61 protein-coding genes are annotated in these 57,671 nt (G+C 40.8%); 7 read left to right on the forward strand and 54 right to left on the reverse strand.

Annotation, left to right across the window (positions count from 1 at the left end; translation table 11 throughout):
* Positions 1 to 38: 38 nt before the first annotated feature.
* The 43 genes from I6U51_RS11390 to I6U51_RS11600 all read right to left on the reverse strand — a co-directional run bounded on the left by I6U51_RS11390 (position 39) and on the right by I6U51_RS11600 (position 39,652).
* On the reverse strand, positions 39 to 743 hold the full coding sequence (locus I6U51_RS11390) for an HNH endonuclease (RefSeq protein ID WP_211142764.1): 705 nt from the start codon (positions 741 to 743) through the stop codon (positions 39 to 41).
* A 65-nt stretch (positions 744 to 808) separates the two neighbouring features.
* Positions 809 to 1,018, reverse strand: a complete 210-nt coding sequence (locus tag I6U51_RS11395; protein WP_211142765.1) for a hypothetical protein — start codon at positions 1,016 to 1,018, stop codon at positions 809 to 811.
* Between the two features lie 116 nt (positions 1,019 to 1,134).
* Complete coding sequence (locus tag I6U51_RS11400; RefSeq protein WP_211142766.1) at positions 1,135 to 2,913, reverse strand: DUF262 domain-containing protein; 1,779 nt, start codon at positions 2,911 to 2,913, stop codon at positions 1,135 to 1,137.
* A gap of 3 nt (positions 2,914 to 2,916) precedes the next feature.
* The gene (locus I6U51_RS11405) at positions 2,917 to 4,215 is read right to left on the reverse strand and encodes a DUF262 domain-containing protein (RefSeq protein WP_211142767.1); all 1,299 of its coding nucleotides are present in this window, start codon (positions 4,213 to 4,215) and stop codon (positions 2,917 to 2,919) included.
* 25 nt (positions 4,216 to 4,240) lie between these two features.
* A complete protein-coding gene (locus I6U51_RS11410) occupies positions 4,241 to 4,765 on the reverse strand; it encodes a hypothetical protein (RefSeq protein WP_246517285.1) in 525 nt (174 codons plus the stop codon).
* 66 nt (positions 4,766 to 4,831) lie between these two features.
* A complete protein-coding gene (locus tag I6U51_RS11415) occupies positions 4,832 to 5,347 on the reverse strand; it encodes a hypothetical protein (RefSeq protein WP_246517287.1) in 516 nt (171 codons plus the stop codon).
* A 147-nt stretch (positions 5,348 to 5,494) separates the two neighbouring features.
* Positions 5,495 to 7,066, reverse strand: a complete 1,572-nt coding sequence (locus tag I6U51_RS11420; RefSeq protein WP_211142769.1) for a recombinase family protein — start codon at positions 7,064 to 7,066, stop codon at positions 5,495 to 5,497.
* A gap of 3 nt (positions 7,067 to 7,069) precedes the next feature.
* Positions 7,070 to 7,483, reverse strand: coding sequence for a recombinase family protein (locus I6U51_RS11425; RefSeq protein ID WP_211142770.1), 414 nt, complete (start codon positions 7,481 to 7,483; stop codon positions 7,070 to 7,072).
* The gene (locus tag I6U51_RS11430; RefSeq protein ID WP_211142771.1) at positions 7,484 to 9,046 is read right to left on the reverse strand and encodes a recombinase family protein; all 1,563 of its coding nucleotides are present in this window, start codon (positions 9,044 to 9,046) and stop codon (positions 7,484 to 7,486) included.
* A gap of 61 nt (positions 9,047 to 9,107) precedes the next feature.
* On the reverse strand, positions 9,108 to 9,344 hold the full coding sequence (locus I6U51_RS11435) for an SHOCT domain-containing protein (RefSeq protein WP_012102967.1): 237 nt from the start codon (positions 9,342 to 9,344) through the stop codon (positions 9,108 to 9,110).
* 180 nt (positions 9,345 to 9,524) lie between these two features.
* Positions 9,525 to 10,226, reverse strand: coding sequence for an N-acetylmuramoyl-L-alanine amidase (locus tag I6U51_RS11440; RefSeq protein ID WP_211142772.1), 702 nt, complete (start codon positions 10,224 to 10,226; stop codon positions 9,525 to 9,527).
* Positions 10,227 to 10,257: 31 nt separating this feature from the next.
* The gene (locus I6U51_RS11445; RefSeq protein WP_211142773.1) at positions 10,258 to 10,698 is read right to left on the reverse strand and encodes a phage holin family protein; all 441 of its coding nucleotides are present in this window, start codon (positions 10,696 to 10,698) and stop codon (positions 10,258 to 10,260) included.
* A gap of 75 nt (positions 10,699 to 10,773) precedes the next feature.
* Complete coding sequence (locus I6U51_RS11450) at positions 10,774 to 13,128, reverse strand: hypothetical protein (protein WP_343069631.1); 2,355 nt, start codon at positions 13,126 to 13,128, stop codon at positions 10,774 to 10,776.
* 16 nt (positions 13,129 to 13,144) lie between these two features.
* The gene (locus I6U51_RS11455; RefSeq protein ID WP_018664403.1) at positions 13,145 to 13,648 is read right to left on the reverse strand and encodes a hypothetical protein; all 504 of its coding nucleotides are present in this window, start codon (positions 13,646 to 13,648) and stop codon (positions 13,145 to 13,147) included.
* Positions 13,649 to 13,665: 17 nt separating this feature from the next.
* Entirely contained in the window at positions 13,666 to 15,603 is a 1,938-nt protein-coding gene (locus I6U51_RS11460) for a siphovirus ReqiPepy6 Gp37-like family protein (RefSeq protein ID WP_211142774.1), read from the reverse strand.
* Between the two features lie 2 nt (positions 15,604 to 15,605).
* Positions 15,606 to 16,457, reverse strand: a complete 852-nt coding sequence (locus I6U51_RS11465) for a phage tail family protein (protein WP_211142775.1) — start codon at positions 16,455 to 16,457, stop codon at positions 15,606 to 15,608.
* 13 nt (positions 16,458 to 16,470) lie between these two features.
* The gene (locus tag I6U51_RS11470; protein WP_211142776.1) at positions 16,471 to 18,891 is read right to left on the reverse strand and encodes a phage tail protein; all 2,421 of its coding nucleotides are present in this window, start codon (positions 18,889 to 18,891) and stop codon (positions 16,471 to 16,473) included.
* 202 nt (positions 18,892 to 19,093) lie between these two features.
* A complete protein-coding gene (locus tag I6U51_RS11475) occupies positions 19,094 to 19,480 on the reverse strand; it encodes a hypothetical protein (protein ID WP_018664397.1) in 387 nt (128 codons plus the stop codon).
* Between the two features lie 11 nt (positions 19,481 to 19,491).
* Complete coding sequence (locus I6U51_RS11480) at positions 19,492 to 20,082, reverse strand: major tail protein (protein ID WP_035197483.1); 591 nt, start codon at positions 20,080 to 20,082, stop codon at positions 19,492 to 19,494.
* Positions 20,083 to 20,085: 3 nt separating this feature from the next.
* Complete coding sequence (locus I6U51_RS11485; RefSeq protein ID WP_063442154.1) at positions 20,086 to 20,427, reverse strand: hypothetical protein; 342 nt, start codon at positions 20,425 to 20,427, stop codon at positions 20,086 to 20,088.
* Positions 20,424 to 20,855 carry an HK97-gp10 family putative phage morphogenesis protein gene (locus tag I6U51_RS11490; protein ID WP_079421694.1) on the reverse strand — a complete coding sequence of 144 codons (432 nt, stop codon included), beginning with the start codon at positions 20,853 to 20,855 and terminating at the stop codon, positions 20,424 to 20,426. Before I6U51_RS11490 ends, I6U51_RS11485 begins: the two co-directional genes overlap by 4 nt.
* Positions 20,856 to 20,860: 5 nt before the next feature.
* Positions 20,861 to 21,196: a head-tail adaptor protein gene (locus I6U51_RS11495; protein WP_211142777.1), complete on the reverse strand. Its 336-nt coding sequence runs from the start codon at positions 21,194 to 21,196 to the stop codon at positions 20,861 to 20,863.
* Position 21,197: 1 nt separating this feature from the next.
* Complete coding sequence (locus I6U51_RS11500) at positions 21,198 to 21,518, reverse strand: head-tail connector protein (RefSeq protein WP_063442158.1); 321 nt, start codon at positions 21,516 to 21,518, stop codon at positions 21,198 to 21,200.
* A 26-nt stretch (positions 21,519 to 21,544) separates the two neighbouring features.
* Positions 21,545 to 21,757, reverse strand: a complete 213-nt coding sequence (locus I6U51_RS11505; protein WP_000121277.1) for a head fiber protein — start codon at positions 21,755 to 21,757, stop codon at positions 21,545 to 21,547.
* A 12-nt stretch (positions 21,758 to 21,769) separates the two neighbouring features.
* Positions 21,770 to 22,963 carry a phage major capsid protein gene (locus I6U51_RS11510; protein WP_211142778.1) on the reverse strand — a complete coding sequence of 398 codons (1,194 nt, stop codon included), beginning with the start codon at positions 22,961 to 22,963 and terminating at the stop codon, positions 21,770 to 21,772.
* 19 nt (positions 22,964 to 22,982) lie between these two features.
* Entirely contained in the window at positions 22,983 to 23,672 is a 690-nt protein-coding gene (locus tag I6U51_RS11515; RefSeq protein WP_211142779.1) for a head maturation protease, ClpP-related, read from the reverse strand.
* Complete coding sequence (locus tag I6U51_RS11520) at positions 23,673 to 24,917, reverse strand: phage portal protein (protein WP_001048933.1); 1,245 nt, start codon at positions 24,915 to 24,917, stop codon at positions 23,673 to 23,675.
* Between the two features lie 44 nt (positions 24,918 to 24,961).
* Positions 24,962 to 26,566: a terminase large subunit gene (locus tag I6U51_RS11525; protein WP_015926202.1), complete on the reverse strand. Its 1,605-nt coding sequence runs from the start codon at positions 26,564 to 26,566 to the stop codon at positions 24,962 to 24,964.
* 89 nt (positions 26,567 to 26,655) lie between these two features.
* The gene (locus I6U51_RS11530) at positions 26,656 to 26,844 is read right to left on the reverse strand and encodes a DUF5049 domain-containing protein (protein WP_015926203.1); all 189 of its coding nucleotides are present in this window, start codon (positions 26,842 to 26,844) and stop codon (positions 26,656 to 26,658) included.
* A gap of 23 nt (positions 26,845 to 26,867) precedes the next feature.
* The gene (locus tag I6U51_RS11535) at positions 26,868 to 27,095 is read right to left on the reverse strand and encodes a DUF4314 domain-containing protein (protein WP_211142780.1); all 228 of its coding nucleotides are present in this window, start codon (positions 27,093 to 27,095) and stop codon (positions 26,868 to 26,870) included.
* Complete coding sequence (locus I6U51_RS11540; RefSeq protein ID WP_211142781.1) at positions 27,092 to 27,784, reverse strand: virulence protein; 693 nt, start codon at positions 27,782 to 27,784, stop codon at positions 27,092 to 27,094. The genes I6U51_RS11535 and I6U51_RS11540 overlap by 4 nt, the downstream gene beginning before the upstream one ends.
* 100 nt (positions 27,785 to 27,884) lie before the next feature.
* A complete protein-coding gene (locus tag I6U51_RS11545; RefSeq protein ID WP_211142782.1) occupies positions 27,885 to 30,044 on the reverse strand; it encodes a DNA cytosine methyltransferase in 2,160 nt (719 codons plus the stop codon).
* Complete coding sequence (locus I6U51_RS11550; protein ID WP_211142783.1) at positions 30,037 to 31,278, reverse strand: site-specific DNA-methyltransferase; 1,242 nt, start codon at positions 31,276 to 31,278, stop codon at positions 30,037 to 30,039. The genes I6U51_RS11545 and I6U51_RS11550 overlap by 8 nt, the downstream gene beginning before the upstream one ends.
* On the reverse strand, positions 31,259 to 32,434 hold the full coding sequence (gene metK / locus I6U51_RS11555) for a methionine adenosyltransferase (protein ID WP_246517292.1): 1,176 nt from the start codon (positions 32,432 to 32,434) through the stop codon (positions 31,259 to 31,261). Before metK ends, I6U51_RS11550 begins: the two co-directional genes overlap by 20 nt.
* Before the next feature lie 20 nt (positions 32,435 to 32,454).
* Positions 32,455 to 33,006 (reverse strand): P27 family phage terminase small subunit, encoded by a 552-nt coding sequence (locus I6U51_RS11560; protein ID WP_211142785.1) that lies wholly within the window; start codon positions 33,004 to 33,006, stop codon positions 32,455 to 32,457.
* A gap of 111 nt (positions 33,007 to 33,117) precedes the next feature.
* The gene (locus tag I6U51_RS11565; RefSeq protein ID WP_211142786.1) at positions 33,118 to 33,477 is read right to left on the reverse strand and encodes an HNH endonuclease; all 360 of its coding nucleotides are present in this window, start codon (positions 33,475 to 33,477) and stop codon (positions 33,118 to 33,120) included.
* 154 nt (positions 33,478 to 33,631) lie between these two features.
* Complete coding sequence (locus tag I6U51_RS11570) at positions 33,632 to 34,045, reverse strand: DUF1492 domain-containing protein (RefSeq protein WP_211142787.1); 414 nt, start codon at positions 34,043 to 34,045, stop codon at positions 33,632 to 33,634.
* Positions 34,042 to 34,260 carry a hypothetical protein gene (locus tag I6U51_RS11575; RefSeq protein ID WP_211142788.1) on the reverse strand — a complete coding sequence of 73 codons (219 nt, stop codon included), beginning with the start codon at positions 34,258 to 34,260 and terminating at the stop codon, positions 34,042 to 34,044. The genes I6U51_RS11570 and I6U51_RS11575 overlap by 4 nt, the downstream gene beginning before the upstream one ends.
* Complete coding sequence (locus I6U51_RS11580; protein WP_343069632.1) at positions 34,260 to 35,621, reverse strand: SNF2-related protein; 1,362 nt, start codon at positions 35,619 to 35,621, stop codon at positions 34,260 to 34,262. The genes I6U51_RS11575 and I6U51_RS11580 overlap by 1 nt, the downstream gene beginning before the upstream one ends.
* Positions 35,602 to 35,883: a VRR-NUC domain-containing protein gene (locus tag I6U51_RS11585; RefSeq protein ID WP_134229999.1), complete on the reverse strand. Its 282-nt coding sequence runs from the start codon at positions 35,881 to 35,883 to the stop codon at positions 35,602 to 35,604. The genes I6U51_RS11580 and I6U51_RS11585 overlap by 20 nt, the downstream gene beginning before the upstream one ends.
* 219 nt (positions 35,884 to 36,102) lie before the next feature.
* Entirely contained in the window at positions 36,103 to 38,469 is a 2,367-nt protein-coding gene (locus tag I6U51_RS11590; RefSeq protein ID WP_211142789.1) for a virulence-associated E family protein, read from the reverse strand.
* On the reverse strand, positions 38,466 to 38,900 hold the full coding sequence (locus I6U51_RS11595) for a DUF7768 domain-containing protein (protein ID WP_211142790.1): 435 nt from the start codon (positions 38,898 to 38,900) through the stop codon (positions 38,466 to 38,468). Before I6U51_RS11595 ends, I6U51_RS11590 begins: the two co-directional genes overlap by 4 nt.
* Complete coding sequence (locus I6U51_RS11600; protein ID WP_211142791.1) at positions 38,900 to 39,652, reverse strand: phage antirepressor KilAC domain-containing protein; 753 nt, start codon at positions 39,650 to 39,652, stop codon at positions 38,900 to 38,902. Before I6U51_RS11600 ends, I6U51_RS11595 begins: the two co-directional genes overlap by 1 nt.
* A 219-nt stretch (positions 39,653 to 39,871) precedes the next feature.
* Between I6U51_RS11600 and I6U51_RS11605 the strand changes: the two genes are divergently transcribed.
* Positions 39,872 to 40,102, forward strand: coding sequence for a hypothetical protein (locus I6U51_RS11605; protein WP_211142792.1), 231 nt, complete (start codon positions 39,872 to 39,874; stop codon positions 40,100 to 40,102).
* 100 nt (positions 40,103 to 40,202) lie between these two features.
* A complete protein-coding gene (locus I6U51_RS11610) occupies positions 40,203 to 40,496 on the forward strand; it encodes a hypothetical protein (protein WP_211142793.1) in 294 nt (97 codons plus the stop codon).
* 135 nt (positions 40,497 to 40,631) lie between these two features.
* Here the strand turns inward: I6U51_RS11610 and I6U51_RS11615 are convergent, their stop codons facing one another.
* From I6U51_RS11615 to I6U51_RS11640, 6 genes are all read right to left on the reverse strand, one after another.
* Entirely contained in the window at positions 40,632 to 42,566 is a 1,935-nt protein-coding gene (locus tag I6U51_RS11615) for a DNA polymerase (protein ID WP_211142794.1), read from the reverse strand.
* A 72-nt stretch (positions 42,567 to 42,638) separates the two neighbouring features.
* On the reverse strand, positions 42,639 to 43,187 hold the full coding sequence (locus I6U51_RS11620) for a DUF2815 family protein (protein ID WP_211142795.1): 549 nt from the start codon (positions 43,185 to 43,187) through the stop codon (positions 42,639 to 42,641).
* The gene (locus tag I6U51_RS11625; RefSeq protein WP_211142796.1) at positions 43,180 to 44,328 is read right to left on the reverse strand and encodes a DUF2800 domain-containing protein; all 1,149 of its coding nucleotides are present in this window, start codon (positions 44,326 to 44,328) and stop codon (positions 43,180 to 43,182) included. Before I6U51_RS11625 ends, I6U51_RS11620 begins: the two co-directional genes overlap by 8 nt.
* Positions 44,321 to 44,644, reverse strand: a complete 324-nt coding sequence (locus I6U51_RS11630; protein WP_211142797.1) for an rRNA biogenesis protein rrp5 — start codon at positions 44,642 to 44,644, stop codon at positions 44,321 to 44,323. Before I6U51_RS11630 ends, I6U51_RS11625 begins: the two co-directional genes overlap by 8 nt.
* Before the next feature lie 240 nt (positions 44,645 to 44,884).
* Positions 44,885 to 45,418 (reverse strand): sigma-70 family RNA polymerase sigma factor, encoded by a 534-nt coding sequence (locus I6U51_RS11635; protein WP_246517296.1) that lies wholly within the window; start codon positions 45,416 to 45,418, stop codon positions 44,885 to 44,887.
* 472 nt (positions 45,419 to 45,890) lie between these two features.
* Positions 45,891 to 47,759, reverse strand: coding sequence for a helix-turn-helix domain-containing protein (locus I6U51_RS11640; RefSeq protein WP_211142799.1), 1,869 nt, complete (start codon positions 47,757 to 47,759; stop codon positions 45,891 to 45,893).
* A 201-nt stretch (positions 47,760 to 47,960) separates the two neighbouring features.
* Between I6U51_RS11640 and I6U51_RS11645 the strand changes: the two genes are divergently transcribed.
* Genes I6U51_RS11645 through I6U51_RS11660 form a run of 4 tightly spaced genes read left to right on the forward strand, consistent with a single transcriptional unit; the run spans position 47,961 to position 52,189 of the window.
* A complete protein-coding gene (locus I6U51_RS11645; protein WP_000028496.1) occupies positions 47,961 to 48,191 on the forward strand; it encodes a helix-turn-helix domain-containing protein in 231 nt (76 codons plus the stop codon).
* Positions 48,192 to 48,195: 4 nt separating this feature from the next.
* Positions 48,196 to 49,344, forward strand: a complete 1,149-nt coding sequence (locus tag I6U51_RS11650) for a restriction endonuclease PLD domain-containing protein (RefSeq protein WP_039236604.1) — start codon at positions 48,196 to 48,198, stop codon at positions 49,342 to 49,344.
* 11 nt (positions 49,345 to 49,355) lie between these two features.
* A complete protein-coding gene (locus tag I6U51_RS11655) occupies positions 49,356 to 51,218 on the forward strand; it encodes a Z1 domain-containing protein (protein ID WP_039236607.1) in 1,863 nt (620 codons plus the stop codon).
* Positions 51,219 to 51,232: 14 nt separating this feature from the next.
* A complete protein-coding gene (locus tag I6U51_RS11660) occupies positions 51,233 to 52,189 on the forward strand; it encodes a restriction endonuclease PLD domain-containing protein (RefSeq protein ID WP_211142800.1) in 957 nt (318 codons plus the stop codon).
* Positions 52,190 to 52,231: 42 nt separating this feature from the next.
* Here the strand turns inward: I6U51_RS11660 and I6U51_RS11665 are convergent, their stop codons facing one another.
* The 5 genes from I6U51_RS11665 to I6U51_RS11685 all read right to left on the reverse strand — a co-directional run bounded on the left by I6U51_RS11665 (position 52,232) and on the right by I6U51_RS11685 (position 56,958).
* Positions 52,232 to 53,284, reverse strand: coding sequence for a DNA cytosine methyltransferase (locus I6U51_RS11665; RefSeq protein ID WP_000577432.1), 1,053 nt, complete (start codon positions 53,282 to 53,284; stop codon positions 52,232 to 52,234).
* 4 nt (positions 53,285 to 53,288) lie between these two features.
* Positions 53,289 to 53,624 carry a helix-turn-helix domain-containing protein gene (locus tag I6U51_RS11670; protein ID WP_242940541.1) on the reverse strand — a complete coding sequence of 112 codons (336 nt, stop codon included), beginning with the start codon at positions 53,622 to 53,624 and terminating at the stop codon, positions 53,289 to 53,291.
* Between the two features lie 665 nt (positions 53,625 to 54,289).
* Positions 54,290 to 55,054: a type I methionyl aminopeptidase gene (map, locus tag I6U51_RS11675; protein WP_211142801.1), complete on the reverse strand. Its 765-nt coding sequence runs from the start codon at positions 55,052 to 55,054 to the stop codon at positions 54,290 to 54,292.
* 447 nt (positions 55,055 to 55,501) lie between these two features.
* Positions 55,502 to 56,062 (reverse strand): PadR family transcriptional regulator, encoded by a 561-nt coding sequence (locus tag I6U51_RS11680; protein ID WP_096541467.1) that lies wholly within the window; start codon positions 56,060 to 56,062, stop codon positions 55,502 to 55,504.
* A 47-nt stretch (positions 56,063 to 56,109) separates the two neighbouring features.
* Positions 56,110 to 56,958, reverse strand: a complete 849-nt coding sequence (locus tag I6U51_RS11685; RefSeq protein WP_211142927.1) for a sialate O-acetylesterase — start codon at positions 56,956 to 56,958, stop codon at positions 56,110 to 56,112.
* 265 nt (positions 56,959 to 57,223) lie between these two features.
* On the opposite strand from I6U51_RS11685, the gene I6U51_RS11690 reads away from it, so the two are divergent.
* Entirely contained in the window at positions 57,224 to 57,526 is a 303-nt protein-coding gene (locus I6U51_RS11690) for an ArsR/SmtB family transcription factor (RefSeq protein ID WP_002348368.1), read from the forward strand.
* Positions 57,527 to 57,671: the final 145 nt, after the last annotated feature.

Genomic DNA, 57,671 nt, shown 5'->3' on the forward strand with positions numbered 1-57,671 from the left:
GGGGCTATCGGTAGGCGGGAACATATCCACACCATTGACTACTTTTCCGGGGGAAGCCATCCTTTTTCGTAGCTTATGGAATTTAGAAAGGTCTTTCCATTTCCTATAACCATATACGGCACACCATCACGGATTACAAAGGCTTGATTTTTCTCTTCATCTGTTAGCTTCATATCAATGGCCTCTTCAATTCGTTTGTCGCAACAATGTAAATTTGCTATAGAGAATTTTCCCGAGGCTTCATATTCCGTAAGAATAGATTCTGCATCAAGTACTACAAGCGAATAGTCACAATTGTACAAGAGCTTTATTGTATTTATATGACGTTCTTGTCCAACGCTGTCCCTCGCCACAATGTGATCATTACAGCCAATTGTAATCTGATAACATCCAGTAGAGAAATCCTTAAAAAGGCTCACCGCAAGCCTATAACGCATTTGCTTAGCTTCTTTATCCAGATACTGTCCTTTTGCGACATTACGGTTATGCTTTAAGAATTCCAAATTAGATATCCTACAATCCATATGGTCATTATTCATATGGTCAACAACATAGCCCTTTTCTGTCAATTCTCTAAGAACATCCTCACCATACCACTTAGCCATCATATATCGATGAAGACCTCCACCAAGTGTAGCATTAGTTGGATACCCATTTGATAGTGTCCACGTATGAGTGGATAGCTCCTCATAATAATCGTCACGATACGTTGCGAAAGCTAGCCGTTCCCAGCCCTCACGCATTATTGAAATTGTGTCACCATGTATATTAAATTTATTCTTACTTTTTCGTGGCATAGCAACCTCCTTTATTCATTACGTTCAAAGTCTTCGATTTCTAAAGAATTGAATGCCCGCCAGTTATCTTTGAAAATCTGATGGAATTCCCTTTGTGAAATAGGCTTTTTATTGTTTGGTGTTAATTGCACATAGACTGCATAAGCTGCCGCTTGAATACTCACGTGCTGATCATTTAATATTATATCTATTATTTCTTCGTCTCTCGGTGTAAGATACATTTTTTTCTTCCTCCAGTCTCTTTACTTTCAGGTTCCTTAAGTACATATCAAGTCTTAATTAGCTTCATCTTGGTTTTAAGATTTGGGTTGTGACACTTCTACTGAGCACATACATACTAACCGTTCAAAATTCTAAACATTTCTTCTTTATGTTTGCTTGCTTTTTCTTCGGTCCATTTTCCATTATCGAGGTTAACTAATTCTTTCATAATCTTTAGTTTCAAACTTTGCTCGATAATGCTCGGGTAAGAGCTGATTTTTCCTTCCGGTGGCAAATTAGAAAACTTTGAGTTTCCAGATACAGTAATTAATGCAAGGTTACCAAAACCATCAAGGTCATCCGATTCCCAACTTAAACCTTCAACTGGATTTTGTGGTTGGAAGTGTTCAATGGAGCTTCTAAATTGAAATTGCCAGTCATCACGCATTGGAGGAACAATTTCTTTGCCCAAATAAGAATACCCATTTTTATATAAAAGATAATCAAGGTAAGTAAATACGATTCTTTCAAAGCCAAATCCTCTAGCATCCTCAAACCTCGATTCGATCACTTTTGTTTTGCAGTAATCTTCAAGGATTTCAATGATGTCACATAATTCATTTTCTATTAACCCTGTTAAAACAAGTGAAATCCAATGCATCGTCTTAGGTGAAGTGTAGGTTATACGCAAGCAGGATTGCAGTGTTCTTATTTGTTTATTATTCTGACTATTATCATCGCCGAAAGTACCTACATATTTAGGTTTATCACCTTTCACATCACTATATTTCTCTAAACGTTGTAGCGACCATTTTCCTGTTTCTTTATAATCTCTAGCATATTCACGCTTCAAAATATATTTATCAAACAATACACGGCATTTTAGCATATGATATAAAAAGTTCTTTGCTCTACCAGCATCATTCCAAGCCCATGATAAATTATTTAAGAAGTGTTTATCATCAAGTGTTGAATCTTCCTCTTCTAACTTATTAATTACAGCATTTACCTGTAGTAAAAAGTTGGGGAATGAAATAATTGATTCAAAACGTTCATTCTCAACTTCATCCTTACTTACCCCATTATTAATGAGTTTCTTATTTTTTAGAATTTCAATTAAAGGAGCTGAATTTCTGTCTTCATTATCTTTCGGAACACATTCACTAATTGAATCGAAATCTGCGATATTATCCTTGATACTAGTCCAATCATTTGTAAATAGGGACTTCCTAATCTTAGGATCAAAATTCATTTGGATATATGAGTCCATGTTAGAGCATTTTTCCCAGATCAATGCTGCAGTTTTTTTATCGTGTTCTGTATCCAATACTTCTAAAAACTTTGCTTTTGCAATTTCATGAAGTTCAAGTTGCTCACCACGAGTATTCATGATTTCAAAATAATGATTTAAATCTATACCTTGTGGAACCTGTACACGGACAAGAAAAACCTTTTCTAGTTTTTTAATTAATTCGTTTTTGTCTATATTGTTCGTTTTAAAATAAGTATCAATGATTTGATGTCCCTTCAATATTTCAACAGAGACTAATTCCTCCACTAATTCACGATTGTTGTCTTTAGTTAACATGTTAAGGGTACGGTTTGATTTTTCGCGCGCCTCAAATCTCAACGCATCCTTCGCAAAATTCATGCCAAGATAATTTTCTAATAGAAATAATGTCGTCAATCTTTGTTGCCCATCTATTACTTCATAAACATTATTATCAGTTTGATTAACAATTAGATTTCCAAGAAAGTAGTTTTTATTAGAGTCGTTAATTGAACTATCAATATCTTCTATCAGTTGTTCAATTTCCATTACACCCCAAGCATAGTTACGTTGATAAATCGGAACTACATAACGAATATTAGTAAAAATACTCGATACCGGTATGATTTTTAAATTTTTATCCATCCCCTACCACCTATTCCATTTACAAAGTAAATCATACACATCTTTGTACTTCTCTTTATTTTTATTCTCAATTTTGGGTTGCTCCAAAACAATAAGTTTTAGTTCTTCTGCGTTATTCATTTCACTAATTTCTGAAAACAAACGTAATCCATAGTTTACACGTTCATGTTCTCCTCGTGCATACTTATTAATTGTCTGTGGATAGACAGCATCCATAATCAGGCGTAAAGAATAACTCCATGTATATAGTTGCTGCATCACAACTTTCGATAGGTTTTCAATACCAAAGCGATCAGCAAAAAACAATAACGCACATTCATATAACTGTTTAATATAAATGTCCCCAGTACGTCTACTTGGAATTTGTTCATTCGTGTGAACTTTATGTATTAATTTTTGTACTTGCTCAAGCAGGTTTCTATAATGAAGAGTGTAATTAAAAAATCGCTTTCCTGCCATAAGTGGCTGTGTTAATTGAAATTGATTCAATGCTTTAGATGCAAGTAGTTCACTACTTCCATTTGCATTAAATTGTTCTACGAAAAGGTTACTTGCTTTATGATAAATGGCATAATTAAATACATTTGTAGTTTTAATCCCTTTGAACACATCGATTTTACTAGACGAATAGCCCATACCATTCTTTCCTTTATACCATTGCGTCAATGGATAAAGATATATTTTAAATAAGTCATTTAAATCATCCTGATTAACATTTTCCCATTGGTTGATAATCCTTATTTTTTGATGTTCCCCTTCATCATCCATCTCGCGTAAATGATATGACTTCAATAAATCATGCGGATCTAACTCTTTGCCACGTGAATTTTGTGAATCAAAGAACTGAAAGGCCTCTTGCTCGCTGTCTGTGACAATTTGAACTGCATTACAATGTTCAAGTATATATTCTTTGTACTTACTTCGCTCATCTGCCGAAAGTTCATTTATCCGCTTAGATAAAATTTCAAAATTAGTTACTATTGCATCATTAGATAGTTGATTATATTTTTCTCGTAATAACCCCTGATTCTCCTCACCTAAACAGTATAGTAGAATCGAAAGAGTTGTCAGTCGTTGTTGGCCATCGACAATATTGTATTTTTCATTTTCTTTATGTAAAATTACTGAGCCAATTCTATATTCTTGTATCCCTTCTTGATATGCACGGTAAGTATCAAGAAAAAGGTTATTAGTAGACTTCACACTCCAACTATACGGACGTTGATATGAAGGTAAAGCTAATTTCATTTCAAGTAATTCATGAATCTTTTTAATTTTTAATTCATCTTGAAGTAGAGCCATTTTTTTATATCCCCCCCTAACTACTTCAAATCTCGATTACGTAATATTTACGTCCCTCACTTAAGTCTTGCCAGGCAAAATCATATCTCCCTGTTAAGGTAATGTAATCTTTGTTTTTTCCTACACCGGTTGGTTTAAAAATACTGCCGTAAACAGAATACTCTTCTCTAAAAAATTTATAAATGCCTTCGTTATTGCGCCCTTCGTGGAAAGGCCTGTCTGAAACCAAGGCAACAGCAGCCGTTTTAGTAAATCCTCTATCTTTAAGTTCTTCCATAAATTTAATATCCTTCACGAATGAATACATCTGCTCTGGATACTGACCATTTAATGGACACTTTAGTTCAATGGCATACCTTTCAGATTTATCTTCATTAAATATGGTAATATCTATTTCCTTCTTAATGGTTTTGTTATCTGGTGTAAAGTAAGACACATTCCTTTCAAATTGGACTTTATACCCTAGAAGCCTGTCTCTTAAGAATATCCCCAGCTCATGCTGAAGACTAAACTCATTATAGATTTCAACTTTATTAGTCTGTGCGTACATGAAGAAGTCTTCTACAAACTTCCTTAAATCTAGCAAAGCCTCTACCTCCATCCTTCAGCCGATCTCTCAATCACAAAAACTAGATTTGTATTTCATCAGTGTATCTTCAACCTCGTGCCAAATTGTGACCGTTTCACCATCATCCTCAAATACTTTACCATGGCTCTTAGGCCCATCCAACTTCATCTGCGAGTAATTATTCTTAAAAGTCGGCACGTACAGTTCTGGGTTGTTTTCGTCACTGCATAAGCGCTCCATCATATCTATGGTAGCACGACCTGTGGCGGCAACTGCCTTAAAATAAGCACGGATGATCTTATGGTTATATTGATTCGGTTTAACTGCCCATACTGGAATTCGTTGATTTGCTTTTCCGTAAAAATCCTTGTTAGTATCTTCATTTTGTTTTGCTACTGTTCTTGGATTATAGGCTTGTGATGCTTTTTCAAAGGTTTTTGCAATATACCAGCGCATACAGCTTTCCACTGCAGCATCTTGTGTTTCATTCGTTAAATTCAATGCGATGCAGAACTTCTCATACACATCTGCATCAACTGTAAAGGAAACGCTCTTATTCACCATTTACACCTCCGCTATTTACTCTATTACAAATTATACCACTAATTTGTATTTTGTAAATACTAATAAATTAATTTGTATTTACTCATCAACATAAACACGAAAAACACCCTGCATTTCAGCAAGGTGTTATATCCTATTAACATTTTTTTAGCTTTCAATTTCTATACTAATGCCTGACTTAAATTCCACCTCAATTCTGTCATCGTGAACTGTAACTTTTTCAATAAGCCGCCTTACTAACTGCTCATCATATTCCTCTAACTCACAGGATTGTTCATTCAAGAAGTTATTCATTTCACCGATTCGTTGCCTTTTTCCTTCTCGCTCTGCATTTTCAACCAGTGCATTTTGCTTCAGTTCCCGAAGGCGATAAATTTCATCAGCCACATCTTCATAGTCATTCTTGGACTTTGCTTGTATAAGAAGCTGTTGCTGTAATTCTTCCAATTTGCTGTCAATATCATTGGTGGCATTATCATTTTCTTCATTAAATACAGTAGCTATGTTTTTCTGCAAGGTTGAGAGGAAGGGTTCTTTGTTAGACAAAAGTTCGTTAATGGCCTTGACCACTGCTGTCTGCAATGTTTCCTCGTTTATGGTAGGGGCCATGCATTCAGACCCTTTTTCCTCCAATCGGCTGACGCATCTCCAAACAATAGACTTGTAACCTCGGTTATTCCAATGTACCCGTCGGTAAATATCGCCGCAGTGACTGCAGTACACAATACTCGATAAAGCATACTTGCTGCTATAAACTCTCTTTTTACCGCCCTTCCCACCACGCAGGTTGGATCTCCGAACCATCTCTTCTTGAACTTGCATAAAAAGCTCCCTTGGAATAATCGGCTCATGGCTGTTTTCTACATAATACTGGGGAGCGATGCCGTTATTCTTGACCCGCTTTTTAGAAAGGAAATCAACCGTATAAGTCTTTTGCAGAAGGGCATCACCGATGTACTTTTCATTCTGCAGTATCTTTTTCAGTGTTTCTGGTCTCCATTTGGCTTTGCCTGCCGCTGTAAGAATACCGTCAGCTTCTAGTCCTCTTGCTATTTGTAAAAGACTAGCTCCTTCAAGGTACTCTCTATAAATCCGTTTAACAACCTCCGCACCCTCTGGGTCAATGACTAGTTGTTTGTTTTCGTCCTTGGTGTATCCAAGGAAACGCTTGTGGTTGACCTGAACCTCACCTTGTTGATATCGATACTGAATGCCTAGCTTAACGTTCTGGCTTAAGGATTGGCTTTCCTGTTGGGCAAGTGAAGCCATAATGGTTAGTAGGACTTCACCCTTGGAATCCATGGTATTGATATTCTCTTTCTCGAAGAAAACAGCGATGTTTTTATCCTTTAACTGACGGATGTATTTTAGGCAGTCCAACGTGTTTCTGGCAAATCGGCTGATGGATTTTGTGATGATCATGTCAATATTTCCTGCCATGCACTCTTCAATCATGCGGTTGAACTCTTCACGCTTCTTGGTATTTGTGCCTGTGATACCGTCATCCGCAAAAATACCTGCCAATTCCCATTCCTTGTTCTTCTTAATATAATTTGTATAATGTTCAATCTGAATTTCATAACTTGAAGCCTGCTCTTCACTATCCGTTGAAACACGACAGTAAGCAGCCACTCGTATTTTGGGTTTGCTTTCACTGCTCTTATTGCTTCCGACACGTTTAATTGCTGGAATCACTGTGACATTCCTACTCACTGCCACTTGTTACACCTCACTTTCTATCAAACTGTAGGCATATTCGGCCTGCTTGTATGGATCTTCATATTTTTGCACCAGAGGTTTTGCTTTGAACTTTACAGGGTAGGTCGTTTCCGGCACATCTTTAGGTTCCCATATCCTTCCGAGCTTTTCTGCTCTTTTTCGTTTTTCCACCCTGGCTTTTTCAAAGGTCTCCTCATCAATAATGGGTGGGTAAAATTCATCGCCAACGTAGTGCTTGTTCTGTAACATCTTACCTGCTGTGGCATGATAACAATCTATCCCAGCCTTTTTAGCAGCTTCCTTCAAAGAAAGGCCTGCCAAGTATCCGGAAAATAATTCTTTTACCTGCTCAGAAGTCTTTTCATCCACAACAGCTTTTCCATCTTCAATTCTATATCCATAGGGTGTGTGACCCATCTAATTCACCAACCTTTCCTTCAATGTGATTCCACATTTTAATTCAAAACCTACTTCCTCCCGTGAAAAGACAATAATCCTCTCTACGTAATCTTCAAACAACTCATCCTCATAAGCTGTGAGCATTTGGGACTTAGTTGCAAACTTAAGCAGACGGTCAACCTCTTCAACTTTTGTAAAATTCCCATTGACGGAACGAGTAAGTTGATCCTTTTCGACAAGAAGCCTTTCTCTTTCTGCTTCCAATGAATTCTTTTCTTTATTAAACAGAGCAGGTTCCAGATATCCTTTGGCCATTAAACCCGTCAGCATCTGACTCTGCTCCATGTTGTTTTCAATCTTAGTTTCCAACTCTTCAATTCTACGAAAACTCGCTACATTATTCTGGTTACGTAACCCATTCAAAAGTGGTCTTAATATGAACTTCTGACCGTAAATGAGTTTATTCATCATCGTAACAAAAGCAGTCTTTATATCTTCATCTCGAATGAACTGCATAGAACATTCCGTTATATTGCCTATATGCTTACTACAGCACCAAGCGACGTATTTTCTTCCAGATGAATGAATTCGTCTTTTAAAGGTACTGCCACATTCCGAGCAAATAATTTTGCCAGAAAAGGAATATCGGTTTTGATATTTACTGTTGCGCTTTTCGATGCCTTTTTCCTTTGCTCTCTGATTGAGAACGACATCTACAGCTTCAAAATCTTCATGGCTAATAATTGCCTCATGATGGTTTTCTACTAAGTACATATTTTTCTCACCGTAATTGGTGTGCCTGTTAAAATGGCTGTCAGTATAGGTCTTTTGCAAAAGTACATCACCAGTATATTTTTCATTGGTCAAAATTCCTCGAATGGTAGTAGCCGTCCAACGGCCACCTCTTTTTGAAGGGATACCCTTTTGATTAAGATCATTTGCAACTTTCTGTGTACCTTTACCCGATAACACTTCTGCAAAAATATACTTTACAATTTCAGCCTGCTTAGGAATTACTATCATTTGACCATCCATGTTTTGATAGCCATAGGGTGGATAGGAAATTTTAAAGGTTCCGTTTTGAAATCGTCTTTGAATGGCCCACTTCGTATTTTCTGAAATGGAAATCGATTCGCTTTCTGCAAGTCCGCTTAAAATAGAGAGCATCAACTCGCTTTCCATTGTCCCCGTATTGATGTTTTCTTTCTCAAAATAAATATGAACCCCAAGGCCGATCAGTTTGCGAACCATCTCCAAGCAGTCTGTAGTATTTCTCGCAAATCGGCTGATGGACTTTGTAATAATTAAGTCAGTCCTTCCAGTTTCACAGTCTGATAACATTCTAAGCAAGTCAGAGCGGTTTTCCTTTTTCGTGCCACTGATTCCCTCGTCATAATATAAGCCTGCATATTCCCATTCTGGGTTCGCCTTTATGTAGGTCTCATAATGAGCCTTTTGTGCTTGCAAGCTGACTAGCTGTTCATTACTATCTGTGGAGACTCGGCAGTAGGCAACTACTCGTGTTTTTGGCTTAATAAAAGAGTTGGCAAGATTTCCTTCTATTTTCGTTATCTTTTTCATCCTCTCACATCCTTCTTGGTAGGTCACATATTACCTCTGAAACCCTTATATATCAACGATTTCAGGGCATTATCTCTGCCAAATAAGGGGAGAAAGTTTGGCGGTTGAGTGCGTCTATCTTGTTGAATTCCACTTCAGTTATTAAGCCTTTTTCGAGCATCTTTCTAAGTAATTTTTCTGCCTGGATATAATCAAACTCACGTTGTAACCGTTCCTGTGATACTCTCTTTAGTGCAGTGCTTTTGTCTATAACTTCATCTGATATCTTCGTAACTTTTTTATCCTCGTGCTGATTCACTGAGAATCACCTCCTACCTAATAGCCGTGGGAACAGGTCGAAGTTGAGGATTTGTAGAATTTAATTTGAATCAGAGCATAAAAAAAGAGCCTGCAAGGGAAGAACCCCCACAGGCTACATACATTTAATAGTTTGATATATTATTTGAGAGGCTTGATGATTTTTAACTCGCTCCATTTGTTAATCATACTTAATAAATGCATCCGTAAAGCCTGCCTTTTTAGCTTTGGCAAGCTGTGCCTCAGCATTTGCTTTATCCGAATATGCACCGATCTGCACACGGTAATATTTCTTTTTCACTGGTTCTGCTGGCTTATTTTCTGTGATTAGTAATTTCTTCACATCCGCTCGAAAGGTGTCCATACTCTTCCCATGTTTAGGGAACCAGTGCATCACATCCCCATGGTTACTGGCAATGCCTCGTTTATAACCTTCGCTGTGACAGATGATATCTTTTTCGCTAAATCCATAGAGTTTGCAAAGATGTACACAAAGCTCCACAGCTTCCTTGTAAACAGCAGAAAAATACGAGGCATCGGTCAATCCGTCCTCGCAAATTTCAAATCCAATATGAGTATTGTTCGCAGCTCCGCCAGCATGCCAACCTCGGTGATTCCAAGGTAATGTTTGATAGGTAGCAATGGAACCATCTGCTAATTTACCAATGAAGGCATGGACACAGACTTCACGCCCTCCAGGTTTGTCTTGATTCCAATGGTTGTTATACTGGTTCTTTCCTAGCAAGCCATCGTCTGGGCCAACGTAGCGCTTCAACCATGGGTTGTTTGCACCAGTCGAGTGAACCATAATACCCTTTGGCGTTATGGTTTTACCCGCTTTATAGCAGGCATTGTTCGTAAGTAATAGTTTGCGTAACTTCATTAAAATCACCTCTAATCAAATATTAAGTCAATCATCTTCCACCACCAGGCTTAGGCGGTTCCCCATCACGTCCATGTAGTTGCTGTAAAACCGATTTTAGGTTTTCTGGGATAGGCAGTCCAATATGTCCAGCATTCTCCAAAATGGATACTCCTTCATTACTTAGGTAGAAAAAGATTACTGCTGTTCGTAAAATGCCACTATTTTCTCCAATACTAACCAAAATTTGTGTATCGATAATATGAGCGATTCCTACCATTATAAAGATGAGCACCTTTTTGAAAATTCCCTTAGCACCGATTTCGCTACACAGTTTTTTATTCGCAATTGCACAAAGGACACCTGTCAGATAATCGATGACCACGAAGGCTACCAGTGCATAGAGAAATCCATCATAACCGCCGAGAAACCATCCGAAAAATCCACCGGCAGCGGCAAAAGTCAGCTGTATCCAATTCCAAGTCTCTTTCATTAAAAACACCTCCGTTTCGAGTATTTGTATATAGAAAAGCACCCCTGCAAATTGCAAGAGCGCTGAATTTTATCTTTATATTATTTGAATTAGGTCATGAATTTGTTGCATTACATCTGCCCTTGGTCTTCCTGTACCAATAGGTAGCCATGTGACAGATGGTATATCGAATGCATGGGAAGAATCAAAACTATTAATTATCATAGTAATCGCATCAATAGCTTTACGCATTTCAACGATATGGAATGGCCAATTCTTAACAGTGGTCTTTCTTGCGATGATCTCCTCTTTCCAAGTTGCAGGGGACATATTGTAATAGCTACGTACCCTGTTTATAGCAGTTCGAAGCGTCTTAATATGCGCTGCCTTTACATGTGTCACATTAGCGGTGATGATTTCAAAAGGTAATGCTAAAATCGTGAAGGTACGAACAACTTCTGTGCTTGCTGACTCGATATCACTGTCAAGGCAACGAAAAGTAACCGTATGATTTCCTACAGAAAGAGGTTCTGCTTGGTAAACCGTCTTGACACCATTACCAAGATAGCCGCTTACAGAAAACCGCTCAGGATTGTCCACGCTATTTTGCCATGGACCAGAGTCAATCCTTACCTCCACTATTTGTGTTTGTCCATCTGGTTCAATTCCTGTTGTAATCATAAAACGTGGTGTAGAGTTATAAGTAAAATTGCCAGACATTGGACAGTCCACTACTGGTGATGCAGGTGGGCTGTTTTTCTTTACCATGTTGCTAACTACAAAGGCAGAAACTGCATCAAGTGCATCTGTAACACTGATTCGATAACGGGTATACCGACCAGCTATTTGTGAAGCATTTACCTGAAGGCTACCTGAGGTATTGCTTGAAATAATAGTAGTCAGTGCTACGTATGCCGACCAATTCACACCATCTGTCGATGTAGACTGTTGTATGACATACTGCTTAATCGCACTGGTTCCAGGTACCGTCCCACTCCATGAAAGATTTATTGTATTAGCTTCATATATAGGAGGGTTTGCGGCAAAAATAGTCGGTGGTATGGGCAGTATGTTTTTACGAACAGTATTGCTGGAAATAGTCCAGTCTGAGTAATAATCCTCACCAGCCGTACCACGAGTTCTTATTCGAAACCGACGATAATGGCCACGTATAGCAGGTGGACTGACATTTAAAATACTGCTTGTTGCAGAAGTATTGACTATAGCCAATGCCAACCAGGCACCCCAATTGATGTTATCATGTGAATCACTGTACTGTATTTCATAGGAAGTGATAGGGTTACCTGCACCGCCAGATGCTCCGCTCCAAGAAAGAGTGACATTTCCTTCAGATAATGTTGCACTTACCGTGCAAAGGGTCGGTGCTGCACAAGCTGTGACATTACAATAGATACTATTGCTGACTTTTTCTATTGAATAAACATCCAATGTATCAATTGTCCAAATACCAAATTGAGTATATGTTCCTGGAGTCCTTGAAACTATTGGGTTATAGCTCCCTCCGCTTGCCGCCAGTGTCAACGTGGTCAACACATTCCACGCACTCCAAGTACTATTATCCGTAGATGTGCGACTGGCAATTTGATATCCCTTAATTGGACTGGTACCGTTAGATGCTCCGCTCCAATTAAGCGTGATAGTCTCATCGCTATATGCTGCCGGTGAGGCAACAGCAGTCGTCGCTGGCTTTGGCACCGTATTTCTGCGGATGCTGTTTGTGGATACTTTCCAGCTAGAGTAATAACTAGCACCTGCTGTACCACGGGTTCGTACCTGAAATCTACGATAATTACCTCGGGTAGGAGGCGGTGCAACGGATACACTACCACTTGTCGCTGTGGTGGTCACCGTTGTCAGAGCAGTCCATGCTCCCCATGTGACATTATCGGCGGAATCACTATATTGAATCTCATAACTGGAAATCGTATTATTGATGCCTCCAGAAGCACCGCTCCAAGAAAGAGTCACATTCCTTTCCGCAAGTGTTGGAGAAACAGTACAAGATGTTGGGGCTCCACAAGCTGTAGTAAGCAATGGAGCACTTAGTACCGTATAGCTTGAATTGGTAATTACACCAGAGGATAATGGCAATCGTCCATCAGATACCACTTTGAATGTGACTGGCTGGGTTGCATTACCTGTAGTAGAAGCGCAGGTTACCGAAACATATCTGAGCCTTGGTGTGGTCCCTTCCCAGTTATCTCCATCCGCCGCTTTAATACGTACCTGTGAAGAAGATCCATTTACAGTCATAGTGCAAAGCAATGCATAACCACTACGGATAAAGGAACCTGATGAACCCAACGCAGCGGATATGGTGAAATTGTATCTCATCTGACTATTATTTAGACGGCTTTTGGTATAAGTAATTGTGTAATGGACGGTCGGGCTAGAACCCGCCTGCAGAGTGATGCCATTAATATCCGCCACTTACATTCACCTCCTCCTATTCATAAACAGCCGAAACTAGCGAGTTTACCAGCCCACAAAGGCTAGTATTCAATCGGGTATCTATAATGTTATTTGCTGAAATCGATGTGGCAGCCGAAGGTACTAAAACATCAGCGATGCCAAGTTCATAGACATCGCTTGTTCTTGTCAACTCTGGAGCTATGGGTGTTGCTGCGGGAGTACCCGTGACAATGGCAAGCTGAATGCTCCTCGTAATTTGACTTAAGCGAACCACAACCCGGTCTATGCGAGGATTGCTTCCGTCTGCTGTAGAAAGTGGTTTGTTTAAAACATCCGTATTTTCATATCGATAACCATTAATCCACGCACTGCCCGCTGCTATGCTCACTACCAACCCAATCCCTGGAGACACCAGAAGGTTTGTTGGTGTAGAATAAAATACACCATTCGAGACAAGGCTTCCAAAATATGCAGCGAAATCTGTTGCGTCATAGATTCTATCTCCATCAGATGAGTTGAAAAATCCACTTTTCTCCATAAACTATTCCCTCCTTACTAAACGGTTTTTGTGTACTCTATAACTACATAGCCTGTATATGCAGTTCTATCATTGCCTGGTTCGACTACAATGTCGGTCATATTCACGAAGAGTCCGATTTGAGATGCAAAGTTGTTGTAACGAGCAAGGGGCAGTGGCAAGAAAACACTCCCATTCGTGACAAAACCGGTTAAACTGACAACAGTGCTGAGGTTTGCTATACCATGAGGTACATGTTTTGGTGTTGTATCCGTAAGCGAACCGAGATTTATCTCTTTACGATAAATCGTCTTGCCATCTATCCAGAGCCGCCCTGTGTTTTGTTCTGTAGTTGAATAGTCGCTAAAAGAAGAAACCATTTTAGTAGCTGTAATTGTACGGTCTGCAATTTTTAAACCTGTAACTGCTCCATTGGCAATTCTTGCAGTAGTTACAGGTTCATTATTGATATTAAGCCAGTTTGCTTGTCCAGAAGGGTTATTAAATACGAAAACAGAAATCACATAGAATGTCAGCGTATTGCGAGAAATAAAGAAACCCATTGCCCGCTGATATCCATTTCCCGTATTGTCCCCGCTATGTTTTATCAAAAAGACATGGCCGTCGTCACTTGGCTGGTCACTAAACTTATTGCCACTCCATGAGGTGAAATAAAAGGCATCTCCAGGTTTCATATAATACAACGCATATTGTCCAATCGATATAGTTCCTCCGCCAACATTGATTTCGAGCGCAGGTAGTTTTCCATACAGATTGTTGATAGTAGATGCTACGTTGTCTCCTTGAATCTTTGAATCTACCTCCGTCAAGTCGCCTAAGGTTTCCTCAACTGTTACTAGCGTATCCTCCACTGCTCTTAAAGCCTGTGCAATTTCAGATATGCCAGTTGGAGCCGATATTGCTGTTTTCACCTCGCTCAAGTCGGAGTGTAATTTTTGGGCTATTGTCAATTCAGCTTTTCCGAATACTACACTGATACTCTGGCCATCTGCGTCATAGGTTTCTTCAACTTCGGTGATGCGTGTCGTCATGGATACACCCCATGCTTTGGAAATGACTTTGACGGTCTGCCCAAGATCGAAGTCTATCTTATATGACAAATTACCGTGTGGATTGACCGATGTATCAAATGAATAGCGTATGGCTTGCTCACTCAGCTTACTTTGACCTCGAAAGATTAGTGTATCAATATAATCTAAACCAAAGTCTTCTGCCCGTAAGTCCTTAGCATCCACAAAAATTTCGTGCCTTGTCTCACCAGAGCCACTTGTAATTGCAACAAAAGTTCTGTCTGGACCTTCTCCTTCACCACCAACAAGGGCGGTGTTGGCATAATCTCCAGCACTTATTGTATAAATCTGTTCTGTAAGGTTTTCATATTCCTTAGTAAATACAGCTTGTGATTCCGTTCCCATATATAACGCTACGGTAAAAACCCCTGTAGTAGGAGTGAACACCGTCTTAATGCCAACATCCGATGCAACACATAGTTCCGTCACAGCATCCATCAAATTTCGATACGATACCTGTGTGCTGATAGGAACATTAAAGTTTGGAGCAGAAAAGGATATGTTCGCAATCTTCCTTGCTACATCAGAAGGATTGATAAGATTATTATTTAAAAGTTGCTCAACACAAGTAGAAATATCACCAGACAATTTCTCCGTTTGCCAAACAATGCGGCGGGAGAGGAAGGAAGTTGCAAACCGACCACTTGCAGTAATAATTTCATGCTCGGTTTGAGAAAGTTCCAGATGTTCGATGATCCCGACTTCCTCATCATCATTTTTCCAGATGATATTCCCTTCCTTTAATAGTTCTGTATTTTCCAAAGTTGCAATCGCTTTTAACTCAAATGAGCCACACTGGGAATAGCGTCTCGTCCAGCGTAAGTACTCGAAGGACTCCACAATGCCCACAAGATCTCGGTTTGAATTGTAGATATACAGTTCCATTTTCACACCCCCAGAAACTGCGGACGAAAGTAAATACTAACCTCTAGCAGTTCCATATTGACTGAAGCATCGTATCGTAGTGTATTAAGACCTGCCGCGAGTTGAAAGAACACCGAATTGGTATCCAACAGTGAAAAAGCATTTGTAATCGTTGACCCATCAATCTGGACCACACGCTTACCAGCGAAGTGGGTATATACGCGAAGTTCATCCCCAGCGCTCATTGTAGTGAGAGGTCGGATATATTCTCCCGTGTCTATGTTTAATAGTTCAGGGTTCGACACAGTACCTAAGGCTCGGAATACAATCTCACATCCACAAGATACATCCCCGATATTTTCCACTGTAATGATTTGGCTAGGTTGACGCATTCCGAACTCCATCCCACTCATAGGAATTTCCAATTCAAACTCAAATAGCGGTATCCATGATGCCAGTTCCTCTCGCACCTCATTTAATGTCTCGAAGAAAGGGGATGGGCAGAGTAGACTGACAAAGAAGTTTGGTATTCGTTGCCGATTAGAAACACTAAAACCTGCCTCCTCCACCACGCAGGATATCTGTCGGTCACGGTATTGAAGGGTCCCTAGTAGCTTTGGGCTGAATATTTGAAGGAATCGTTGTCTCCTTTTAAAGGCTTCATCGGGAGTATCAGCAACAACCGTACCTTCAATCGTTATGTTTCGCATATCTAGTGTGGAGGAAATATAAAAAGCGCCATCCTGATCCGGCGCCTTGAAAGTGTTGACGGTTTGACGAATATTTCCAGTACCGTCTACCTTCGTAAGAAAGTACGGTCGGCTTTGCTTAAGCGTAATACTCTCTCCATCTCTATTGGTGTATGTTAGCTCCATTTCCGTACCTCCTTTACAATTCAAGTGCCAGTTTACGGGATAGGTTCTTAAACTCCCGTGCTAATTCTTTTTCTGATAGAGCTTTAGGTGTCACAACTGAAATATTTTGAGTGATACTTGAACCCGTGGCATTACCTTGTCCAGATACACCTCTGTAATTAAAATCAAAGCTGGTTGGTACTGCATTTTGCATATCCCTTGAAACTGCTGTCATTGCATCCTCAAAACCTACACCGATACCTTCACCCATGTTGTGGCCAATTCCAGCAAATAGAGTTGAAGGGGAGCGGATACCGAAGAAGTCTTTAATCCTCGATACAACATTTCCGAAAAACCCGGATATTTTACCCCATAACCATGCACCTGCGTCTGATATACCCTTCCACAACCCTTTAATCAAATTGCCGCCCACTTGTGCCATTTGACCGATATAGCCAGTAAAGGCCCTAACCAGTCCAGAGATAATCTGCGGTACGGCTTTTACGATCTCCACGATTATCCTTGGCAGATTTGCAATCAGTGCCACAAACAGTTGTACACCCGCTAAGATAATCTTATCGATGTTACCAATAATGGCATTGACCATCGAGCTAACAATCTTGGGAATAGCACCTACAACAGTAGTAATAATCTGTGGCAATGCCTGTATGAGTGATATTAGAAGCCGGATACCTGCATCAATAATCAAAGGAATCGACCCAATAACAGCACTGATGATACTATCGATAATTTGCGGAATTGCTTCCACAACTGCTGTAATAATGGTAGGCAAAGCTGTGACCAGTGAGGTCAATAATTGAATACCCGCATCAATGATCTGTGGAATAGATGCAATGATAAAATCCACTATTGCTTTGATGATGACCGGTAAGGCAGAAGTAAGCTGAGGTATTGCCTCTACCAATCCCTGTGCTAATCCTATAATCAACTGCAAAGCGGCATCTAAAATGAGTGGTAGGTTATCCATCAATCCTTGGACAATCTGCATTACAGCAGAAACCGCGGCAGGGATGAGTTGTGGCAACGCTATTCCGATCCCATCCACAAGTGCTGTTACTAGTTCGATTGCTGCATTTATCAGCAGTGGAAGGTTATCAATTAATGCACCGACAATCGTCATTAGAGCACTTACCGCAGCTGGAATAAGTTCGGGTAAAAGGCTCAAAATTGTTTCCAGTACTTGTGTGAATATATTTGTAACTAATTCAAGAAGCATTGGAAGCAAGTCTGCAACCGCTGCTAATATTGCGCCCGTCGCTGTTGGTAATGCGGCTACGATATTTTCCAAGACCGGTACGATATTAGTTACAACTGCCTCGAAAGCCTCCACAAGATTCTCAGTCAGATTTATCATGTCGGCATTAGCATTGCCGAGTCCGGCTGTAAATGAACCAAGTGCAGCCTGTAGCAAACCAATAGAACCAGAAATCGTCTGGGTTGATTCTTTTGCAAAGTTACCTGCATACTGCTCCGTGTTCTCAAAGAACATTTGCATTGCAACTTCGGCTTTTTCCGCTTGTGTTGCAGTATTCCAAGTGAAATCCAGACCCTTTGCGAGAGCGTAGGCTTCAATGTTTGTAGCGTTCATCGCTACACCCAAGTTATCCATCATATCAAAGTTACCCTTTGCCGCCCCAGTGACTGCCTCTAATGCCGAGGACATATCAATACCCATAACCGATGCCATGTCTGCTGCACGTTGCATGGCCTTTTCAGTTAGCTCAAGACTTCTCTGTTGCTGTATACCAGAACCTTGGAACAACGCGCCCATTTTGTTAGCAGTTGCTAGGTACTCACTTTGGGAAACACCTAGATTTTTATAGGCTTCCTCACCGGTTTTCTGAATCGATGCAGCATATGCTCCAAAAACCGCCTCCGATCCACCTAGGTTTTGCTCCAATTCTCCGAACTGAGTAACTACTTCTTTACCTAACTTAATAGCCGCGGCTCCAGCGGCAACTGCTACCGCGCCCATTGCCACACCAATGCCCTTGAGTACACCGCCAAGCTTTTCAAACCTGCCACCAGCATCCTCTGCACTTTTTCCAGAATCCTCTAACTCTTCACCGAGATTATCCGCTTCAATTGTTGACTCTTCAAGTTCACGCTCCATAAGATTCAGTTCTGCCTGAGCCCTGTTTAATTGTATCTGCCAGTTTTGAGTGCGACGGTCATTTTCACCGAAAGAGGAGGAGGCATTATCAAGGGCAGCCTTAAGGGTAGAAATCTTTTCTTTCTGTGCGTCAATTTCTTTATTCAAAACGGCATTACGAGCGGTAACTGACTGAATGGATTTATCGTTTTTATCAAACTGACTCGTTACAAGGGCCATTTCACTGCCCAATACTTTAAATGATTGATTGATTTCTCGCAGTGCGTTCTTGAATTCACGCTCGCCTTCAACACCTATTTTTAAACCAAAATTGTCTGCCATGCCTTCACCTCCTCCTAAATACCTGGTGGGATAATATCGTCAATGGTCCGTGTTTTCTTTGGCTTTTCAATACCATGCCATTGTTTATGACAAGTCCATAAATCAAAAAACAGCCCAATTGGCATAAGCCAGAATTCCTCTGTCTCCATGCCCATCTGAACTGTTCCATAATAAAGAAGCCGGGTAAAGACCTCATCGTCCGTTACCCGACTTCCACGTTTTTTGGAGTTTCCTCCTCACTTTCTACATTTCGCTTTGTACCTTTGAACATCGCCTCGGTAATTGCAGTTTTATATGCCGATAAATCAAGCGGTGAGGTAAGAAGCTCTACTTCTTCCTCTGTCAACAATTCTTCAGGTGCGTTCTTATTCTTAAGATTACGAATCAAAATGGACTGGTTTGCAAGCAATGTAATTAGCCAAACAATCTCGTCCAGTGCCATCTCGAAGTTTTCTGATTTCATCAGCTTTTCTCCAAGGTTTTCAAGACCACCGTAACGACCCGCAATGGCCTTTGTTGCACGTGTAGTTAAAACCAGTTCATACTCTTTGTCACCTATGTTAATTGTGGCACTTCTATCATTATCCATGATTTCCCCTCCTATGGTTCAGGTGTATATACAGGTTCATAGACCTCTGTGAACCAACCTGTTATGGTGGTCGATGAAACACCAGGATCACCTTCTGTAACTTCCGCTTTCCATGGGTGCTTGCCCAATCCATCCAGCTTATTTCTACGCATAACGGTTCCCTCAATGGTGGGTGTAGAAAAGGTAATGGAATCAGCCTTTGTCTGCAAGTTGGTTGCTGGTAGTCCAAACTTAACGCGATACAACCAAAAATAGCGGTATGTTCCATTAGCCCTTTGCGCACGAAACCCAACTGCAACGGGTGTACCCACGTTTTCACTGGCTGAGATTAATACTCCGTTATCATCTGTAGAAGCACCAGTTAAATCCGCTGCGACTGTCGGACCAATGTCGTCTACACCGAGAGTGAGAGTACCACTGTTAAAATCTTTCACAACCTCAGCCGCTCCGTCGTCAGCATACAGAATTGCTTCCACCAGTTCTACCGAGAGTTCAGCAGTGATGGCTTTTGCAAGTACAGAAGGTTGGGCATAAGTTTCCTCACCGTTAGTGTCCTCGGTTATTTTTGAATAGTACAGTCTATCAAGACCGATCGTTGCCATGTGTTATTCCTCCAATCTATAGTTTTTTGCCACATCGATGGCATAATGATGATATCCAGTATCATCCTCGTGACCGATATATCTTCGTTCGGTCAAAGTAAAATCTGCATTTATTAAAGCAGTTGTGAGCTGTCTTTTCCGCTCTAGGTAGTTATTTTTTGAGAACAGTGATATCCTCGCTTCCTGCACATCAAAGCCTGGACGGTTATCCGCATGAACTTCAAAAATATCCGAAAGAGGGAGAATCACGACATACTCATCTGGTGCCAAACCTGAAAAAACCCCAGTTTCCACGGGGAGCAATATAGTGGAAACAAGGGTATTCAATTCCTCTAAAATATTCATATCTTCTCGATCTCCTCCTCCAGCTTGGCGACCATTGCGTTGATGCAAGGTTTCCTAGATGAATTCCTCGCAGGCTTTAGGAAGGGTTTTGCAGGCTGACCATGTTTGCCATATTCAATGATGCTGGCAAGTTTAGCATTGCTCTCACCATCAGATCGCGGCTCAGCAAAGCCAACTTTTACATTGAAGTTACCATTTCTATCCTGCTTTGCACTCGAGAGTCCTAATGAAGATAGCAACTCGCCAGTGCTTTTGGATGGATATTTCGTGCCCTTGCCTACCACCTTACTTAGATTTCCCTTGACTTTATCCAGCACCACTTCACCGCCAACTTCCAAAACCTTAGGAAGAATCACATCGGTCTGGTCAGCTAATCGGGATACCTTTAAAAGGAATTCTTCTGGCATCTTTATATTCGCTTTTGCCATATCCATCACCTCACAGTTGGTTCTAGCTTTTCGGCTAAAACCTCGACATACATCCCTCGGTTTCTTACATCCTCAACACTTAAAATTTGATATCTGCCATCATCGCAGACGATAACCATTTCATTGGTCACCTTAAGTCCGAAGATTTTTCTAAACCTGAATAGGGAAGTTGCAGATGAAAATGATGCCATATTCGTCCATCGCTCACTGCCATGCCGATCTTCCTTGTAAGCAAGTACACTTGCGAGTATGTTGTTATCTTTTGTGGCGAAGCCTTCCTTATCCTTTGTGGGTATCGTGCAAATGATATCGATAAAGGTGTTCATCTTCCCAAAGCTCACACTAAACACCCCACTCTCGATCAAGTCGTAAAAGCAAGTTCACTGTATTCCATACTTGTTGTCCCGCCTGTACGCTATCAGCAAAGAAACCTGCCGTCGAGCCATCTCTACTTTCATAGAAATGACTCGACAACATGATCACTGCTTGTTCTGTTGTTGGAGGCATAGCATGTGTTTCATAATGGTTTTCAGGAACGTGCTGATAGCTCTGTGCATAGGAGACTGCAGCAGTGATAAATCCAATAAGGAGGGCATCATCCTGATCATGTGCTAAAATTAAGTTCGCTTTAACTTTAGGCAAGAGATTATCTGCCACTGCCATACCACCAACCTCCTTTACATTCCACCTTAGTCAGCCTCCATAAGCCCAGCTGCTTTTAGTTTGGCAAGCAAGGCATTAAAGTCCGTAACTAGACCAGCAACATCGGTGGCGGTGCTGTCTGCCTGGTTTTCAGCAACAGGAAGCCCCATAACCGAGGCCCCTTCTTTAATTTCTAAAACACCTCCGATGACAGTTTTTTCTCCGCCTTGTTCGGTATAATTCTTCGTGTTATAACTCATAAAGCACCTCCGTTAGGCTTTCTGTTGGAGTACCTTAACGGCCTCCGGTAAGATAAGCTTTCCATCAACTCGCTGAGTCGCAATAAATCCTACTTGACCTGTAACAGCATAGAGTTCATTTAATCGTTTGAATACTCGTCCTTGACGGTCTGCCACCCAGTAATAACTAAAATCACCGAATACCACAGTCTTTGCACCTGCTTCAATAGTAGGTACATAGGATGAGGTGTACAGCGGACGGTTAAGAATAGTATCAGGTGTTCCCGCTTGGATGGAAGGTTGCCATAGGTACTGGCCATTACCGTCTTTTAATTTACGGATAGCTTTTATAGTGGCATCATTCATTATGAATACTGCCTTATTACGATAAGGTGCTTTCAAGCTGTAGAATAAATCTAAAACCTCATCCAAAGTAATGGCAGTGGCACTTGCCGCAGTAACACCAACTTGACCGCCGCCTGTGGCATTTAAAATTCCTGTTGGCTTACCTGTGCCATCACCTACAAAGAAGGCTTCCTCCTCCTTGTTACCAATGCGACGGGCAAATTCTCTTGTGATGTAGCTTTCGAGATTAAACACGGAATCGTTTAGTAGCTCCTCAGAGACTTTAATCATTGTCGCTAGTTTATAGGCCCCGATGGATACTTGACCGAAGCTGTCATCACTTTCTGGGATAGCTCCTTCTTCATCTATCCAGCTTGCTGTACCTTTGCTTGCAACAACAGGAATCTTACGGTCACCAGAAGATGTAGTAATTACATTGGCCAACCTACGGAAAATATTTTCTTCCTCTAGAGCTTCTACTAGAGTACGTTCAAACTCATCTGGCACAAGGAATCCACCTTCAGAATCAGTGCCAATCTTTAGAGCGTTCCTTACTTCATAGCTGACATTGTCACGCATCGCATTCCAGAAAGCTTTTTTGTATTCAGCACTTGCACGACCGGTCATTTCCTCTCCAGTTCTAGTAGGTTCGTTGGTAATTGGGTTACTGGTTGCTTTCGACAGTTCCAAGTCGATAGATGCTTGGCGTTCTAAACGTTCAATTTCCTTACCAAGAGCCACCACATCGGCTTCCATTTTTTCATAGGTTGTCGTGTCCTCAGCGGATAACAGTCCATCACCGCCACGTTTTGAATCAAGGAATGCCTTTGCTGCGTCCCATGCTTTAGCGCGTTTCTCGCGCAATTCAAGAATTTTACTCATTGTTATTTCCTCCTTTAAATTAGTGCGAAATTAAAGAAAGCCGCTTATCCAGCGACTCAATGGGTGTACCTGTTTTCTGTTTTGGTTGTTTTGGCAGTTTGCTGATAAGCGAGTTAGTAACGGCCATCCTGCTAAAGATAAGACTATCCGTCAAATCTGGTGTTTCACTTTCCATGAACATGATCTTGTCTGCAAAACCAAGTTCAATGGCTTTATTTGCATTCATCCATGATTCTGCATCCATCAGATGGGAGAGTTTTGTTCGGGAAAGACCCGTTTTTAGCTCATAGGCATTAATAATACTTTCCTTAACCTCATCTAATAGTGCTTTTGCTCGTAGCATTTCCTCACTGTCACCGATAGCAATCGTTGATGGGTTATGAATCATCAGCATGGAAACCGGGGACATATATACATCTCCACCTGCCATTGCAATAACGGATGCCGCACTTGCCGCAAGCCCATCAATCTTTACATTGACTTTTCCGGTATACTCCATCAGCATGTTATAAATCTGGGCTGCTGCAAATACATCACCTCCAGGAGAATTAATCCACACCGTAATGTCGCCAGTGCTTGCCAGCAGTTCATCTTTGAAAAGTTTAGGTGTGACCTCATCGCCCCACCACGTTTCTTCGGATATTACTCCGTTTAAATAAAGGGTACGTTCTTCATCAGAATCTCGCACCCAGTTCCAAAACTTTCTCATTTACTGACCTCCTTCGGTTTTGGCAAACGCACCTGCGTCAGCCAGTTTTGTCATATTTCCATTAACCAAATATAAATCGCCGCCTTCCTCAGCTGGTATTCTGTTCATGTCCTCCAGTTCACGGATATCGTTGGCTGACATCCAGCCATTTTGACGACCTGTAGCGTAGCCATTCATACGACTTTGGTAATCACCACGAAGCAGACCGTCCAAATTGAACTTGATAAACAGTGAAGTTTTCTCAGAAGGCAAAATAAGCGATTGCTGGAGACTTTGTTCCCATCGCACCACCCACGGATCAAGGGTGTATTTTACAAACTCCAAAGACTGCTGTTCAATATTGGAGAAACTGGATTTCTCTAAATCTCCCACCATATGAGGCGGCACACGGAAAATTCTCGCAATCTCATTGATTTGAAACTTCCGTGTTTCTAGAAATTGAGCCTGTTCTGGAGGGATGCCGATGGCTTGAAACTTCATCCCCTCTTCCAACACAGCGATTTTGTGAGCATTGCCTGTGCCTTGATAGGCACTATTCCAACTATCCTTGACCCTCTGTATATCTTTGATTACTCCTGGGTGTTCCAGCACACCTCCGGGATTAGCACCATTGGCAAAGAATGCTGCACCGTACTCTTCAGTAGCAAGTGACATACCGATTGCATTTTTCGCCATAGCGATTGGGCTATAGCCAATGAGTCCATCAAAACCTAAGCCAGGTATGTGTAGAACTTCATCTTTACGGAGTGTGACATAGCCACCTTTTGGGTTTAGGCCACTTTCATCAGTATCACGATAGTAGGTATAGACCAGCTCTCCGTTTGTTGCTCGACTAACTTCCATCTTGTTAGGAAGTAGGGGATAAAGTGCAACTGCCTGCCCACGACCGTTTCTGACCACCTGTGCATAGGCATTGCCCCAAAGCAAAAGATGACTCATCAGTGTTTCTCGAAACACGAATGAAGTCATCTCTGGATTTGGTTCATCATGAAGAAGGTAATACAACGGGTGGAAAGGAATCCTTTCTTTACCTCCATCAGAACGATATCTATATACATGAAGTGGAAGTCCGGCAATCGCTTCAGCTAATATCCTTACGCAGGCATACACTGCTGTTGCCTGCATTGCAGTACGTTCATTAACCATTTTGCCAGATGACGTACCACCAAACAGGAAGGAAAATGCACTACCCACACGGTTTTGCGGTTTGTCCCTTGACCGAAACAGTCCTTTTATTAGATTCATAGGCGTCACCTCCGAATATAAACATTGTTGTTAACCATTAAGGTTTAAAAGACAATCAAACCTCGCTCGTCATACACCGAATCTCCACTATTACCTGAGCCACAACGAATAGCACGATCAAGTGCCATGATAGTTGCCACCGCGCCATCTATTTTTTCTGTACTTTTTTCTTTATCCGGCTTCACGTTGCCCGCCGGATCAGTTTTTATAAAGATGTTGTCCATCATCCAACGAAGCACTGGATGCCCACCGTGTGCTATTCTTTCTTCTAATGTCAATTTCATCAGTTCTTTGGTTGGTGGTGACATATCTTTAAAGCCTTGACCGAAAGGAACGACAGTAAAGCCTAATCCTTCAAGGTTCTGAACCATTTGAACAGCTCCCCAACGGTCAAACGCAATTTCTCGAATGTTATATTTTTCGCCCAGTTCTTCAATAAACCGCTCAATGTAGCCGTAATGCACTACATTGCCTTCTGTGGTTAGAATATACCCTTGCTTCTCCCAAAGATCGTATTGCACATGGTCTCTTCGGACTCGGAGGTCAATGTTGTCCTCTGGCATCCAAAAATACGGAAGAACAATGTATTTATCTGTTTCATCCTCTGGTGGGAACACCAACACAAAGGCTGTAATGTCTGTTGTAGAAGATAGGTCAAGACCCCCATAACATACCCGCCCTTCAAGACTTTCTGGTATAACTGGAAATGCACAGGCATCCCACTTTGCCATTGGCATCCAACGGACAGACTGTTTAACCCACTGATTCAATCTTAACTGCCTGAAGCTGTTCTCTTCAGCAGGGTTTTGCTTTGCACTTTCACAAGCTGCCCTTACCTTGTCAATTCCCACCGTAATTCCTAAGCTTGGATTTGCTTTCTTCCACACTTTTGGATCTGTCCAATCATCCTCTTCTTTAGCACCATAGATTACGGGGTAAAAGGTAGGATCGTATTTTCTGCCCTCAATAATATCAACCGCTTTTTGGTGTGTTTCGTAGCAGATACTTTGAGTATCCGTTCCCGCTGTGGTGATAAGAAAATACAGCGGTTGGGTCCTTGCATCCCCAGATCCTTTTGTCATAACATCAAATAGTTTCCGGTTTGGCTGAGTATGAAGTTCATCGAAAACAACACCATGTATATTGAAGCCGTGTTTGGAGTAGGCTTCAGCCGACAATACCTGATAGAAGCTGTTGGTCGGCAGGTACACCAATCGCTTAGTTGAAGCCAGCAACTTTACTCGTTTATTCAGTGCCGGACACATCCGCACCATATCGGCTGCTACTTCAAATACAATTGATGCCTGCTGGCGATCGGCGGCACAACCATACACCTCCGCCCGTTCTTCACCATCACCGCAAGTGAGGAGAAGTGCAATTGCTGCGGCAAGCTCACTTTTTCCCATCTTTTTAGGTATCTCTACATAAGCAGTATTAAACTGCCGATATCCATCTGGCTTTAAAATTCCAAATAAATCACGGATTATTTGCTCCTGCCAATCGATAAGTTCAAAAGGCTTACCTGCCCATAAACCTTTCGTATGGGAGAGTGCTTCGATAAAAGCTACAGCGTAATCAGCAGCATCCTTATCGTAATATGACCCATCAGCTATAAAGGCGGTCGGCTTATATTTCTTCAGTTTCCGCATAAACACCGCCCCTTTTATGAAAAAGGACAAAAGAAAAGAGCCTTAATCCTATAGATGAAGCCCTTCTCCTTATCCTAGTTAAATTTTATTTACTTCTTTTCATCCACTTCCCCCGTCAGTATGAAATGAGCATATTCCGTTTTATGGTCTATTAAATAGACTACCAATTCATAAAACCCTCGTTCATTTGCTTCATACTGGACTCGGTTTGCATCAAACATATTTGTGACTCCACTTTCTCGGATGGAAAGGATTTGTTCTTTGATTATCTCATTCATTTATTACCTCCTCCGATTCATGTTTACTCTTCGATTCTCTTGCATAAATCCTCACCAAAGGCCACTCCAAGGGAACCACCCAAATCCCAACTGACGTGAATCGTTCCTATGTCATCAACACTAGTAACCGTACCTTTCGCTCCAGGCTGAAGTTTGGTATAGGGGTCGTTCATTTTAAGTAGCATGACACGAGTTCCTGGAGTGTAATAGCTTCTAAGTTGCTTTAACATTTCTGGGTGAATGCTATTCATTGTTCACTCACCTCCTGCTTGGCCGTTCCGCTTTTGAAAGCGGAGCTACCTGAAAGCTTGGAAAGGAGAATCTTTCGTTCCATTTTATATTCTGAGCCGATAAAACCAAGCCTTAGAAGGAAGCAACGGAAAGCGTATTTTTCATTCTCTACTGATTTCTCGGTGGAGTTGACACGGGTCTGTTTTTTCGCCATTTCGCAAAGTGCCGTGACAAAATGGGTGTATGCCTTAACCTCCTCTGAGGAGCACTCACCTTGAAACCAAGGGAATGCTACAAATTCCTCATTTACAATGATGGGAATGGAATCCGTATCAAGCGCTTTCTTTATAAGAGCCGCTTTGCTCTCTACCAATCCTTTTAGGTTCTCGATTGCCGTGTCGGTAAAATCTGCCCGTGGCATTTGAATTATCAGATTGATAGATTCTTCCGTTTCATTTGCTTCTGCTTTCGGAGGTGGTGCGTCAAATTCTTCTGAAATTGCTTTGAAGTCGTGAAGTCCCAATAGATCATCGACCAGTTCCTTATTGTCTGGTCCGCTTAGAACTCCGTTTTTGTTAACATTGTAGTCTGCCACCTCATATGCAAATGTAGGTGCTCCGAGATATTTTACAGGGGCATTCAGTTGTTGGCTGATTGCGTTAACCAGTGCTTTTCTTTTTGGTCCCGTAACATTATAGTTAATCTGCATTTTCATACCGCCTTTCTATTTTCGGTACGTACATATATCACTCTAAAAGCTGTTAATATCAAGTCATTTAGAGCATCTTTCTGTAGAAAATACGGTTCCATTAATCGGCGGTATTTTGTGTAGATAACACAATGCCAGTCAGCACAAAACAAACGCATGGAAGTGCTACGCCATTACCCCACATTTTATATTCAGCTGCATCGGAATGAGGATTGTTAAGCCATTTTATAATCTGATTTCTTGTTTTTGGCCTTTTGCTTTTACCTATAATTTTGCGGTGAGTTTCCCAAACCTCCGTCCAGAATGAAATTTCATCTTCTGTCGGATTTTCCGTATCAAGATCATCGCACCAATCGTCGGGAAAACCTTGCAATCTTGCACATTCCGTTGGTGTAAGCCTTCGAACAATATAGTCCGGCTCAACCAATCCATTTTGATAGCCTGGATTGGTACCATTGATAATCGTATTTGATGTACCGTCCTGTCTGTAACATTGACTTTCGGCTTTCATCTGAGGGTAAAATGAAGCTGGGTGTGCCACTGCTCCAGGACCTTTTGCTGTAAGCGTAGGTTGCTGTTCTTCATCTATAGTCGGTTTATAAAGAGCGTTCTGTCCTTGATTAAAAGCCGCCCTATCAATACCGTAAGAAGGTTGAGTCACTACAGGGGCATCCTTATAATCTCTCGACAATAGAGTAGGTGCTTTATCTTCTTCAACCTGTGCATAGGCTCCGGTAGTCATGGCATAGGCAACAGCATGACGATCGGCGGTATTAAGCGTGAAAGAAACATCTTCATCTATACCGCTTCCTTGGGGACCGTTTTTATCCTCTCTTCCAATCATCGAGCCTTGCAGAGCAACCACTGCAATACCACCTTGATTACATCCTGGATTTCCTCCATTAGCATCAATGGTTCGAGAAGTATCCGCTTCATATATACCGCTATGTGGATTGCTAGACTGCATGGAATTACTTTTATCAGAGCAGATGCCATATGCGGTAGGCACAAAAACGGTTTGATCATTATTGCATCCAAGAGTTGCAGACTTGTCATCTTGTATCAATGCACCCTTACCACCGCCTTCACAGCCGGAGCGGATTTTTAACGTTTTAGGAGTATTCATAACAAGGGGGACATTCCCTCCACCAGTTCCCATCCGAGAGGTCAGCGTCTGTACCTTATTATCCTCCGAGAGTTTCACACGGCTATCAGTTGGATGGTTTTCAATGACAACAGCTGTTTGATTATCTCCCATGTTTGCACGAAGTGATCCACTTAAGTTTTCGTCAGTATGACCACCAACTCGAGAAGCAGCGCCCGGTTCAAAGGACATGACTGTACCCGGAACAACACCTGCTCTTAGGGTAGGGGAGCGTTCTTCCTCATAACCGACACTTCTACTTTTGGCACTGTGTTCGGTACAAAATCCGCTTGACTGCATTACGCAAGGCTGATGCCCATGTTCCTCAGCTCGAAGTGTTGCGGTGATATCCTCCGAAACAGACATCACTCTTCCGCCTTGGTCATTTAGGCAAGTTATGCTATCGCCTGTTTTTCCAGTGCAGTTTTTAGCATTTCCGGAAGTTCTTTGCCACGGGCTGCCGCTCGGCGTAAAATTCCTTGGCATGCCTTCGGACTCAAATAGTATTTCTGCGGCACATCTGCCTGCAAAATCTGCGACAAGGTAGATTCTACGACGACGTTGGGGTACTCCGAAATATTGCGCATCGATAGTTCGGTAAGCCACACTCCATCCGTCTCCCATATAGATGTCAGCGTATGGCCATCGTCCTTTTTCAGGTAAAGGCACCGAGGTGTTCGGCTCTTTGACACTGATGACCGCTTCGAGGACTGCCTTGAAGTCTTCTCCTTTATTTGACGAGAATGCGCCGGGGACATTTTCCCAGACTGCGTACCTTGGATATTGTCCATTGGTCTTACACCTCATTTCTTTAATAATTCGGATTGCTTCATAAAAAAGGACGGATTGCTCTCCATCCAGACCGGCTCTTTTACCCGCCACACTCATATCCGTGCAGGGAGAGCCAAAAGTTATGATATCTACAGGTGGAAGCTCCGCACCATTCAATTTGTTTATATCCCCATAATGCTTCATCTGAGGGATGCGTTTAGTCGTAACCCGTATAGGAAACGGCTCAATTTCAGATGCCCATAACGGTTCGATGCCACAAAGCAAACCACCTAAAGGAAAACCACCACTACCATCAAAGAGGGAACCAAGTGTCAATTTACTCATCCTCATTCACCTCCGGTAGGTCACAATATCTGAATTTCGAACCATCTCTTAAAAGAAACACACCATCAGAATTTCCGACTTGCTCAATATACCTTTTCACGATGACATCGCAGTACTTTTCATCCAGTTCAATGGTGTAACAAATTCTATCTGTCTGCTCACAGGCAATCAGTGTACTTCCTGAACCGCCGAAGGGATCGAGCACAATACAGTTACTAAGGCTTGAGTTCATAATGGGATATGCCACAAGTGCCACTGGTTTCATGGTTGGATGGTCGCCATTTTTCTTTGGTTTCTCAAACTCCCAGATAGTGGTCTGCTTGCGGTCTGAATACCAGAGATGCTTGCCTTTCTTTTTCCAACCGAAAAGAACCGGTTCATGCTGCCACTGGTAAGGAGAGCGTCCAAGAACAAGGGACTGCTTTTTCCATATACAAGTGCCGGAAAGATAAAATCCTGCATCTGAGAATGCTCTTCTAAAATTGAGTCCTTCGGTATCCGCATGGAATACATAAATAGAAGCGTCCTTTGCCATCGCTGCCTCGGTGTTTTGAAATGCCGCAAGCAGGAAATCATAGAACGCTTCATTCGCCATATTGTCATTTTTGATTTTTCCAGCAGTGCCTTCATAGTTGACGTTATATGGAGGGTCCGTAACTACCAGATTTGCAGCTTTCCCATCCATTAAGACATCAAAGGTGTCTTTCTTTGTACTGTCTCCGCAGACTAATCGATGCTGTCCGAGTATCCAAACATCCCCTAAATTCGAAACAGCTTGCTTTTTCAGCTCGCTGTCTACATCGAAATCATCTTCTTTTATATTATCCTTAAGGGAATCTTTGAAAAGATCCTCCAACTCTCCTGGGTCAAATCCTGTCAAAGACACATCAAAGTCTGAAGCATTTAGGTCTGTAATGAGAAGTGCCAATTTATCTTTATTCCAATCGCCACTTATTTTATTTAGTGCAATGTTTAGAGCCTTTTCCTTTTGCTCATCCATTTCGACAACTACGCATTCTATTTCATCCATGCCCATACTCAGCAGGACTTTCAAGCGTTGATGCCCTCCGATAACTTTGCCTGTGGTCTTATTCCATATAACGGGTTCTACATATCCAAACTCCTCAAGGGAGCGTTTAAGTTTCTCATATTCCGGATCACCCGGTTTTAAATCCTTCCTTGGGTTATATTCAGCGGGGATGAGTTGTTTCGTTTTAATCTTCTCTATCAACATACTTTTCCACCGCCTTTCTAAATTCACTGTATTTATTTACATCTTCCCACGGGAACAGACAACTATTAAAGTGACCATAAGCCGCTGTGTCAGAATAAACCACATTTCTAAGACGTAGTTTTTCAATGATGGCCGCAGGTCTTAAATTGAAAATCTCCTGTGCAGCAAGAGTTAATATTTCGTCAGAAACAATACCTGTGCCAAGGGTATTTACAGAAAAGGCTACAGGATTTGCCTTACCTATTGCATAGGATATACTAACTTCACATCTCTTTGCATAACCACACCAGACGATATGCTTTGCAATGTACCGAGCCATATAGGCACCGCTTCGATCAACTTTGGTGGGGTCTTTACCACTAAGTGCACCACCTCCATGGGATGCAAGTCCTCCATAGGTATCAACCATAATTTTTCTACCAGTTAAGCCTGTATCGGCAGCGGGACCACCTTCGACAAATCTACCAGAGGGGTTAATGAGAATTTCTGTTTCATCATCAAATGGGAAGTCCTCAAAGCACTGCCATAGGACATTGTTAAGGATATCTGTCCTAAGTTCTTCCTGTGTTTTATCCTTATCATGCTGTACCGATATCACAATAGTCTTTATTCGCACTGGAGTGTCCCCTTCATATTCCACCGTCACCTGTGCTTTACCATCTGGGTGGATACCTTTTATCAGTTTCCCTTTTCGGCAATCATCCAGTCTCTTTACAATCCTGTGAGATAGTACAAGGGGTAGGGGAAGCATTTCTCCCGTTTCCTTTGTAGCATAGCCATACACAGTTCCTTGGTCTCCAGCACCTATCGAACCATACTGTTCATTTATTCCATTTCTTACTTCCAGTGCAGTATCCACGCCAGTTGCAATATCTACACTTTGTTTGTGTACAAATACATAAATCAAGAATTTAAGAGGGTTGTATCCAATCTCTTTAAGGACCTTCCTAACAATGTATCGGATGTCTATTTTCTCGCTGCAGGAGATCTCGCCCGCCACGATAATTTTTCCTTTAGTCGCCATAACCTCGCAAGCCACCCTTGATGCCCTATCTTTACGTAAGCAAGCTTCCAAAATGCTATCTGCTATGATGTCGCATAGTTTGTCAGGATGTCCAGCACATACACTTTCTGCTGTTGAATATCTTTTACTCATTACATCATATCTCCTCATCTTTATTTTCCTCTGCGGGCAGATAGCAGTCGCTCCATCACATCGTCCTGTGGGTTTAAACCAGAATACTCTGTAGCACAGTTCTCTCTAACGATTTGATATATCTCCATCCACAGCCTGTTTGTCTGACTCATAAAGTTCTGACTCATCGCTACATAAGGACTTTGAATAGCATTGCCGGTGGTTGGGTGCTTGGCTAGAAAACCAAACTCGGTTACTGCTTCCTCACACTGTATCCATCTGGCCGCACTCATGGCATATCGCTCTAGAAGCTGTGGAAGTACCAAATGGGCACAGCCACGTTCTTCAAGCCATTTCCATGTAATTTCATAGATTTCACTCGCTACTAGGGTCTTTCCATCTTTTTGCACTTCGGAGAGCATGGCCATTGGCTTTGGCATTTCCTGCCCCTTCAGGTCAGCGGTATTTTGGAACTCAACGACTTCAAGCTTTCTCTTACCTGGATTTCCCTCTGCAATTTTGTCAGCAAGCGGTTTCTTCTTTTGACCGGAGCCTATACGGGCGCCGCCACGATTTGTTCCATCTTTAGCCATTCACTCACCTCTTTTCGTCGATGGGCCTATTACCCTGTTTGATACCGCGAATTTTCACGCGTTGCCCCACGCCCGTTACACAAAGAAAAGGCTGTAGAGATTTGACTCCCCCTACCGGGTTCCCCAACGGTCTCCATCTCTTGCCGTGATGGCAGAGTGGCAAGGAGTACAAAGAGCCATCAGATTACTTCTATCGTGAGTCCCTCCTCTTGCAAGAGGAAGAATGTGATGGACTTCATTTGCTGGGGTCAACTTTCCTTGTCGTTTACATTCCTCACAAAGAGGATGGGCTGCAATGTAGCGGTCACGTATCCTTTTCCAAGCACGACCATAACGCTTACGTGTTGCTGGGTCACGCTGATACTTCTCATACCGTGCAGCTTCCTTCTTACTATGCTCTTCACAAAAGCGCTTGTCGGTCAGCTCTGGGCAACCGGGGTAAGAGCACGGTCGCTTAGGTTTCTTTGGCATACTGCACCTCCTTTTGCCCATAGAAAAAGCCCTCGCAGGAGTGGTTCTCCCGTGAAGGCTTCTGTTTATTAATATTCCATACTACCATTATATAACTTTCACTACGGACAAACAGTGTCATCGTATGCCAAACTGTGCCACAGTGTGCCAACTTTTATTTTGGAACCTTTAAATGTTGCAAAGCGGATGAGTGGAGTCTGTGTACGGTTCTCATAGAAACATTAAGGTTAACACAGATTTCTTCCCAGTTAAGAAAGTTAATGTATCGGTAGCGAAGAATCAGCTTCTCATCTACGTTTTCCATCTGGTTAATTGCTTCACGGATATCTGATTTAAGCTTTACTAGCCGTTCAACCTCTTGTTGTATCTGTTGCTCCAAATCTACTATCCTAATCACATATTTTTCAAAGGGTGGGTCAGTACTCTTGGTTCTACTGACTTTTTCCTCAAGAACGGGGGATGAAACACTTCTTGATAGTTCCCTTAAGTTTTGCAACTCTTCAAGGTCGGAGTTAATCAATTCATTCAAACGGTAAGCCTGCTTTAAGAATTCCTTAGCTGTCATCATCGCACCACCTCCTCTTGTAGCTGTTGAATTAACATGTCAGGGTTTAGGGAGGTGAGGACATTGAACAATCTAGAATGAAAGAAGCACTCAACCTCACGTTTTGTATATAAAGCAGAATCATTGCGAGGGTGTTTTGCTAATCTTTTCAGTGCAAAACGATAATCCTTGACCGCCTGTAGAATAATGGCATTTGCTAGTTTTTCAAAAGCGTCCATCATACAGCATCCCTCGCTTTCCCAAGATTTGCTTTGACTGCATTGATAAGATCGGATTGTGTCTTTTCCTTTCGTTTCAAAGCCCTCATCACATCTTCATCAATCGTGCCTTTAGTAATAATATGATGGATAATCACTGTCTCATTTTGACCTTGTCTCCAAAGTCTCGCATTTGTTTGCTGATAGAGTTCCAGACTCCAAGTAAGTCCAAACCAGATAAGCGTTGAACCACCACTTTGTAAGTTAAGGCCGTGTCCCGCAGATGCAGGATGGATAACCGCTACAGAAATATCGCCGTTGTTCCAATCCTTGATATCCTTGGAAGTCTTAATTTCTCTGACATTAAATTTTGCCTTAATACGCTCTAAATCGTGATTATACCAATAGGCAATAAGCACAGGTTTGCCGTTAGCACCTTCAATTAAATCCTCAAGAGCATCCAGCTTGCGGTCGTGGATAATATGGCGATTTTTATCATCATCATAGATTGCACCGTTTGCCATTTGCATGAGTTTCCCCGAAAGGACTGCTGCATTCATGGCATCAATCTCCTCATCAGCAAATTCAAGAACCATCTCTTCACGAAAGTGATCATATACGGATTGTTCTTTGTCATTTAGATACACAGGCACTTCATTGATCACGCACTCTGGCATTTTCAGAAAGTCCACTGATTTCATGGAAATGGTGATATCCGAAATGAGCCGATATATGGCATCTTCAGCACCTGGCAATGGTTTATATGAAAATACGATTTGCTGATTACGTTTATCCGGTGTAAAGAAGGAATTGCGGTAGTGAGTGATGTACCTGCCGAGTCTTTTACCCATGTCGAGAATACGAAACTCTGCCCACAAATCCATTAACCCATTACTGGAAGGTGTACCCGTAAGACCCACGATACGTTTCGCCCTAGGTCTGACTTTTAGTAAACTCTTAAATCTTTTTGCTCCATAGGACTTAAAAGATGACAATTCATCAATGACCACCATGTCATAATCAAAAGGAATGCCACTTTTATTTACCAACCAGTCAACATTTTCTCTGTTTATAAGATAGACACTTGCAGGTTTCCTAAGAGCTACCAACCGCTCCTGTTCTGTTCCGATGGCTACCGAAAACTCCAGTCCTTTTAAATGCTCCCACTTATTTATCTCAGCTGGCCAAGTATCCCTCGCTACCCGAAGTGGGGCAATGACCAGAACCTTTCCAATTTCAAAACGATCAAGACATAAGTCAAATATAGCCGTTAGAGTAATGACGCTTTTGCCAAGACCCATTTCTAAAAACACCGCAGCGATAGGATGCTCAAGTATGAAGTTCGTTGCATAGGTCTGATATTTATGAGGATTGTATTTCACCCAGTATCCCTCCAATCTGCTTAACATCATCAATGACATAGCAGGTAAAGCCTAACTTCTGTAATTGCTTTATTCTTCTAATCTGTAACAGGCGAGGTTTCTTTCCGGGAGCCTTTAATTCTATAAAAGCCATCTTCCCATGTGGTAAAAGCACTAGGCGGTCTGGCATCCCATCTAAACCTGGACTAACAAACTTCGCCGCAATGCCTCCCATCTTTTTTACCTCCGCTACCAGTTTCTTTTCTATATATTTTTCAAGCATAAATACCTCCCATATAAAAAGGCTCGGAACAAGAAAACAACTTTGACCCAATTTTCCTATACGCGCGCGTATGCGTGTATGCACAGGCTACTATTACTTCTTTTTACTATTAATAAATAAATAGGATACTTCTTGTTCCACTTGTTCCGAACCGTTGATTTTCCTTATCATTACTAACTTTAGGGAAAGAACCAGTATGGGAACAAGGTAAGGTACAACTTAGCGTTGTTCCTCGACTCGGGAATAAGCTCGTTGCTTTCCGTAGACAGGAAACGTCACAACACCATTCTTGTTCCCAGTGTACTTGTTCCACTCACTGATTTTTCTCATAATGGCACCGATAGCATAGGAATCTGATGGTTTTAACATTGATGCCTCTTTACCGAAACACTCACACCAAATTTCCATATTGCAGACAAGGGTCCTTTTTACTGTTCCAACACGGGTGCCGCCGCCAAATTCACTACCTCCAAGGAAATTCCTACGCTCGTATAAAGACATTGTGTCCCAATCATCCGGTAAGAGCGTATCCAGATAGGTACGAACTAGTCCTTCTCGTTCATCCGTTTCCATAGCATCTGCCTGTTCACTAGTTGCCATGGTTACATCATCACCTTCAAGGTAGAGTTTTTCGCCCTTCTCATAAAGAAGTAGAGCCTCTGCCCAAATTTGCTGCACTTCCTCTTTGGTCATCTGCCAAGCTTTCTTTTTACCGTTACCGCTAATACGGACTGGCCAAAATCTGCGGTTACCTGTAATATCCCGAAGAAATCCGCTTTCTGCATTGGTAGAACCTACAATTACGCATTGACGGGGATGGCTTTCCACGTTGACCCCATAACTGGCACGGTACTTATCATCCGCCCTCGAGATAAAGGACTTCACAATCTCCACATCCGTCTTACGCATTCCAGCAAGCTCACCGAGTTCCAGTAACCAATATCCCTGAAGTTTCTCAGCCCCGGATTTATCCTTCATATCTGTAATGGTCAAACTGTCTGAAAACCAATCTCCGGCAAGCTTAGCAAAGAATGTTGACTTACCGATGCCTTGAGGACCGTTTAAGATTAGAACACTATCAAACTTTGTACCTGGTCTATAAATGCGGGCTATCGCTGCAACCATCGTTTTACGAATAATTGCCTTTGTGTAGGAATTATCTGTTGCACCGAAATAATCAATTAGTAGATTTTCTACTCGGCTAATACCATCCCATTTTGGTAGGGAATCTAGGTACTCCTTAACAGGGTGGTAGGCTCGTTCAGCCGCTACCGCTAACACAGCATCTTTGGTCTTGGTAGGAGAATAGACCCCGTATTTGCCGCTTAAGTACACCTTCAGCAGTGCATTGTCCGAATCATTCCAACCCGCCTTAAGTTGTTCCCAAGGTAGACCACCTTTGGCATCAATTCCGTCACGGTGGCAGTTGAAAGCGATACACTGTAAATCTTCATCATGTCGAATAATCATGACGATGTTGTCCAGCGTGTCTTTTATCCGACCTTGCTTATCCAATTCCAAACCTGTCTGCCAATCCTCATCATTAAACTCCTCTTCAGCCTGTGACTGTCTCTCCCTAGCAAACTCAGCTTTTACCGCTTCATCTTTTATAGCAAACTCGCACATTGCCACAAAAGACGGCATCCTGCCAGGAGCCGTTGTAGTGGAGGCTCTATCATCTAAAGAGCCGAATTTATGAATACGAACAAGGTCAAAAGCATTGAGGAGCAGGCCGCTTGCTGGGTCGGTGGCATGGTGGCTGTATGCGAATTTATCATCATAGATAATCACACCCGCACTACTGTCAGCTGGAATATAGTCATAGCGTCCTTCCATAACAGATGGTGCATAAACTGCACCTAAAAATTTATCAATTGCTTCACGAACGGAATAGGCTCGACAGAAAGTTCCTACCACACCTTCCTTTAAAAGCGGATCGGCTTGTTCTTTTAGACTGCGATTAATAACTTCAGACTGCCTGCTTGATACGGGCCAAGTTGACGTATCTCGCCAATTTCCATATTTTGCAAGATAAATATCCGGGTCAAGTAATGCTCCATCCTGCTCTTCGTAGACAAATTGACCATTAGAGGAAGTGGATGGCCAATACATAAGGCGATGGGCTTCATATGTCGTATCATCGAAAAGATCAATATCAATTTCTTTTGCCACCATACGTCCAACAGCTGCATATTCTTCTTCGCCGATCTCACGAGCAAGGGGAACGATAAGTCTGAGTCTCGGATTTTCTGGTGTGTGCTTATGAGTGGAGTAAACGCAACATTTGAAATCGAAAAGCATACTGATTTGCTCCCAAATATCTGGTCTACCATAATCCATATCAAGGGTGAGCAAAGAACGGCAGAGAACATTGCCCTTCTTTCGCCTTCCTTCTTTTAAATGTCCTCCGACAAAGCCGCCCACATCTTTGATATCATCTTGCTGGCCTTTTTTAAGTTTCCGATATTCTTCTACCGTTTCTGTAGTACGTTGGGTTGTCTTTACACGGGAGCAAAAATCCTCCCAGGAGATATCTTTGTTTTTCCATTTCCTATCCATCCGGCTATTGCCCACTGCAATTTTCATAAGCTTTCAACCTCCTCATGCTCCGGACTAAAATACCTGACCGTTTGTCTGCGTTTCTTGGCTACTTCAATTTCCCTCGCCATACCGCTTGAGATGGTATTTCCCAGCACCCACACCTCGGAGCATTTACCCATAAGCACGATGTCCATAAATATGGCAAGCTCTCGTTCCTCTGGGTTTTCATCATCCATAAACTGCGGAAACATAAGGTGGGGAGCAATTGGGATACAATTACTCTCCAAAGCAAATCTACAAAAGTTACGAGCCTTTTTAACGTCTCCTTCTATATCACCGGAATAGGGAGAACAGATATATACAAGCGGCTTAAAGGCAGATTTTTTCTCTGCCTTTTCCTTTCTCATTATGTTGGTCAGTGCTTCATGGGGAGTTGGATCATGGTATCCTTCATGATTGAATTTGTTGATTCCCATTACACACCCTCCATTTCTATCTGAGGCAAAATACCATCTGCCTTCATCAGTTCGTAAATGAAGAGTCTGCCTTTTTGAGTCCAGTATGTATGGACCTTTGTATGCTGTTCACCATTACTGCCAAGGTAGCTATGCGTCTTGGTGCTGGTGTAGCCTTTTTCCGCATACTTCTGATATAAAAGCCAAATGCCCCCTTGTTTAAACTGGACGCCCTTTTTATTAAGATAGCGGTTCATCCAAATAGCTGACTTGCCGTAATCTTTGGCAATTGCTGAGGTGGAAATGAGGTCTTTACAATTTAAAACCACATCATAATAGGAGACTTTCGGTTTCATTTCTGCAATTTGCTGATTCTGAACAGCAACTGTACCTTCAAGCACTTTATTTTGTTTCCTTACTTGTGTTAGCTGTTGATTGGCAATCTGAAGTGCCCTTGCCATGATTGCTTCTGGGGAATTCCATCTTCTTTCTATTTCAAGAAAGTATTGACGACACTCTTTCCCTTTTGGAGTACGCTGTATCATGCATAGCTCTTTTGCCATGTCAATTGTTAACTGATGGTCTATGCTTGGTCTGCCTCCAGTACTTTCGCTCAAAAATGAGCTAAAGTCTGACCCTTCCTCAAATCCGTACTCACACATTCTTGGAAACCAGTCTTTATAAGCGGTCTTTACTTCCAAGGCTTCATGTAGATCACGACCGAGTACGGTTGGTCGTTGACTTTCATAATTGATTTTTACTAATTCGTCCATACGAATTACCTCCTGCAATATAGTCAGAGGAAAGTTCCTCTACCTAATAGCCACAGGAGGTAATGAATGTTGAGGATTTTGAAAAAATAATTTGGAAATCTGATTATCGTGCGGAATTTGTGTATGTTAAAATGGATTTAAAGATTGATTCAGCAGTTTTTTACTTCTACAGACGGGCCAGTTTCAAGAATTAGAAAAAATAGAAAGGGAGGGGTTAGCATGCTTTTACTTTGGTACGCTTCATTTTTGGCATCAATTTTCACATTGATATTCGGGCTTTTCAAGCGTTCTGGGCTTTTCATGCTAATAAGTACAATTACTTTTATACCTATCGCATACTATTTTTTGGGAGCAGAAAACGCTTGGAAGTATGTAGGTTTTACTCCAGTCATTCTGTTAATTCTTACAATTTATTTTTGGTTTTCAGGAAGAAAAACTGAAGCTTTATAATTCCGTAAACGGGCGCAATTTTGTAGCAAGAATTGTGCCTTCTTCCCTAGAAAGGGCCATGTAGTTGATATTAAATTTTGAGAAAGAATGGGGATTGAATATGAACCCACTATACTTATCATTGAAAAAAGCAGGTTTAATTTTCACAAGAGATATAGACCGGAAAAAAGAGGATTTTATTCTTCTTGAAACAAGAAAAAACGGCTCATCAGAAGTCGATATTGCTACATTCGAAGCCCTTTTTGAAGATGTAAAAGAGAATCCGACATATGAGGCTTTGTCTGGTACCCATACTTTTAAATTGGATGGAGTGCAATATACTATGACCGCTGAGGAAATGGGTTATCAAAAGTATTTTGATAAATGGAAAGAGCAAGGATTGTTTAATTTCTAAACTTCAATCGGGACATTTGTGGAAAAACAAGATAGCACACACTAATCATAAAATAAGTGCTATCCCGTTTTCATTATTTAAAAGTTGAAGGTCTTTTAACTTCTTACCACACGATAATTCGAATACCCAATTATTTTAATCTTTTTGATAAAACTGACACTCAAAGCCATCAGCATTGAGTAAAAGTCCTTTTGCCCATGTTGGTGTCCTAGCCATCTGTTCACAGATAGCAGAAAGTGACATCCCCTTATCCGCCTCGATGATAATTTCATCGTGTACATGAGCCACAATGGAACAATTCTTTAATGTCTGCATCGCATGACACAAAATGTCTCGACTGATTGCCTGAACGATATTCTCTACAAATTTTGGGCCATAGCTTTCAATTCTTTCCCATTTCCTCGTCCCACCGACACCTTCGTAAGTAACCGACTCACCGCCGAACATATTCTCTCCCATACGAGGTTTCACATAGGCAAGCCGTCTGCCAGAAGGAAGAACTATAAAGAGCATCCCACTTTGATAGATAAATTTAATGCCGTGTGTCTCAGTAGGAGTCTTTTTCTTAACACAAGTTTTTACTGCTCGGTCAACATCCCACCAAAGTTTTGTGATATTGGGATTGGATTGTCTCCAAGCCGTTACAAGGGGCTGAAGTTCCCCTTCTTCAATTTCCATCTCCAAAGCACCCATTGATTTTAATGCTCCAACAGACCCACCATAACCTAGGGCAAGTTCGGCAATTTTCCCTTTCTGACGAAGGTGGCCGTTCACACCATGCTTTTCAACTGGTACATTAAACATCTGAGATGCACTGGCACAGTAGATGTCACCGCCCTTTTGGAATACATCTAATCTCCATTTTTCACCTGCAAGCCAAGCAATGACGCGAGCCTCAATCGCTGAAAAATCTGCCACAATGAACTTCATACCTTCTCGTGGTATAAAAGCAGTACGGATAAGTTCCGACAGTACCTCTGGGATTGAATCATAGAGTAAAGTAAGAGCATCAAAGTTTCCGCTTCGAACTAAAGCACGAGCCTGTTCCAAATCGGGCATATGGTTTTGGGGAAGATTTTGTAGCTGAATCAGCCTGCCAGAGAATCTGCCGGTTCTGTTGGCTCCGTAAAACTGGAACATTCCTCTTGCACGACGGTCACTACATACCGCATTCTCCATTGCTGTGTATTTTTTCACCGATGATTTTGCAAGCTGCTGACGAAGTTCCAAAACAGTGCCTAGTGGTTTAGGACCCGTCTTTAGCATCTCAGCAACCGCTTTTTTACCAAGGGTATCTGTTTCTAGCCCATTGTCAGCAAGCCATTCTTTCATTTGTTGTACAGAGTTTGGATTCTCCAAATTGGTTATTTCTTGCATTATAGCCATTAGCTTTTCACGGGAATGTTCATCCATCACAACAGCCTGTTTTACGAAAGCCATGTCAATGGCAATGCCACGATCATTGATTTCCTGGTCGAGATGATATTCCTTCCAGATATTTTCCGGCACCAGAAACTTGGATAATCTTTGCTGTATAGACATCTCGGATTCCACATCGCGAATGTTATACACTTTAAACCGCTCCCATTTATCCATGTCGTGTTCTGGTAAATTACGAACTCGACCACCATTAGATTTTGTAGGGGAGCAAGGTGTACAGAAATATTTTATAAGGTCTTTACCCTCAGTCAATTTTTGTTTTTCTAAACCTAGAACTGCACCGACTCCCTCCAAAGAAAGAGGTAGTCCCATATATGCCGACCATATCATGGAACATTTCCAGGATGCGGGGTCAAGATATTCTTTAAGGTTAAGCCATTTTGATAGACACACACGCTCAAACATTGCGTTGAAAGCCCACTTGGTAACGGAATCATCCATAAGTGCGTTTATAATTTCAGCTGGGATTTCCTCTCCGCAGGCAAGATCAACAACTTGTACTTCACCAGAATCTACCGAATAGCCAAATAGTAGAATTTCAAAATCATCACTCTCGACATAACGGTAAACTCCAGACTTTTGAAGATTGGCACTACTAAATGTTTCAATATCAATAGAAATAGAATTCATGTATTACCGCCCCTTCCAATGCAAACGAGGTGGCAGAAGAACAACCTCCACCACCTCGTTTGTATTTATTCTTTATGCTAGAAAATCATCATCTTCAATCGTTGTGAAGTCATCAGCTGCATTGGTTCTTCCGCCTAAAGGCTCTCCATCTCTTATCTTCTGGATGTTGCCAAGACCACACGCTACACCCTTATTACCATTAGAGTTAAAAGCATAGAAATTCAGGGATACTCTTGCATAACAACCACTGTAAACCTCGTTGCGATCCAAGATAGGTCTGACTGCTTTATCTACTATTTGGGGTGGAGTCTTGCTGTTGGCATTTACAAAATAATGTCCTTTGTAAGCCTCGTCATCACGTTCTACGTCACCATCTCGAAGTGGCAGTTTGATAGCCGCCTTATTCGGCTTTTTACCACCAAACTTTGCAAGGCCCTCTTCAATTGCTGCATCTACTGCTGCATTGATAGCATTGATGGTTTCCTTATCTGTTTTGGGAATCAATACGGATACGCTGTACTTTTCCGCTCCGCCATTGATGGATACGGGTTCCCAGCCGTGAAAATAGCTAAGACGTGTGTTGACGTTTGTAACAACCTTCGTTCTGTTTTGATTATTCATTTTCCAATTCCTCCGTTATCTCATTAAATTCGTTTTTTACGTTTGATGTATTCATAGCTGGCCGCTTATCCGAATTTGGAACCAGCGTTGGCTTGCCCGGTGGTTTATGTATGAGGCCACCGAGAATTTGCTCAAATTTCTTTTTCCCCATCAGCTTCTGCATTTCCGTAAGGGTAATGAGACTCTGACGATAGATATCCTTATAGCCGTTTGCCTTGGCTACTTCAGCCACAGCCTCTTCGTCCTTATATTTACGGATAGACCTGCCCTCGACTACCTTAAAACCGCGCCACTCTTTCCCGTGATTAACAGCAGCATCCGTGGCATAAGCAATGATTTCATTTGCCCACTTTGTAAGGTCAGACAGTTTAGAAAGAACTTCTTCAATTTCGGAGTCCGGAAGTAGGGGTGGCAGTTTAAACTCCATCTGTGCTAATTTCAGCTTTTCTTCAGCCCTTGCACGGCATTTAACAGCCGCTCGGCAGAAAGTACACCACTCACCGGTCAGATATTCACCTTCACCGTCATAGGCCTTTTTCGCCTTTGGTTTCAGTTCATTTTCTGCCCAGTCCTTTAATTCCTTTACCGGGATTGTCCATGTGCTGACATTTTCCCTGCGGGGTTGGAAGATGGTCATGGAAACCTCCTCGATATCGTACAAGCTATCGTAGATTTCCAAAGCACCAAGGGCATACAATTTCATCTGCGGATTATCTACCGCATCTACCAACACACCCATGCCATACTTAAAATCGATAATGTGAAGCTTTTTGTCACCAATGATGATGCAGTCACCAGTTCCAAATCCCTGTGGAACATAGCAGGAAAAATCAAGACGCTGTTCGATTAATATTAAAGGGTCTGTGCAGCTCTGCTTTGCCAGCTCAAGCTGTTCCATTACAAATTCCACATAGGCATCACTGTGTTCTTCCATCTCATCGGAGTTATAAACTGAGACAGGACGCTTACTTCTCATGTGAAGTGCTTTTTTGAGTTTATGTTCGCAGAGAGCATGGGCGGCGGTGCCTTCAGCGGCTGCACTGGATTCGTTATTTACAAACTCCAGTTCCAATCGTGCAGACGGAAGGCAATTCAGCCACCTATGGGCGCCTGATGCGGAAAGAACTGCATGATCACTCATTCCCAAGTACCTCCGCATCTTTTAACATATCTGCATAATGTTTTGGGTCCACTTCGCTTAATTTAGAGCCACCGTATTTTTGGATTATTTCTCTTATTTGGGCAGTAAGACCGGCTTGACTCTTTTCAGCGAGTTTTGCTCTGACTTCCTCCAGAGTGATTTCCTTCTTATTTGGTTCAGGCTCTTTTACAGTTGTAGTCGGTTCTTTTGTTTCGACAGGTTCATTGGCCGCCATTACATCCGCAACCGCTTGTATGCTGTCTGCCAAAGAGCGCATATCAGAAACCACATCAAAGAGTAGTTTGATTTTGCTCATGGTTTAATCCTCCTTCCTTAATCTCACTTATGGCGAGTTCCTGTACGGTGTCACCCGGAACAAGGATAGTCAGTTTCTGCTTATCACCAAGTAAGAAACGGAGGAAACGCTCCCTTATGGTGACATTACGACAGGAAACAATCCCGCCAGACTGTGGAGTTTTTGAAACACTGATTTTCAAATTGTGTTTCATGTTCTTCACCTCTTTCCCGAGAGCGTTTATGTGCTGCCCTCTAACTATTAGCCGTGGCAAGAGGGGAAAGTTGAGGATTTGGGATATATTTTTTTGAAATTCTTTTTAGCTGTATCTAAACGATGTGAAATGGCGCTTTTGCTAACACCTTCCCGCTTTGCATACTCTGTCATTGACATGCCATCAAGATATACAGCGATAAAAGGTTCTGAATGTTTTGGCTTAAGAATAGAACGAATAATCTCACAGTAATATTCATAATCTTCCTTTTTGTTCCGAGCCACTTCATGGGTGTTATCGGGAAGATAGTCCATATGATCCGTTGCATCCTCTGATTCATCATCCTTGCGGAAGGGCTTTTTTGGCATCCCTCTGTGTCTGTCAAATTTGTGCCAGTTATTGTAATCGGGCTTGTTAAAACGCTCGTCCAAAATCACCTGTGGCGAACGGCGAGTCAGAGTTTCCTTATCTTCGGCAAAAGATAGCCTGTCCTCGTAATCTGCATCAATCATTAAAGTAAAGTCCTCGTCTGGTACCTCCAAATAGGTAGGTTTGTTGTCATACATGATTCTAATTTTCATTTTGCATCCTTTCCGCCGGACTGCATTGGCGGCAAAGGATACAAAAATAGGTCTGTGCCTCGAAGTACACAGACCCTTTGTCCTGAAAATGAGCGCAATAAGGTAAGGTACTTCTATTGCAACGCATAACAATCCTAAACGGACTGAAACGTTGCAATATGTATCCTTTGCCCTTATTGCAAATCAGGCATTTGATATTTTTTTGTAGACGAGGAATGGTCTAATTCTTGCTAACTACGAAGGACCTTTCCTTCATCTATCATTATTGTAGGTGAGAATTGGACAGCCTTGGCGGACACCTCATGCCCGTTAATTTCAGGCTCAAAATGACGCTTTTCCCAACAAAAACACCTAAAAACAACAATAAAAAAAGCCATACACAAACCCTTAAAAGGATTCATGTATAGCTCACATATCTTATAACTAAAAAAACGGACATCCCATGTCCGCTTTTTCAAAAATATATTGAATTTTATAATGGATCTGCTCCATGTTCTTGTAAAAATGCTCTAATCTCATCCATCGATTTTGCATATAGGTGAGTCAATGCAAAGTTATACCAAATATGACTATTGTTATTGAAGTTCAATGAAAATGGTGAGTTGCGAATTATATGACTGCTAATATTTGGCGGTAGATGAAGTCCAAGGCAAATCAATACTATGGAATTAATAGATCCCGGTTCCTCACCATTAACGATTCGTCTTATGGTACGCTCGTTGACCAATATTTTCTCTGCTAATTCTTTATAAGTTACTTTTTTCCACTCACGTACTATTTTGAGAGAGCTGGTATAGCTATTTGGCAATTCATTATAGATTCGCATTTCTTCAGCTATTGTTTCGGCTAGTAATCGGGCTTTCTTTTCCGGAGCCGCATACTCAAAACCATTACAATACTTTATATCAAAATCTATATTTGATGTCTTGTCACGGTTGAGGAAACATTCGGTATAGTATCTTTCCCTACACCCGGATTTGACTGATAACTCGAAAACCAAGCAACACTCTTCCATATGGGTTCGTGCGTAGTCTGTAAGTACCATTTGTCCGAATATATCCTGTGTTAAATATTTTGGATGGTTTAGCACAAAGTGAGAATCTACATATATATAACTTCCGTCTCTAACTAGAGCAGCCATTTCTAGATTGGTTATGCTTTGGATGGCAGCATCCTCTGCGCCTATTGAAAAGGTCTGATTTCTTTCAAGCGCACCCTTCTTAAATCTGTGAGGCTTGACGTAGCGACCATCTATATAAGTAAAAGTTCCGATTGCTTCCTCATATCCAGCATCAATCATTCGAATTTTAGCTGCTGTTCGAGATACGCTAAAGAACGTTGCTAAGGCGTCAATAACTGGCTCCATTACATCTATAAGTTCAGATGTTCCCAGTTCTGAACTGAATTGCTTAATAAATTTGAACGCTTGGGTTTTAAACATAGCAAGTGGCATTTGTATCTTTGGGGCGAGGGCATTCGCTTGCCATTCCATCCAGTCAGTTGCATCTCTGGTATTGTCTTTTATACCTCCGACTACCTGACACTTGATTCGTGTGGCACTACTATTATATAACCGCTCCAATTCAAGTGCTTTTCTATGTTGATCCCAATGGACACACTCATGCACAATAGTATTATTGACTGATCCCAGATTACGAAGGAAGTAAGCTTTAGGGTCCACGATTATTGTACGGCCACTCACACGGGTCTGTACCATTTCATCGCTATCTTCATCATAAAACTCTGCATCACAGTCGTGAAAGTATATCTGCCCAAAAACAGAGAAATCCTTTGTAATCTCTCGCATTTCTACTGTAAGGCCCATTTTTTCTGCCAACACCTGTGGCTCAACTGCCATAGGAGTTTTTAATGCTTCAGGGTAATGTCTTCTAAGGAAGTCTGTAGCAACAGATTCTAGTTGTTCCTTATGAATGATAGGGACAAGGGAGTCTGACATAGGTTTCGGCTGCTTATTTTTGCTAGTATACTCCGTTATACTAGAGATTGAAAAATCATCCAAATTGCAATCCAAATCACCTGAGCATTCTAGCATAAACCATTGCCGGCAATTTTCTGATTCATCATAACGATGATTTGATTCACGGACTTCGAATTCCGCTTCAACAGCAACATCAAATTCTATTTTCATGTCCGGTAAGTCATTAACAGATACGAACTTTACTTCTATATCTGATAACTCAATGCCGCCAATGTTTTGAACTCTGTATAACCGTAAGTCTAAATCTTCACAATTATCCGTTGCATAGGTTTGTATGGCAGAAAATATCTCATTATAGAATCTACCATCCACGTAATCTTTAAAAGAACGATTACCCGCCAAGGCACTCCCTCCTCACCCCATATGAAATTAATATCTTTAAGGATTTTTACTATTCAAACATTAGTTCATAGGTAAATTATAACATGTATTTTGATTGCCTCAACATTTATTTTACGTTTGCGAATTTTAATTGTTGCTTCACTAACTTTGTGATAAACTTTATTTATTAACTTAGGCTAGGTACTAAGGCGAGGTGATATTATGTCCATAAGTTATAAAAAACTATGGAAACTTCTTATTGATAGAGATATGAAAAAAAAGGACTTAAGAGAAGCAGCTGGTATTAGTACAGCTTCAATGGCTAAGCTTGGAAAAAATGAAAATGTTAATACTGACATTTTAATAAAAGTATGTAAGGCGCTTAACTGCGATATTTCAGATATTATGGAGATTGAAAAAACTACAGAAACCCCACCAAAAACAAAGGAGTGAGCTAATGAAACTGTTATATTCAAACATCCTACCTCTTGGAACATCAGAGGGTCAACAAACAATTATAAATTGTTTTAACGAGCAAATTGCAAAATCAGACCGTGTTGAAATTGCGGTTGGATATATTTCTCGTGCTGCCTTGGAAGAACTCGACAATCTGGTCGAAGAGCATAATATATCTAGTATATGCCTTACCATTGGAATGTACTTCATCGAAGGAATGCCAGAAGGATCATATAATACTGCTTTAGAAATCAACAAAAAATGGACAGAGACTGGTATAGGTGAAATTAAGATCGTAAAAGCATTCAAATATCATGGAAAAGTATACTGCTTTTATAAAGATGGACAACCTTTTTCTGCTATTATTGGTTCCGCAAACTTAGGTGTAATCAAATTAGATGCTAATAACCGTAGGCAATATGAAATCTCATCGGTTACTTATGATGCTACTGAATGTAAAGAAATTGCTGAATTTTTAGAGAAGCTAAAGGCTCAGAACTGCTCTGATAATATTGCTAACATTATAGGAATGCCAATAGTCAGGGAAGTTAACACATCACTTAGTGGCATTGATACGGTAACACAGATTCCCCAAACTGGTGTACAGCTTTATGAACAGCATAAAACAGACGTTTCTTTTGTACTGCCATTAAAAGTTCCTGCTTACGATGAGCGGCATATGGATGATGGTAAGCATTTCACAAAGTCAAATATAAATGTTAGCTATGCCGCACCACGAAGTAAAAGGAAATCCCGTGATTGGTACGAAACTCAATTGACTGTTAGCAAAGCGATAACTCGTTCAGAAGGTTACCCTGAAAAAAACAAGCCTTTTTTTGTTGTAACCGATGATGGCTATTGGTTTAAAGCTCATACCACAAGCGATGGCAATAAACAATTCAGTGCTGTTGGCGATGAACTCATTCTTGGTCGTTGGATTAAAGGTAGACTTGCAGCAGCAGGTTTAGTAACACCAGTTAATGACACCCAAGCTGATACTGATCGTAAGGGAATGATTACGAAAGAAATGTTACAAGCATACGGTTGCGATAGCCTTGTACTTTCAAAAACAGATCAGAAAGCATTGGACGAAGATGGCACCGAGCTTGATGTGTGGGTTTTATCGTTTGAAACAATTACTAACGAATGAGAGGTGTATCAATGCAATATTTAAAAAAATACTTGCAAAAAATAAAAGAGCGAGGTAACGAAAAATTAGCTGAGTCCATTTCCAAAACAGCTGAAGATATTGGCAATCAACATATTCGCAATTTTTCATTTATAAGTCATGAGATTGGCTTGTTGTTTGGTAATGTGCAATCTGGAAAAACTGGTCAAATGTTTGGCGTTATGTGCAAAGCTGCAGATTTAGGATTTCCCGCATTCATCTTACTCACAACAGACAATGTTGTCTTGCAACAACAAACCTTAGATCGAGTTAGAGACGACTTAGACGGCTTCTGTATTTGTGGCGAAAACGACTCAGGCTTATTTATTGAAAATAGCCTTGTTAAGCCAGCCATTGTCGTTCTAAAGAAAAATGCAAGAGTACTAAGATTGTGGGCAAATGTATTTAATTCTACAGGCTTTATGAAGGGAAACCCTCTATTCATCGTTGATGATGAGGCGGATGCGGCTTCCTTAAATACTCTAATAAACCGTAATAGTCAGTCATCAATTAATAGATATCTGGATTCTATAAAAAATGGAGCATCAAGTAGCTTATACTTACAGGTTACAGGTACGCCTCAAGCAATCTTATTACAGACCCTTGCGTCTGGTTGGCATCCATATTTTACATACTACTTCCATCCAGGGGATGGCTATTTAGGTGGAGACTTTTTCTTTCCAACAAGCGGTAAACCTGAATGCATTGATTTTCTTGAAACTATCAAACGACCGACACGAAGTGTTGTTATACGCCACCTTGCTGTATCTGCTCAGATTTTAGCATCAAAAGGAATAGTATCAAATTGCCTTCTACATCCGAGCGTACGACAAAATGTCCACCAGCGTTTTGCTGACGATGTCGCAAAGGAACTAGATTGGTGTATGGAGCATATCAATACCGAATTCATCACAGAATTACAAACCCACTATGATTCTTTAGAACCCAACAAAAGTGAGAAACTTTCTTTTGAAGTTATCTATAAAACTACTAAGGATTTGTTGGAAAACAAAGGGATAAAAATTCTTGTTATGAATGGAAAAACAGATGTTGAGAGTCCAGATTATGCAACAGGCTGTAATTTTATCGTAGGCGGAAACACTCTAGGCCGAGGCGTAACTTTTCCAGGGCTACAGACAATTTATTATACAAGAACCAGCAAAAAGCCTCAGGCGGATACTATGTGGCAACATAGTAGGATGTTTGGTTATGACAGAGACTCTGGCATGATGAAGATATTTATAGATGAACAACTCTATAAATTATTTGCGGACATTAACGCTACTAATAATGCCATTATCGCACAAGTAGAGCAAGGAATTGAAAACATAAAAATTTATTATCCATTTGGATTGAATCCAACTCGAAGGAATGTTATTGATAACAAACGAGTCAATATCCTTTCAGGTGGAACGAACTATTATCCGTTCTATCCAGATAATAACACCATAGATGATATAACAAAACTATTGGAGCCTTTCTCCGATGATGATCCTTATTACCAGGTAAATTTGAGGTTAATTAAGAAAATATTATCCCATATTATTGCCAGCCCGGATTTCAAGTTAGATGCATTCCTTTCTGTCATTGATACACTGCTTTCAGAACAACCAGCTGGACAGGGGATTTTGATTGTCAGAAGAGGAAGAGATGTTGCACAAGGGACAGGAGCCTTGTTGTCTCCGAACGACTGGAAACTAGGTGGCACTTTCCATGACAAAGTAGTTTTGACCATGTATCAAGTAACTGGTACTAAGGGGTGGGGTGGAAAAGCTCTCTGGGTGCCGAATATTAAACTTCCTCATGATACAATGTATTATGATGTGTCTGAGGATGATATAGAAGAAGAAGCATAGGAGGGCAAGAATGGATGTTCACCAACAACATAGCAAAAAGGATTTTATTTGCCCCTCCACTCCAAGGAGCGGACACTTTATTAATATTAAGCGGATATGCTACCCCTAATATGGCATCATGGCTTATTAAGAGTTTTCAAGAACAAAATATGCACCCTCTAAATATTTCATTGCTTATTGGAATGGTTCCTTACGATGGATTAAGCGTTCCTATACATGAGGGCTTTATGGAACTCCATGGCAAAACATATCCAAAAGCAGTGGATAGCTTTTCATGTAGTTATGTTTGCGAAAACCCTCCAGTTCACGCAAATTTATACATTTGGCTAAAGGAAGAATCACCAGTACAGGCATATACAGGTTCAGCTGATTTTGTGCAGAATGCATTTATCCAATCCAGAAAAGAAATAGTTGTATGCTGTGATCCTAAAGAAGCTTATAAGTTTTATGAAGAAGTTGAAGCAAACTCAATTTATTGTAACCATGCAGAGGTCGAAGACCATATTGTTCTCCGTCCAACACATCAAATTCTTGATGCTGAAAACAAGCCTCTAACCACTTTGGCTGGCGAGGGTATTACTTCTACGACTCTATCGCTTCTCACAAATAAGGGTGAAGTTGGAGAAAAATCCGGATTAAATTGGGGACAACGAAAGGGCAGAAACAAAAACGAAGCTTATATACATCTTCCTGCAAAAATTGCAAGAAGCGGTTTCTTCCCGTTAAATAAACAACACTTTACTGTTATTACAGACGACGGTCATACTCTTCTCCTAAGAGTTGAGCAACAAAACGACAAAGCAATTACAACACCTCTTAGCAACGCTCAACTCGGAGAATACTTCCGAAACCGTTTAGGTCTTGGAAATGGTGCATTCGTAAAAAAACAAGATTTACTAAACTATGGAAGAACAGATGTTACCTTTTACAAAATCGACGATGAGCAGTACTTTATGGATTTCCATGTATAAACAAAGCAGTTACTTTGCCTTCTCTACAAAGTAACTGCTTTTTCATTCTTTAATACTTGGCTCTACGCTCTCATATTCAATTCCAGCAAAACACTTCAATATTGCCTCAAAAATGATTTTTGCACCCTGACAAGGTACTGCCATTCCTATTTGTTTGCGTACACTCTCTTTACTTCCTACGAATCTATAAGTATCAGGGAAAGTCTGTAATCTTGCCCGCTCTCTGTTAGTCAATGCTCGTGGTTCTTCCCAATGGTAGATATGTGTTCCTCCACCACCGCTTCCCGTAACCGTATAGGAAGGCTTAGTTGGATCGAGCCTCTTATATATTTGACTTATTTTTGCTCCTCTAATATTAAGTCGCAAATCTTCTGGAAGGTCTGCCGTAAATGCATTTTGTCCAGGTAGAATATGCTGCAACCTTCTAACAACAGTTTCGGATTGTCTTGTCAATTCATTATTATATGCATCCTCTGGAATAGGGGGATTTTCTATTGCATTTTTGCAAGTATTATCGATTCCGACATAGGGTGCTGTCGATGGGACTTTAAATTCAACATCGATGTCATCCCGTATGCCAACGATAATCAAACGGTGCCTCGCTTGAGGGACTCCGTATTCCTCAAACTTGTAGAGATGAGGTGTAATTGTATAGCCAGCTTCCCTCAGTTCCTTAAGAATCTTAGTGAAGGCTTTCCCATCATTTGCATTTCTAAGTCCTCCAACATTTTCTGCTAAAAACCACTTGGGTTTAAACAGTTTTAGAGCTTTGACACCATACGAATACAAGGGACCGAATACCCCGTCCATACCTTTTTGCTCACCAACAACACTATAGTCATTGCATGGGAAACCAAATGCCAATGCATCAATCGGTGCTAGTTTAGACATATCGAATTTGCGAATATCCGCATGGTAAACAGTATTAGGAGTATCAGGACAGATATTTAATCTATATGTTTCACAGGTATCTGCGTCATAGTCATTTGCCCACTGATGTACAATCGCAAAGTTTGGATCTTCAATACTAGCATTCATTGCACCCCAAGCGATCCCACCTGGGCCGCAAAATAATTCACCTAATCTAAATATCATAATATCACTCTCCCTCCTTTGAAATACCAATTTTATTACCGTTCCGCATAGTCAAAAAATCTATGAACAATTGCACCATTGCTACCCCGTCATCATCTAAGTTTTCTAAACCATGAATCTGGCAATTGGGATGCATATCATTTTCTGATATATAACCTGCGGCTAACAATATTTCAAACGGGTGAAAATTTAAAGCACGTGCGATTTCACATAATGTTGCCCAATTAGGGTTTTTTCTAGTTCCGTTCTCAATTTTCATTATTTCACTGTCGCTTGATCCACAAGCAATTGCTAACTTTTTAAGAGAAAGCCCCATGGCTTCTCGACGACTTTTAATCATTTGTCCTATCTCAGGCATCCTCTCACCTCTGCATCATCATATCACCTTCGCTGCCTTTTGTCAAGAATATCTTACTTAAATGCTGCTCAAAAGCAGCAATATAGTAATTTTCAATTTAATGCACAGCTCTTCTCCTATACCTAGACCACATCTATTCTATCTCCACAACCCTATGAATTTATCTAACCTTTCAACTCAACCCTACACACATTTTTTACAGTTGACCTATTTCCTCAATAAACAAAAACAAGGATTTTCAAGATTGAAAGGCACTACCAGACATCAGATAGAAAATCTTCCAACCTCGGAAATCCTTTATTTATCAGTACTTTGAATAGACTTTATTTTTCAACCCGCGACATCAATACCACGCACTCAACATGGCTTGAGAGGACAGAATGAATGTCATTCGAACCTGCCCGTTCTCGGAAACATATCTACTGCGTTTTTGGGGCTATCGGTAGACGGGAACATATCTACCAATCGTACTGTCTGTGCAAAGGAGCTGTGACATAAGTCCCTAGAAAAAGTCGTATGAAATTACGAAAAATCGTTCTTTTCATGCGATTTATTGGATAAAAGAAAAGGAGCACCGGTTGCCGCTAAAATAAAAATACTTTTCTATCCTTATCCATTAATGCCGATTTATAAATCATATATTTCGTTTAATAAGTTCCTTCTTCTCCTTGAGATGTTAGAATTAACGGCCCAGCTTTAGTGATTGCCAAGCTATGCTCATATTGACAACTTAAACTGCCATCTAGAGTTCTTGCTTCCCATCCATTAGACATCATCTTTACTTGCCCATCACCTACATTCACCATGGGTTCAATCGTGATGACCATTCCCTCTCTCAGACGAACCCCTTTCCCAGGTGTCCCATAATGAGCAAAGAAAGGTTCCTCATGGATACTAGGTCCAATTCCATGAGCAATAAAATCTCGTACGACGCTGTACCCTTGTGCTTCTACATAAGCTTGTATCGCATGACCAATATCCCCAGTCCGATTACCAACCTGTGCTTGCTCGATTCCAAGATAAAGAGCTTTTTTAGTTACCGCCATCAAATTGTCAACTTCCGGTGTGCTTGCACCTACTACATAAGCCCAACAAGAGTCCGAGATCGCGCCATTTAAATTGACACACATGTCAACTTTAACCAAATCACCTGACTTTAAGACTTGTTTTTTAGGAAATCCGTGACAAATTTCATCATTCACACTGATACATGTAGCATACTTATAACCTTCAAATCCAATTTGGGCAGCAACTCCTCCATGACTTTCGATGTATTGACGCACAAAAACTTCAATGTCCCAGCTAGTAATTCCCGGCTTGATAAAATCTCGTAGATGGATATGAACATCGGCTAATAACGATCCAGATTCAGCCATCAACTCAATTTCCCTTTTAGATTTTAAGGTAATCATGTGTACTCCCCGCTTTCAAATTTTTATAAGATTTTGTTACAAAGTTTCAAACTGATTTAATTTCCCATATTTCTACCGAAGTTTTCAGCAAGAATGCCGAGTAGCCTTTTTATTTCTCTACAGTCCAAAAAAGAAGAAGATTTCTTCTTTTCATCCTAGGAAACATAGCAATATACGATGGCTATTTTTTTAGGAGAGCGTCGTCCGTTGGAGCATATCAATAAATTTCATATAACATTCTTTTCGCTCTAATAAAAATCCGTTCTCTCGAGTGGACGCTCTAATATTCTCATGTTATCTTCCCTTTTGATATTTAAAAAACGCTATATACCAACGATCCCTTTTCCCTTCATCCTCTTTAGAAATATAGATTCCATCCATTTGCTTTCAATTTCTTTGATAACGATAGACCTCAGCAAAACAAATCCTCCTCAAGCTTCATATTAGCTAGATGTCTTCTTTCTGAGCTGTGTTGGGTAATTTAGATTCGCTTTCAATCCTTGTATCTTTTAATAGTTCTTCAAACCATTGAACGTTTACTAAATGATGAGAACGTGAATTTTCCAACATTTTTTTAAAATAAGTAGGGATATCTTCATTATGTTGTAGTGTTTGATCTAATAAAAAAATTTTCCTTTTCGTTTGTTCAATTTGTATTTTTATTAGCTTTATGAATTCCTCTTTTTTATATTCGTTAGCAAATAACATCGCTGCATAAAAAGAAAAATTTATATAATCGGTCTTAGATCCATACTTAAACATTAATTTTTCGAATTCTTTGTTTCCTCGTTCAGTAATGATATAATTATGCTTTTCTCTAGTATTGTCTAGCTGATCGACTTTTTTAATATATTGCTTTTCTTCTAATTGTTGAAGATTATAGTAGAAGGACCCTTTCGTATAATTTACTATATATTTATAGTGACGCTCCTCCATTAATGCTAATAATTCGTAACCATAAGAACCTGGTTTTTGTTTTAATAAACCTAAAATTAGTAGTGGAATCAAAAAAACACCTCTTTAGACTCTGAATTGGTATTCTGTGATGCTAAAGTTTACCTCTTGTAGATTTGTTTAAGTTGAGCTTCAAATTCAGGATAGGAAATTTTTCCCAACGCCAATTCTAGGCTTTCCATATATATTTTTTCTGTTTGTGTATGTGGTCGATCACAATTAAGCTTGATCAACTCATTTTCATTATTTAATGGTTTTAATATATGCTGCCTATTAGAGAAAGCTTCAAAATATCGTAAACCAAATTTTCTTTGCGAAATTGCATCAATGTGGATACCATCAGGATTAGATGTTAAACCTTCGGCTGTGACAAAATAACAATGATCTTGTTCGAAAGCAAATTTTTGCAATTCTTGATTGATGAGGTTATATTCCGTACAATTTTTCCCGAACCCTTCTTTACCTAGAAAATCTCCTAAGCCACCAATAATGATCGATATATTGGGGGCACTTAATTCCTTTCTAAGAGCCTTCATAATGGCAAGTAATTTTTGGTAATAGACTTTATACTTCCCATTCATACTATCGCTTTCTCCTTGGTGCCAAAGAATTCCTATTAACTCACTATTCTCCATAGCAAATTTTGCTTCTGTTATAGCATGTCTAAAAAGAGTCTGATCTACATGCCATTCATCAAGTGTACTTCCTCCTTCCGCACAGGGAATTAAGCCAATCGTTTCTTCTCGGTTTACATTGCACCATGCATCTGCAAAGGAAGCAGCTAAACTGACTCCAGAAACAGGGCGATCATAATTAATGGGTTCCGTCATCATTTGCCATCCCCCATTACGTAACATTTTAATCCTTTCATTATAAATTGGAGGTACATCATTGATAAAGCCTCGTCCTGCCATATTCGATTGCCCTATCATTAAAAATGATTTAATCATTTTCTTCATCCTTTCTTTCCATTTTCGAAGTAATCCTTTCAAGCTTCAATCAATATTGAAGAGATGCTCCACTCATTGACTGCTTCAACCAACTTTATTGAGTTATAAAAATAATCATAGTCTAATTAGACTAATATCCTATAAACATTATAGTCTAATTAGACTAATTGTCAACTCTTAAGTTTTGACGCGACAAAGATCCATTCCGCCATCCATCTGACATTCACGCTTGACAAAATCGACAATTCTCGATAAAATGAATTGTATGAAACAAGTAGATATTTTTAAAGCATTATCTAATGAAGCAAGATTGAAAATCTTAGAATGGCTGAAGGAACCAGATTTCTATTTCACTCCCCACGAAGGGATTGATATGAACAAAACCGGGGTATGCGTTAGTCAAATTTCAGAAAAATTAGAAATGACGCAATCGACGGCATCTCATTATCTCTCGATGCTTTTACAAGTTGGACTTATAAAAGCTGAACGTATAGGGAAGTATACCTATTACAAAAGAAATGAAGAGGCCATCAATGGGATCGCTGAGTTCCTAAAGCAAAAGGGATAACTGGGTTAAGCTGAATTCCTTACATTGTTTGGGGGATTCAGTTTCATCTCCGCTTAAATATATCGTTAGTATTCACGATATATTTTTTTGAATAAACATATCGATAATTAGCAATATATCGATGTAAAAACATAAGAATAAGGAG

The organism is Clostridium aciditolerans, from assembly GCF_016316925.1.
GTDB lineage: Bacteria > Bacillota > Clostridia > Clostridiales > Clostridiaceae > Clostridium_AM > Clostridium_AM aciditolerans.

What these genes read in the sequence shown, in the direction of transcription:
- I6U51_RS11465 (WP_211142775.1), bottom strand. Translation starts at nt 16,457, where the DNA reads ATGGAGCTAACATACACCAATAGAGATGGAGAGAGTATTACGCTTAAG.
- I6U51_RS11575 (WP_211142788.1), bottom strand. Translation starts at nt 34,260, where the DNA reads ATGGACGCTTTTGAAAAACTAGCAAATGCCATTATTCTACAGGCGGTC.
- I6U51_RS11650 (WP_039236604.1), top strand. Translation starts at nt 48,196, where the DNA reads ATGAAACTGTTATATTCAAACATCCTACCTCTTGGAACATCAGAGGGT.
- I6U51_RS11425 (WP_211142770.1), bottom strand. Translation starts at nt 7,483, where the DNA reads ATGGGTCACACACCCTATGGATATAGAATTGAAGATGGAAAAGCTGTT.
- I6U51_RS11565 (WP_211142786.1), bottom strand. Translation starts at nt 33,477, where the DNA reads ATGCCAAAGAAACCTAAGCGACCGTGCTCTTACCCCGGTTGCCCAGAG.
- I6U51_RS11690 (WP_002348368.1), top strand. Translation starts at nt 57,224, where the DNA reads ATGAAACAAGTAGATATTTTTAAAGCATTATCTAATGAAGCAAGATTG.
- I6U51_RS11570 (WP_211142787.1), bottom strand. Translation starts at nt 34,045, where the DNA reads ATGATGACAGCTAAGGAATTCTTAAAGCAGGCTTACCGTTTGAATGAA.
- I6U51_RS11480 (WP_035197483.1), bottom strand. Translation starts at nt 20,082, where the DNA reads ATGGCAACGATCGGTCTTGATAGACTGTACTATTCAAAAATAACCGAG.
- I6U51_RS11530 (WP_015926203.1), bottom strand. Translation starts at nt 26,844, where the DNA reads ATGAATGAGATAATCAAAGAACAAATCCTTTCCATCCGAGAAAGTGGA.
- I6U51_RS11600 (WP_211142791.1), bottom strand. Translation starts at nt 39,652, where the DNA reads ATGGACGAATTAGTAAAAATCAATTATGAAAGTCAACGACCAACCGTA.
- I6U51_RS11440 (WP_211142772.1), bottom strand. Translation starts at nt 10,226, where the DNA reads ATGAAGTTACGCAAACTATTACTTACGAACAATGCCTGCTATAAAGCG.
- I6U51_RS11605 (WP_211142792.1), top strand. Translation starts at nt 39,872, where the DNA reads ATGCTTTTACTTTGGTACGCTTCATTTTTGGCATCAATTTTCACATTG.
- I6U51_RS11620 (WP_211142795.1), bottom strand. Translation starts at nt 43,187, where the DNA reads ATGAATAATCAAAACAGAACGAAGGTTGTTACAAACGTCAACACACGT.
- I6U51_RS11545 (WP_211142782.1), bottom strand. Translation starts at nt 30,044, where the DNA reads ATGAGTAAATTGACACTTGGTTCCCTCTTTGATGGTAGTGGTGGTTTT.
- I6U51_RS11515 (WP_211142779.1), bottom strand. Translation starts at nt 23,672, where the DNA reads ATGAGAAAGTTTTGGAACTGGGTGCGAGATTCTGATGAAGAACGTACC.
- map (WP_211142801.1), bottom strand. Translation starts at nt 55,054, where the DNA reads ATGATTACCTTAAAATCTAAAAGGGAAATTGAGTTGATGGCTGAATCT.
- I6U51_RS11590 (WP_211142789.1), bottom strand. Translation starts at nt 38,469, where the DNA reads ATGAAAATTGCAGTGGGCAATAGCCGGATGGATAGGAAATGGAAAAAC.
- I6U51_RS11625 (WP_211142796.1), bottom strand. Translation starts at nt 44,328, where the DNA reads ATGAGTGATCATGCAGTTCTTTCCGCATCAGGCGCCCATAGGTGGCTG.
- I6U51_RS11535 (WP_211142780.1), bottom strand. Translation starts at nt 27,095, where the DNA reads ATGAATAGCATTCACCCAGAAATGTTAAAGCAACTTAGAAGCTATTAC.
- I6U51_RS11510 (WP_211142778.1), bottom strand. Translation starts at nt 22,963, where the DNA reads ATGAGTAAAATTCTTGAATTGCGCGAGAAACGCGCTAAAGCATGGGAC.
- I6U51_RS11490 (WP_079421694.1), bottom strand. Translation starts at nt 20,855, where the DNA reads ATGGCAAAAGCGAATATAAAGATGCCAGAAGAATTCCTTTTAAAGGTA.
- I6U51_RS11665 (WP_000577432.1), bottom strand. Translation starts at nt 53,284, where the DNA reads ATGATATTTAGATTAGGTGAATTATTTTGCGGCCCAGGTGGGATCGCT.
- I6U51_RS11400 (WP_211142766.1), bottom strand. Translation starts at nt 2,913, where the DNA reads ATGGATAAAAATTTAAAAATCATACCGGTATCGAGTATTTTTACTAAT.
- I6U51_RS11500 (WP_063442158.1), bottom strand. Translation starts at nt 21,518, where the DNA reads ATGGCAGTGGCAGATAATCTCTTGCCTAAAGTTAAAGCGAACTTAATT.
- I6U51_RS11645 (WP_000028496.1), top strand. Translation starts at nt 47,961, where the DNA reads ATGTCCATAAGTTATAAAAAACTATGGAAACTTCTTATTGATAGAGAT.
- I6U51_RS11405 (WP_211142767.1), bottom strand. Translation starts at nt 4,215, where the DNA reads ATGGCTCTACTTCAAGATGAATTAAAAATTAAAAAGATTCATGAATTA.
- I6U51_RS11430 (WP_211142771.1), bottom strand. Translation starts at nt 9,046, where the DNA reads ATGAAAAAGATAACGAAAATAGAAGGAAATCTTGCCAACTCTTTTATT.
- I6U51_RS11655 (WP_039236607.1), top strand. Translation starts at nt 49,356, where the DNA reads ATGCAATATTTAAAAAAATACTTGCAAAAAATAAAAGAGCGAGGTAAC.
- I6U51_RS11445 (WP_211142773.1), bottom strand. Translation starts at nt 10,698, where the DNA reads ATGAAAGAGACTTGGAATTGGATACAGCTGACTTTTGCCGCTGCCGGT.
- I6U51_RS11475 (WP_018664397.1), bottom strand. Translation starts at nt 19,480, where the DNA reads ATGGATAATGATAGAAGTGCCACAATTAACATAGGTGACAAAGAGTAT.
- I6U51_RS11550 (WP_211142783.1), bottom strand. Translation starts at nt 31,278, where the DNA reads ATGTTGATAGAGAAGATTAAAACGAAACAACTCATCCCCGCTGAATAT.
- I6U51_RS11685 (WP_211142927.1), bottom strand. Translation starts at nt 56,958, where the DNA reads ATGATTAAATCATTTTTAATGATAGGGCAATCGAATATGGCAGGACGA.
- I6U51_RS11410 (WP_246517285.1), bottom strand. Translation starts at nt 4,765, where the DNA reads ATGTACGCACAGACTAATAAAGTTGAAATCTATAATGAGTTTAGTCTT.
- I6U51_RS11455 (WP_018664403.1), bottom strand. Translation starts at nt 13,648, where the DNA reads ATGGAGAAAAGTGGATTTTTCAACTCATCTGATGGAGATAGAATCTAT.
- I6U51_RS11415 (WP_246517287.1), bottom strand. Translation starts at nt 5,347, where the DNA reads ATGGTGAATAAGAGCGTTTCCTTTACAGTTGATGCAGATGTGTATGAG.
- I6U51_RS11670 (WP_242940541.1), bottom strand. Translation starts at nt 53,624, where the DNA reads ATGATTAAAAGTCGTCGAGAAGCCATGGGGCTTTCTCTTAAAAAGTTA.
- I6U51_RS11470 (WP_211142776.1), bottom strand. Translation starts at nt 18,891, where the DNA reads ATGGCAGACAATTTTGGTTTAAAAATAGGTGTTGAAGGCGAGCGTGAA.
- I6U51_RS11660 (WP_211142800.1), top strand. Translation starts at nt 51,233, where the DNA reads ATGTTCACCAACAACATAGCAAAAAGGATTTTATTTGCCCCTCCACTC.
- I6U51_RS11635 (WP_246517296.1), bottom strand. Translation starts at nt 45,418, where the DNA reads ATGAAAATTAGAATCATGTATGACAACAAACCTACCTATTTGGAGGTA.
- I6U51_RS11630 (WP_211142797.1), bottom strand. Translation starts at nt 44,644, where the DNA reads ATGAGCAAAATCAAACTACTCTTTGATGTGGTTTCTGATATGCGCTCT.
- I6U51_RS11540 (WP_211142781.1), bottom strand. Translation starts at nt 27,784, where the DNA reads ATGCAGATTAACTATAATGTTACGGGACCAAAAAGAAAAGCACTGGTT.
- I6U51_RS11610 (WP_211142793.1), top strand. Translation starts at nt 40,203, where the DNA reads ATGAACCCACTATACTTATCATTGAAAAAAGCAGGTTTAATTTTCACA.
- I6U51_RS11525 (WP_015926202.1), bottom strand. Translation starts at nt 26,566, where the DNA reads ATGCGGAAACTGAAGAAATATAAGCCGACCGCCTTTATAGCTGATGGG.
- I6U51_RS11595 (WP_211142790.1), bottom strand. Translation starts at nt 38,900, where the DNA reads ATGGGAATCAACAAATTCAATCATGAAGGATACCATGATCCAACTCCC.
- I6U51_RS11460 (WP_211142774.1), bottom strand. Translation starts at nt 15,603, where the DNA reads ATGGAACTGTATATCTACAATTCAAACCGAGATCTTGTGGGCATTGTG.
- I6U51_RS11560 (WP_211142785.1), bottom strand. Translation starts at nt 33,006, where the DNA reads ATGGCTAAAGATGGAACAAATCGTGGCGGCGCCCGTATAGGCTCCGGT.
- metK (WP_246517292.1), bottom strand. Translation starts at nt 32,434, where the DNA reads ATGAGTAAAAGATATTCAACAGCAGAAAGTGTATGTGCTGGACATCCT.
- I6U51_RS11585 (WP_134229999.1), bottom strand. Translation starts at nt 35,883, where the DNA reads ATGCTTGAAAAATATATAGAAAAGAAACTGGTAGCGGAGGTAAAAAAG.
- I6U51_RS11505 (WP_000121277.1), bottom strand. Translation starts at nt 21,757, where the DNA reads ATGAGTTATAACACGAAGAATTATACCGAACAAGGCGGAGAAAAAACT.
- I6U51_RS11485 (WP_063442154.1), bottom strand. Translation starts at nt 20,427, where the DNA reads ATGAATATTTTAGAGGAATTGAATACCCTTGTTTCCACTATATTGCTC.
- I6U51_RS11390 (WP_211142764.1), bottom strand. Translation starts at nt 743, where the DNA reads ATGCGTGAGGGCTGGGAACGGCTAGCTTTCGCAACGTATCGTGACGAT.
- I6U51_RS11615 (WP_211142794.1), bottom strand. Translation starts at nt 42,566, where the DNA reads ATGAATTCTATTTCTATTGATATTGAAACATTTAGTAGTGCCAATCTT.
- I6U51_RS11520 (WP_001048933.1), bottom strand. Translation starts at nt 24,917, where the DNA reads ATGAATCTAATAAAAGGACTGTTTCGGTCAAGGGACAAACCGCAAAAC.
- I6U51_RS11395 (WP_211142765.1), bottom strand. Translation starts at nt 1,018, where the DNA reads ATGTATCTTACACCGAGAGACGAAGAAATAATAGATATAATATTAAAT.